Raw genomic sequence first — 56,973 nt, 5'->3', positions numbered from 1 at the left:
AGATCGCCGACGGCGCGACGGACGGCGGCACCGTCCGCATGCCGCCGGTCCTCTTCCAGCCGGTCGCGGGCGACGAGGTCGCCGGGACGGTCGCCGACGTCGCGGTGGGCGCGCCGCTGAACGGCCCGGTCGAGATCGCCGGCCCGGAGCGCGTCCGGATGGACGAGTTCTTCCGCGACGCCCTGGCGGCCTGGCACGACCCGCGCGAGGTCGTCACCGACCCGCACGCGCAGTACTTCGGGGCCGAGCTGGACGAGCACACGCTCGTCCCGGTCGACGACGGCGCGCGGCTGGGCGCGCTCAAGTACGCCGACTGGCTGGCCGGAACGGACGCCGTCTAGCCGCGTCCCGGACGGCGGCCGACCGCGCCGCCGTCCGGCGCCCCGGCGCGTGAGACGCTGGCCGCCGGACCAGGATCGACGGGGGGCGCGCCGTGGCGGACGATCTCGACGCCGCCGCGTCCGTCTTCGCCGCCGTCCGGCCGCGCCTGTTCGGCATCGCCTACCGGATGCTGGGCAGCGCGGCCGAAGCCGAGGACGTGGTCCAGGACGCGTGGCTGCGCTGGCAGGCCTACGACCGCGCCACCGTCGCCGACCCGGCCGCGTTCCTGGCGACGGCGACGACCCGGCTCGCGATCAACGTGCTCCAGTCCGCGCGGGTGCGCCGCGAGACCTACGTCGGCCCGTGGCTGCCCGAACCGGTGGCCACCGGCGACGACCCGCATCTCGGCGCCGAACGCGGCGAGGCCCTGAGTTTCGCCGTCCTGATCCTGCTGGAGCGCCTGTCCCCGACCGAACTCGCGGCCTACGTCCTGCGGGAGGCGTTCGACTACCCCTATCCGCGCATCGCCGAGATCGTTCAGACGAGCGAGGCGGCGGCACGGCAGCTCGTCAGCCGGGCCCGCAAACACGTGCGCTCCGGGCGCCGCGCCCCAGCGACCGAGGCCGAACAGCAACGGCTGCTGACCGCGTTCGTGACCGCCGCCCGCGCCGGAGACCTCGCGGCCCTGGAGAAGATCCTCGCCACGGACGCCGTCAGCTACTCCGACGGCGGCGGCGCTGTCCGGGCGTCCCGGTTCCCCGTGGTGGGAGCGCCCCGCGTGGCCAGATACGTCCGGGCGTTCGCGGACAGGTTCTGGACGGGCGTCACCATCGAACGGACCACCGTCAACGGCCAGGCCGCCGCGCTGCTCCACCGCGACGGCGAACTGTTCACCGTGCTGACCGTCACCACGTCCGGCGACCGCATCGACCAGGTCCTGTGGATGATGAACCCGGCCAAACTCACCGCAGCCCGGCCGTGACTCCAGGCAATCAAGTCGTCACTCGTCCGCGACGCCAAGGTCGCCGCACAGCCCGTGCCCCTCTTCCGAAATAAGGGGACAAGGGAAAATATGGCGACCTCCTTTCAGCGAGACAAAGTCCGGCTGGTCTTCGACGCGATGGACGGCGACGGGGACGGCGCCCTCCACGAAACGGACTTCGAAGCCCTGGCCCGCCGCTGGGCGGCGACCCGGGTCGCAGGCGACGAGGACCGGCTCCTGGAGGTCATGCGCGGCTGGTGGAACACCCTGGCCGAACACGCCAGAAACGCCGACGCGGTCTCCGTCGACGACGTCCTGACGGTCGTCGACCTCCTCACGACCATGCCCGACGCGGTCACCGCCACGGCCGACGCGATGTTCGAGGCCGTGGACGAGAACGGCGACGGCCTCATCTCCCCGGCCGAATACCGGCGGATGATCGAGGCGTGGAGCGGCGAAAGCACCGACACCGGAACCACCTTCGACCTGCTGGACTCCAACGGCGACGGCGCGATCTCCCGCGCGGAGTTCGCCGCCCACTGGTACGAGTTCTGGGCCGGCAACGACCCGAAAGCCCCCGGCAGCCGCATCTTCGGCAACGTCCCAAGCTGACCAGGTTGCCTTTCATTACCAAGGGTGTACAGGGAGGTCAGAATTCCGGAACGCTTCTTGATGATTCAAAGGCATCGGCGATCGGGCTGAACCGCATATCAAGATCCGTCAAAGTTGTTGCGGCGGATTCGCGCGAGGAGTTCAGCGGCCTCCCGGGTGCGTTCGTCGTCGGGGCCGTTGATAACGAGGTGGTCGTGGTGGAGTGCCTCGAAGACGACTTCTGCTGCCGCCGTGTCGCCCTCAGACAGATACAACATGCCGATGCTGTGACGTACGTCGAGGGCGAGTTCTCCGGCGTCGCCATCGGCCGCCACGACGTCGTCGAGAAGTCGGCTGAACTGCCGCAGGGCGTCGGTGTTCTGTCCCAGGTTCGCCCGGCAGAGAGCAGCGTAGCGGCGGCATTCGAGCACTTTCCCGCCGGCGGGCCCCTCGGTGCGTGCGAAGACGTCGGCCAGGGCGTCAAATTCCTGAAGGGCCGTGCGGGCGTCGCTGCCAAGGAAAAGGATCAGAGCGCGACGGAAGCGCAGTTCGCGCAGTTCGGTGCTCTCGGTGCCCAGCGCCGGGCCAGCGGCGGCGATGACGGCTTCCACGGCGTCGGCCGCCTGGGTGTACCGCTCGGCTTCGAGGAGTTCGTCCGAGCGAGCGAGCGCGTCGTCGATCGCTCGCCGCAACGCCGGGGGTGCGACGGTCATTACGTCGACTGTCGTGGCAGGCGGCACAAGTTCGCGCCGCTGCCGTTCGCGGCCACGCGGTGCGTTCGGGCGCCGGTACATCAAAGTCGGGTCGGGAACGCTGAGGCTTCGACGGTTCCCGGTGGGCTGAGGCGATCCCGGGCCGGGGAGGTAAGGCAGCAGCCGCTCGTAGACGGCATAGGCGTCGGTTGGACGTTGCTCGGGACTTTTCTCCAGCAAGTCGAGGATCAGGGATTCCAGGGGCTCGGGAACGTCCGCGCGCAGGGCGCGCAGCGGACGAGGCTGCTGGTTGATGTGCTGGTGCTGCAGTTGGTAGTCGCTCGTGCCCTCGAATAGCGGGGAGCCCGCCAGCAATTCGTGCAGCAGGCACCCGAGCGCGTAGAGGTCACTGCGCGGCGTGACCCGGCCTCCGTTGGCCTGCTCGGGAGCCATGTACCGAACAGTGCCCACCGGCCGACCCGTCGCAGTGATCTTCGCGACGTCTGGGCGGAGGATCGCGGCGATGCCGAAGTCCAGCACCTTGACAGTGCCACCGGGCGTCACCAGGACATTGTCCGGCTTAAGGTCCCGGTGGACCACAGGGATCACGTGCGCGTAGGAGAGGACGGTGGCGATCTGCGCGCCCACGGCGGCGGCCCATGAGATTGGGAGAGGGTCGGCTGGGTCGACGTAGGATCGCAGGCCGATGCCATGGACGTACTCCATGACCAGGTAAAGCTCGTCGGCCGCGCCCACATCGAGGACCGCGTCGAAGACCTGCGGCACGCCGTGGTGCTGGATCCGGGCGGTGATCCGGGCCTCACGGCGGAACCGTTCCGCCATGTCGGCGGCGTCCTCGGGAGTGACCAGCATGTCCGGCCGGATCACCTTGACCGCCACTTCACGGTCTAGGACGGTGTCGTAGCCGCGCCACACCACGCCCATGCCCCCTGAGCTGATTCTGTCGATCAGCTCGTAGCGGCCACCGATGGACTTGACCGGCATCTTTTCTCCGCTGGTGTTCGCATTTCGGACGCCTCGCCGTCAGTCTTCCGGCATCGAAGATCACCTGTCCAGCCGTTCGCCGGATCAGGCGGCGAACGGCCGGCACCGGCGGTCGGTCAGGCGACCCCGGTCTGCCGCCGGAGCAGATCCCACGCGGCGCGCCGGGCACGGCTGTTCAATGCGGCCTTGACCTCGGGATCGGAACCGAAGTACTGCCGACCGAGATTTGCGATGGAATCGACGTGGTCCATCATCTTGTCCTCGAAGACCCGGTCGAAGACGACGCCGAAATTCCCCTCATCATCGTTGGCAACGGCGGCCTGCTTGACCTTGGGGTCGGCCAGCGCCTCCTCGAACGGCTTAATGATGTCCTGTTCGGTGAAGTCGGTACCGAACCTGGCGTTGAACCTTTCGATCAGTTCCGACAGCGGTGACTTCTCCTGCTCACGAGCGGTGACCGGGCCGTCCGCGAAGCCCTTCATCGGCGTCGGGTCTTCGGGTGACAGGCTGACGTCGTGCTCGCCGGTCTGCTCGACACGCAGATGGCTCAGGTCGATCTCGCCGATGTCGACACCGCCGTCCGCACGGCGCGGCAGCCGGTTGAGCAGGTGCCGTCCGTAGATGTACAGTTTTTCCAGATCGGCGTCCTGGTAGGGGACGATTTGCGCGAGGAAACCGTACTTGCGGACGTAGTCGCGGAGGTCGGCGCGGAAGTCCTCCGCCACCTGCTGGTCCTCGTCGCCGTCGGCGAGTTCGGTGAACCGTTCGACGGCTGGTGCGAGCAGCCGATACAACTCCGCGTGCAGCCGCTCGGCGTGGGTGGAGGACCCTGTCGCCGTTTCCTCAGCGGCGTGGAAGGCCGCCATGAACTCTTCGATCTCGGAGTCGGACAGGATCCGCGCTGCCCGCACCCGGCTCTGCGCGGTATAGAGCAGGTTCGGGTCGGACGGGAGGGTCGTCGCCTCTTCGTAGTAGGGACGGAATGCCTGCTGGACGTCCGCGGCGTCATTGGAGAAGTCCAGGACCGCAAGGTCGCTTTGACTCTTGCGGTCGGCGGTCCGATTCAGGCGTGAGAGTGTCTGGACAGCCGAGATGCCTGTCAGCTTCTTGTTGACGTACATGGTCGTCAGCAGCGGCTGGTCGAACCCCGTCTGATATTTCTCGGCGACCACGAGGATGCGGTATTCCGGCTGACCTTGCCCGCCCGACCGCGTCGCGAGGTCGTCGGCGCGCGTGTAGGCGAACGCCTTCGGGAGGGCGCTCTCGGGCAGGCCGGCGTTCTCCTTCGACTCGGTGGTCTCCTCGCCCTCGTGGGTGAGGCTGCCAGAGAACGCCACAAGCACGCCGATGCGGTATTGCATGTCGTCGATGTGCTGCTTGATCGCCCGTGACATCTGCACGGCGCTCAACCGCGATCCGGTGACCACCATCGCCTTGGCCCGTCCGCCGAGCCGACCCTTGGTGTGCGACCGAAAGTGCTCCACGATGATTTTCGCGTGCTGCGCGACGGTCGAGGGGTGCAGCAGTGCGAACCGTGCGAGCAGCGGGTTGGCCTTGGCCGGGTCGACGTCCCGGTCGTCCGGGCCTTTGTTGACCAGTTTCCAGAACGTGCCGTACGTGATGTAGTTGCGCAGCGGGTCGAGAATGAATCCCTCCTCGATGGCCTGCCGCATCGAGTACGTGTGGAACGGCCGGTAGGTCGGTTCCGCACCGGTGGTGTCCAGCGTTCCGAACAGTTCGAGCGTCTTGGACTTCGGCGTCGCGGTGAATGCGAAGTACGACAGGTTCGCTGCCCGCGACCGTTGCGCGGCCTTGCGCTCGGACTTGGCCTGGACGGTCGTGGCTCCCTTGTCGTCCGAGTCGGCGTCCAGGCCCAAGTCGCGCAGCGCCGCCTTGACGGCCGTGGCCGCGTCGCCGGACTGGGAGGAGTGAGCCTCGTCCACGACGATCGCGAACCGGCAGCCAGCGATCTCGGTGGGGGCTTCCCTGAGGTAGTTGATCAGTGCGGGAAAGGTCTGGAGCGTGACCGTCACGATCTTTCCGGTGCGCTGGGCGAGGGCGCGGGCGAGCTGCTCGGACTTCGCCCCGTACCGCTCGTCGATCTTCACGACGAGACCGGCGGTCTGCTCCAGCGCGGCGACCGTCTCACTGAGCTGCGCGTCGAGACTGCGCCGGTCGGTGATGACGATGACCTTGTCGAAGACGGGGGTGCCCGGCTCCACGCCGTTCGCCCGCGCCTCCGGGGCCAGGTCGCCGGCGTTCACGGGCGTGTGCAGGGACGTGAGGCGGTGCGCGAGCCAGCCGATGGTGTTCGACTTGCCGGACCCGGCGGACGCCATCACCAGGTAGTTGTGACCGGCGCCGTGCCGGGCGGCATGCGCGACCAGCTTCGTCACGACGTCCCACTGGTGGAACCGGGGGAAGATCGTGGTCGTGGTGAAGCGGCCCCCGGACGTCTTCGTCCGCTGCTCATGGACGAACCGTTGCAGCAGATCGAGCCAGGTGTCCGGCTCCCAGATCCGCTCCCATAGGTACGAGGTCGCGTATCTGCCGGGCGTCGATGGGACGGGATTGCCCGCGCCACCGGGCCTTCCGGGACCATCGGAACCCGTGTTGAACGGCAGAAAGCGGGTCTTGGCGCCGCGCAACCTTGTCGCGACGAACACCAGGTCCGGATCGACGGCGAAGTTCGCCACGACCCGGTGCCGGAAGATCAGCTCGCTCGGATCGCGGTCGCTGCGGTACTGCTCCTTCGCCTGCTCGACACCTTGCCCTGTCAACGGGTTCTTCAGCTCGGCCGTCGCGACAGGGATGCCGTTGAGGAACAATGCCAGATCCAGCCGGTTTCCGCGGTCGGACTGCTTGGCCGCGTACTCCAGCTCTCGGACGACCGTGAGCCGGTTCGCCCGGTAACCGTCGAGGGCAGCGTCGTCCAGCACAAGGTTCGGCTTGAAGTACGCGACGCGGATGAGCACGCCCCGGTCCTTGACACCCTTGCGCAGCACGGCGACCAGGCCGTCCTCGGCGATGGCGCGATCGAGCCGCCGCGCGAACCCGAGCTGGGCCGCGTCCGGGTCGTTGCCGTAAAGAGTGAGAAGACGTTCCCACTCCTCGGCCTGCGTCTTGCCGATGAAGGTGAAGAGATGCCCGGTGTCCAGCCCGAGTTCGGGACGGTAGTCACGAGGATCGCCCTCCCGCCACCCACGCTCCACCATCGCCGCGACGATCGCGGACCCGAACGCCCGCTCGTCATGCGCAGGGCTCATGACCTACTCCGTAACCCCACGACCGGAAGCCGTGGAAACATCGAACTGCCCCGTGACCGCGGCCGTGATCAGCGCCCGCCTCCGCTCGGCCAGCAGATCAAGCTGCCCTTTCACTTTGTCAGTGAGTCGATCGGCCTTCTCATTGTTACGTCGAATGCGCTGAACAATTTCGCGCTGGTCGTCCACTGATGGCGGAAGTGGAATTTTCAGCATCTGGAGATCGGGTACATAAATGGTCTTGTGCGTGGACCCCATCGCGAGGCGCCCAAGGAGATCCTGTCGCATAGCGCGCAAACACCACAGGAGATAGTATGGATCGAGTCGAGGACCGCACGTCCACGTAACGAAATCCTGGCTAGTCGCCATGTCGGTACCCATGACTGCGGAATAGCCCGCGGAAGCAGTGCGGCAGAGGACAACGGTTCCCCGGGGGTGCAGTTCTGCCGAAGAGTTCCGCATCCCGAGCACGCTAATTTTTTCACGTGTGTGCGTGATGACTTCTGTCCGATCGTCCCGGACTTGCTGCACCTCGCCCGTGGTGATCCACGGAATTGTGCAGTCTTTCCACCACTCTGGCTTAGATCGGCTCGGTGTGTGCCCGCTGCCCATACGCGCCAGCAGACCGACGCGCACCTCGTCCCAGGCGTCCGGTAGGAACTCCGCCCACGGCAGCTTAGACCTTCGGCCAGTCGTGGCACCGCCTAGAATTTGGTTGACTACCGCGGCTGTGCGTCGTTCATCAAGTACTTCAAGTAGCCTTTTGCTTGTGGCCACAGTTCGGTCTATGTGGGCGGTTTCGGCGTCGAGGAAGTCAGCGATGTGCCGCTGCTCAAGTGGAGAGCACGTATAGAGGGGAAAGGACGCCAATTCGTTCGTCGATAGCTCCATGAAAGTGGAGCCAAGTCCGAGCGATTGTAGTTCCTCACGGCGTGCCTCGAGCTGGTAGCCGTAGAACTTGCTGTTCGCCGTGCCCGTTGGAACGAGTCCTCGACAGCCCTGGTTGAACGCTGTTTCTTCTGTCGCAATAGATATATAGCCAATGGGGGCGCGCGTGGAAACAATGAGCGAATTTCGTGGCACGGTCGCCGATCCATTTTCAGCACCGTTTCGGGTGATTGCGCGCCTCGTCTGGTGAATGGCTGCGAAGTGTTCTCCGAAGTCGGCGGGTGTCGCCCAAGGAATCGTGCCGTTCCAGTACGCGACATCCTGTGCAGGCGTTCCGCCATTTACTACCTTAAAAATCCGTCGGAGTGGAATGGTCGGGAACGTCATTCGGTCACCGCGCTCAAGAGGGCCTGAATCTCGGCTTCAAGGTCCTTCAACTCGGCATCGATTTCGGAAAGGGGTCGTGGGGGTTGGTAGGTGTAGAAGTGGCGCGTCACCGGAATCTCGTAACCGACCTTGGTTTTCGTGTGGTCGATCCAGGCGTCGGGGACGTGTGGGAGGACTTCGCGCTTGAGGTACTCGTCCACGTCCTCCTCGAGCGGCACGTTCTCGAAGTCGCGTAGGTCGGCGTCCGGCTCTACAACACCCTTGCGATCCTTCTGGACTTCACCCTCGAGGTCGCGGACGCCGACGGCATCGCGGACGGCCTTCGCGAACGGTGCGCTGGACGGCCACTGGAGACCGGCGTCCACGACCGCGCCCATTAGGGCGTTCAGGCTTTCGAACTTCGTAGGCCAAGTCGTGCCGAGGAGGGGGCGCAGCGCATCGATAAACTCGTCAGCGTAAGGGAGCTTTTGCACGTGCTTGAGTGCAGCGAGTGCGGCGAGTGTCTCGTCCGTCAACTCGAAGCGCAGCTTGAGCGGGCGTTCTACCGTGATGCGATGGTAGCCAAAATCGGTGTTGCGGAAGACCTTGACCTTGTCGTGCAGTGGGTGGTCGGGGTCCTTGGCGACCTGCAGTGCATCGCCGTAGAGCCGGGTGATCTCGCCGATGTGGTCGGGACGGCCGTCTTTGCCGTCGCCGATCTCCTTGCGTTTATCACCGAGGGACTTGCGCATCTTCTGCCAGTAGTCCCGGGCGTCCAGCAGGACTACCTTGCCCTGGTGGTCGACGTTCTTGCGGTTGGTGACGATCCAGAAGTACGTCGAGATGCCGGTGTTGTAGAAGAGCTGGTCGGGCAGCGCGACGATGGCTTCCAGCCAGTCGTTCTCCAAAATCCACTGGCGGATCCGCGACTCGCCGGACTCGGCCGCGCCGGTGAACAGCGGTGAGCCGTTGAAGACGATCGCGATCCGGCTGCCACCCGCCTCCACCGGCTTCATCTTGGAGATCATGTGCTGCAGGAAGAGGAACGAACCATCGTTGATCCGAGGCAGGCCGGCACCGAAGCGTCCGGATTCGCCTAGCGTGTCGTGCTCGTGCTCGACCTCGTCCTTGACCTTCTTCCACTCCACGCCGAACGGCGGGTTGGCGAGCAGGTAGTCGAATTTCTCGTTGCGGTGGCCGTCGTCGCTGAAGGAGTTTCCGAACATGATGTTGTCCGGCTCCTGCCCCTTGATCATCAGGTCCGACCGGCAGATAGCCCACGACTCGCCGTTGAGTTCCTGCCCATAGACCTCGACCGTGGCATCTGGATTGAGCCCGGTGATGTACTCATGCGCCGTGCTGAGCATTCCGCCGGTGCCGCACGCCGGGTCTAGGATCTTGCGGACGATGCCTGGCACGCTAAGTGCGTCGGCGTCGGGCGCGATGAGGAGGTTGACCATGAGCTGGATGACCTCGCGGGGCGTGAAGTGCTCTCCGGCCGTCTCGTTCGACAACTCGGAGAATCGCCGGATGAGGTCCTCGAAGAAGTAGCCCATCTGGTGGTTGGACACAACTTCGGGCCGTACGTCGAGGTCGGCGAACCGTCCGACGACCTTGTACAGCAGGTTCGCGGCGTCCAACCGCTTGATCTGCTGCGCGAACTCGTACTTCTCCAGCACTTCGCGCGCGTTCGGCGAGAAGCCAGCGACGTACCGGGCGAGGTTCGGCGCCGCGTGCTCCGGATCGGCTGCGACCTTTTCCAACGTGTAGGCAGTCGTGTTGTAGAACGACTGGCCTGACGCACGGCGCAGAAACCGGTCGAGATCGAGGTCCTGGTCCTTGAACCGCTCGAGCATCTCTTGCACCGCGCGCCGGGTCGGTGCGAGGACAGTCTCCAACCGCCGCAACACCGTGAACGGCAGGATGACCTTGCCGTATTCGGACTGCTTGAAGTCGCCGCGCAGCAGATCGGCGACCGACCAGGCGTGGTTCACCAATTCGGTGTGCTTACCGGTGTCCAAGATGCCCTTCCTGCGTTCCGTGGTCTGGGGTGAGTCTCAGTGTCGTCCATCCGAAGGCGTCCGCGTGCCGGACTCAGGGAGATTCTCCGCCGGGTGGAAGCAGTGCGCCGCCGGTGAGTCCTGTGGTCAGGAGATCCGCCGCCTGGTCGGCACGCCCGGCCGCGTCCCTGGCGGCCCGGCGAAGCCGGTGGATCATCTCGAACGCCCGGCCGTAGGTGCGTTGCTCGTCCAGCGGCAGCAGCGGGATGCGCAGGCGCGACGCCACCAGATGATGCGTCGAGGTTCCCGTGGTCGCCTGGCTGATGTTGTCGCTCGCGCCTGCGAACCCCGCGAGGAACCACGGGTCGAGCCGGTCCGGGTCGGGGCGCAGCAGATGGACGCCGTTGCCCAGAAGACATCCGGCGTCGCACTCGTCGGCGACCCTGACCGCCGCGCCCGTCGGACTGGCCGTCTGGGCTAGCAGGACGTCTCCGGCCGCAATCACGACCGAGCCGGTGAGGCGCTCCTCTTCGGGATCTCCCTCGGCCTCCGCACCGTCGATGAGGTCCCGGGCGCGCAGGACGCGGCGTCCGGCAAGTTCGGCGGGGACGTCGCCCGCAGGGCCGCTGCGGTTTCCTCGGTGGACGGTGACGGCCCGTCCGTTCACCAGGTCGGCAAGGCTCGCGCTGCGCCACGTTCGGCCGGAGCCATCGGCCGGGGACCAGCCGTCCAGCTCGCTCGCCTTCGCTAGCGCCGCCACGTCTTTCGCCAGCCGTTGCACCATGTCGGTCAGGTGCCGGGCCGCGATGGTGGGGGTCACCACGAGTGCCGTGCGGACGTGCCGGGCGGGCGCGAGATCGACGAGGTCGTCCAGCAGGTCGATCGCGGGAACGCCGCGGGCGGTCGCCGGGATCGCGGCGAACGTGGCCGGGGAGGCGGAGAACGCCCGCCACACCTCGTTGACGCGCTGCCGGATCGGACTCTCGTCCGGAGCCTCGTCGCGAGCGCGGCTCGCCGCGGACGTCTGCTGGCTGACGTCGGCGAACAGCACGACGTCCTCCCCGACCCGGGGCTCGGGCGGACGGTGCAGTATCCACAGGTGAAGCCCGATGTGGTAGGGGACGGCGAGTCCGGAGGGCAGCGCGATCACGGCCCGCACGGCGCCCTGCCGGAGCAGCTCGGTCCGGATCCGCCGCCCGGACGGGCGCGAAGCGGTGGCCGGTGGCAGCAGCATTGCGGCCTGGCCACCATCGTCCAGATGCGCCAGGACATGCTGGACCCACGCCAGTTCGGGTTCCGCGCGCGGCGGCACTCCGAAGGCCCACCGCGGGTCGAGCGCCAGCTCCTCGTGTCCCCACTCGCGGTCGCCGTAGGGCGGGTTGCACACCACCACGTCCACCCGGAGTCCGGGGAAGGCGTCGTCGCGCAAGCTGTCCGCGCCGCGGACGTCTACGTGAGCGCCGGGTAGCGCCTCCCGCACGCGGGCGTGGGTCAGCGCCGCAGCGATGACCCGGCTGTCCTGTCCGTAGACGTGCGCTTCCGGTCCAAGGCGGGTGGCGGTCGCGGTGAGCAGGGTTCCGCCACCGCACGCCGGATCGAGGACGCTGTCCATCCGTGCAGGCCCGGTCGTCGCCAGATCCGCCATCAGCTCGGCGACGACGGCGGGCGTGGGGTGGGAGCCGCGGACGCCGGGCGGGTCGTCCGCGCGGTCGTCGAGCGCGGCGAGGATCGCGGCGGTTCCCTCCTCCGCCAGGACGTTGACGGCCGAACGCCAAAGGGCGACCGTGTCGCCCCCGGGGGGCGGGGGCGTCATTCCGGGAACGTCCTTGTGCAAGGCGAGTAGCGCGTCATCACCGACGTTCGCGATGCGGATCCGCTCGGCCGTAGCAAACCCGGCAAGGTGCGCCACCAGCAGAGCCAGCGCTTCGATCTCCGCGGCGCTACGCCCGCGCAGCCGGGTGCGCAGGTCGTCGGTGGCCGAACGATCCGGTAGTTGCCCCCGCGCCTGAAGCCATGCTTCCACCTGTCGGCGGTCGTAGGTCGGGCTTGCCTCCGTTCCTCCGCTGGGCTGCGGGAAGTCGGGGTGACGGCGGCGCCAATTGCTGACGGTCGCCCGCGTTACCCCCGCGAGCCGGGAGATCTCGACGGCGGTCAGCTCGTCGCTCGACGGGGGCATCAGTCTCCTTGGGAAGCTTTCGGGAACGCCGTTACCTTACATGCTTCCAGCCTGAAGATTGTTTGACAAGGCTTTCAGGCTATGCTCTCATGGTATCGCTTTCAATCAGTGGAACCTGCCTCAGGTCACCGCTCGAACAGGCTGGCCCATGGCATCCCGCCGCCCCGGCAGAGTTGACCACCACAGATGCGTCCCCGGGCGTATCGCAACCGCAACTCAGACGCCTCCCCCCGACTTCCAGGAGCCACCATGCGCAAGTACGTCGTCTCTGCCGGTGCGGCCGTCGCCGGCCTCACCACCGGCTGCGATATCGAGCAGGAGGCCACACCCATCCAGCCCGCCACGAGCGCGGGCGGAGGCGGCACGGCCAAGCGCGTCCCGATCAAGCGCGTCCGCGCGCCGCGGAGCGTTTTGGGCGACGGCGGCGCGCTGTCGTGCGCGAAGGTGAGCGTCACTAACCAGACGACCAGGAACCTGCAGGTCAACCCGCTCTACTTCAGCTTGACCGACAGTGGCGGCGCCAAGCACACCGCCGACTCGGCCCTCGGGGAGCGCCAGGACCAAATCGCGACGCCGACCCGCGCGCCGAAGGAGAAGGTGATCGGCTTCGTGCGCGCTAGGGGCCGCTTTCTGTCGGAGATCATCGCGACGACCCACCCGCTGTTCTCCGAGGCCGCTCGGGCCCAGGCCGCGGCCTGACCCGCTGCCCGGATCTCTGGAGCACTCATGTTGAAAACCATCGCCGTTCTGGCCGTCGTCGCGGCCGCCGTCACGGGTTGCGGCGGCTCAACAGCCGAGACGCCGCCTGCCGCCGCGCCGGTGTCCGCCCCCGCACGGGTCGATGCGGGATCGACCGGGGCCACGCCGACGACGGCACCCGAACCGGAGATGCAGAGTTACCGGGGCACCGGAGACAAAATCGTCCGGATCCGGCACGGCGACCCTTCCCAGGATCGCGACCGTCGCCCACTCGGGCGGCTCCAACTTCATCGTCACCTCGCTCGACAGGGACGGGACCGAAGGCGACACGCTCGTCAACGCGATCGGAGCCTACCGGGGCAGCGTTCTATTCAACATCGACGAGGGAACCTTCACCGAAGCCCTGACGGTGAAGGCCGACGGCCCGTGGACGATCCGCTTGAAGCCGATCGGCGCGGCCGAGCGCTGGACCGGAGCGGTCGCTCACGGTCGAGGCGATCAGGTCCTCCGTCTTCTCATGCCCACGACAGGGCTCACCACGGCGACCATCACCCACCAAGGCTCGGACAACTTCATCGTCAACGCCTACTCGGGCACCGAGCAGCAGAATCTCATCAACGAGATCGGCCGTTACGACGGCCAGGCGCTTCTGCCCGACGGAACCGCGCTCATCACCATCTCGGCAGACGGCCGCTGGAACCTGCGTAGGGAATAACCGTCGCCCGACAACTCCGCGAGGAAACACCATGTCCGTCCGCACCGTCTACCGGCTGCTCGGAGTCGATCCCACACCCACGGGCATGCTCGACGTGCTCGACCTCGACAGGTACGACGACCTGACTTACACCATCACCTTCCCCGAAGACCATCTCGGTTGCCCGTCGCTGCTGGTCAGCGGGCAGTTCGACATCCACCGCGCCTCCTGGTGCGATGAGGTCACCGGTCTCACCGGCGTCGACGTCGATCTGCCGCGGCTGGACACCGCCGCCCTGCTGATCGCGGCCGTCGCCGGCGAGGTCTACGCGATCGGGTTCGATCAGGGCTGGCGGCTCGTCCCGGACGCGCACAAGGACCCGTCCTTCGGGCTCCGCGTCGCAGTGCGCGGCATCGACCCGGCCCAGGTGAACGACATCGTCCGGCGCCGGCTGTCAGGGCGGGGGCGCCAGGACGCGACCCGCGCCCCGTCCGGACTCCGCATCGCCGCGATCGGGCTCAGCCAGCACGAAGAACTGGTGCGTGAACTGGGCGGGCGTCTCAGCGCCCGGCTCCTCAACCTGCCGCGTGACGGACAGGTCCGCGTGGTCGGCTCCGCCGGGCTGCACTTGCCCCTGCCGGACGAGCCCGAGGTCCTCCGTGCCACCCTGGCAGCTCTGTCGCAGATCCACGCCGCCGATCCCCATCCCGATCTGGCCTTCGTCGAGGAGATCGTTCCCGTCGGCGACCCGGACACGCTTCGGACGCTCAACGCCGCGCTGGACGACGCGCTCCGCGACCCCGCGACGGAGTGCGTGAGCCTGGCCGTCCCGTCCGCGCTCGCCGACCGGTTCGCGACCGCGAGCGGTTACGTCGTGCGTATCGACGGCACTTCAGCCCGCGGCGACGACCTCGACATCAACGTGATCCGTGCCCGGGCGGTCTCCGGTCCGACGAAGAGCCCGAGCCAAGCCCTTCGTGCAGGGCAGATCGTCCTGACTGGCGAGGACGGACGCCGGGTGGGCAGCGCGGCGGCGATCAAGTGGATCGACGCGTGGCTTACCGAAGAACACCGTCACTACTTCCTGACCGAGAGCAATTGGTACGAGGGCGGGGCCGACTACCTGGCTTCGATCGACCGTGAGGTCACCAAGCTGATCAGCTCCGAACCCAGTGTGGTGCTCCCGCCTTGGCATCCCGGCGAGCACGAACGGGCATACAACGAGCGTGCTCAGAACGAGCGGCTCACCTGCCTCGACCGAAAGTTCATCAAGACGGCCCTGCACCGGCACAACGGCCTTGAGGTCTGCGACCTGTACGGGGCAGACGGAGAGCTGATCTGCGTCAAGCCTGCAGACGGTGCCGGTCCGCTGAGCCATCTCGCTGTCCAGGCACTCGCGGGAGTGCAGACGCTGCTGCACGATGCGGAGGCCCGGAAGATGTTCAACGAGCTCGTTGGCGCGGCTTCAAAGGGAAAGCGGTCTGTGCCGTCCGACACCCGGCCGCACAAGGTCATCTTGGCGATCCACCTCAAGACCGGGAGAACGCTGACAACCGCCACTCTGTTTCCGTTGGCCCGGATCGCGCTCGTCGGAATGGCTCGGGCGCTTCGGCAGGACGTGGCAGTCGAAGTGATCGGCATTCCGGGCGAGCCGTGCTGACCGTCCGGCCTCGCTGAAGCTTGACTCGTTCTCGGGCGTGAGTGGACGGCAGGGATGCAGTCGATGGGGACCTAGTGGGCCTGGACGCCCCTCATTGGTCTTTGACCTGCTGTGGTGGGTCGCGTGGGACTCGAACCCACAACCTACGGATTAAAAGTCCGGAGCTCTGCCAATTGAGCTAGCGACCCCTGCCCGCCGGCCTGCGGGGACCTGGTGTCCGGGCGGCCCGGTCCCGGACGGTCCGGGGCGGGGAGCGACGGATTTCGGTCTCCGGCAGACACTCCGAGTGTAGAGGGCGGGCGTCGGCGCGCGCACCTCAGTAAGGCGCGGGGAGCCAGGAGGGCAGGGGCTCGGTGGACGCGGCCCAGTCCGGCGGCGGCGTCCCGAGGATGCCGCCGACGATCGCGCAGGTCGTGTCCACGTCGCCGCCCGCCCCGGCGGCGGCCCAGAACGCCGTCCGGTAGTCGGCGCCGTGCCGGGCCGCGACCCACAGCGTGAACGGGACGGTGTCGTGCGCGGCGACGAGGCGTCCGTTCCCGAGCACCTCGGCGACCGCGGACGCGTCGGACAGCGGCAGCAGCCGCCGCGCCGCGACGATTCCGGTCCGGACGCGGCCGGGCGGGACGTGCCGCAGGATCTCGTCCAGGAACGGCCCCGGCGCGGACGGCCCGCGGGCCCGCAGCGCGGCGGCGACGGCGACGGCCACCGCGCCCGCGACCGCCTCGGGATGCGGGTGCGTGACCTCCGCCGAGAGCGCGGCGTCGCGGGCCGCCGCGTCCGGGTCGCCCGCGTGCCGGGCCCCGAGCGGCGCGACCCGCATCGCCGCGCCGTTCCCCCACGAGCCCTGCCCGCCGAACGCCTCCCGCGCGAGGACGCGCCAGTCGCCGCCCGCGCGGACGAGCCGCAGCAGCCGCCCGGTGCCGGGCCCGTAGCCCCGGTCGAAGTCGTGGTGCGCGGCGAAGCTCGCGGCCAGCGCGTCCTGGTCGATGTGTCCGTGCAGGTCGAGGACGTGCGCGACGGACGCGGCCATCTCGGTGTCGTCCGTCCACTGCCAGGGAGCGGGCGGAAGCGTGCGGGAGACGAAGAAGGAACGGTTGGACGGAACGAAGAACTGGGATCCCAGCGCGTCCCCGACCGCCAGGCCGAGCAGGGACGCGCGCATCAGGTCGGACGTCATCGCACCCTTGGACGCCGCGATCAGGGCACGAGTTCGAGCCCCGCCAGCTCGCGCCGCGACGACACCCCGAGCTTGGGATACGCCTTGTAGAGGTGGTACTCGACCGTCCGGGGGCTGAGAAAGAGCTGCGCGGCGATCTCCCGGCTGCTCGTCCCCGCCGCCGCGAGCCGCACGACCTGCCGTTCCTGCGGCGTGAGCCGGTCGAGGGCGTCGGCGTCCGGCGCGGACGTGACGGCCTCGCCGGTCGCGCGCAGCTCGCCGCGCGCCCGCTCGGCCCACGGCGCGGCGCGCAGCCGCTCGAACGTCTCCAGCGCGGAGCGCAGCGGACGGCGGGCGTCCGCGCGGCGCCGGTGCCGCCGCAACCACTCGCCGTACAGCAGTTCGGTGCGGGCCGTATCGAACGGACGGTCCGCGCGGGCGTGCTCGTCCAAGGCGCGGAGGTAGGGGTCCTCGGCGTCGTCCAGCAGGGCCGCGCAGCGCAGCGCGAGCGCGAGCGCCCACGGCTGCCCGGTCGCGTCGGCCCAGGCGCGGAGCCGGACGGCGGCGGGACGCGCCTCGTCCGGCCGCCCGAGCCGCACCGCCGCCTCGGCCAGGTCGGCGATCGGCGGCATCATCCCGGCGGAGTGCCGGCGCGGCCCGGCGACCAGCGGCGCGAGCCGCCGCACGGTCTCGTCCGGCCGGCCGGACCCGAGGTCGAGCAGCGCCAGCGCCGCCTGCGCGAACACTCCGCCGGGCACCGCGTCCCCGGCCGCGCGGACGCGCGTCTCGTCGCCCTCGATCGCCGCGAGCCGGGCGTGCGCCGTCGCGAGCCGTCCGGCGCGGCGCGTCAGGCCCGTGTCGCGGGCGAGCGCGGCGGCCTCCTCGACCGACGCGGCGGCGTCGCCGTGCAGGCCGCGTTCGAGCTGGACGCGGGCCTGCGCGTGCAGCAGCGCGGGCAGCGCGCCGAGGAGCCCGCGCCGCCGGTGGTGGGCGATCTCCTCGGCGGTGAGGACGGCCACCGCGTCGTCCGCGCCGATCGCGAGGGCCGCCTGGACGGCGTCGGCCCGGTCCGGTGCGGCGGGCGGCGCGGCGAGGGCGTCCGCGACGTGGGCGGCGAGCGGCGGGACGCCGTCGGCGTACGCGCCCTCGATCATCCGCGCGAGCCCGCGCACGAAGCGGTCGTCGAGCCCGGCGGCGCGCAGCCGGGCGTCGGCTGCGCGCACGGCGGACGTCTCGCCGGACGTCCAGCCGTACAGCGCGGCGGTCCGCAGCAGCGGGACGATCTCGCCGGACGGCGTGTGCGCGGCCCGGTCGACGAGCATCCGCGCCGCCGTCCGGGTGTCGCCGCGCTCGAACTCCACGGCCGCGCGGACCCGGACGAGCCGGGTGACCTCCACCGGGTCGTCGGTGAGGCCCTCGGCGCCGAGCGCGAGTTCCTCGGCCTCCCCGGGATGCCCGGACAGCAGTTGCAGTTCGGCGGCCGTCGCGGTCCGGCGGACGCGGTCCGTCGCGTCCGGGCTCAGCTCGGCCGCCCGGCGGTACAGCGCGGCGGCGGTTCCGTGCCCGCCGCGCGACCGCGCCCGCTCGGCTCCGGCGGACAGCTCGGCGGCCACCTCCTCGTCGGGCGCGATCGCGGCCGACGCGCGGTGCCGCACGCGGCAGTCGGGGTTCTCGGCGGTCGCGGCGAGGACGCGGTGGGCGGCGACGCGCTGGTCGGCGGGCGCGCTCTGGTAGGCGGCGGCGCGGATCAGCGGGTGCCGGAAGATCAGCGTCGTGCCCGTGACGGAGACGAGCCAGTCGCGTTCGGCGGGCGCCAGGTCGGCGAGGGACGCGCCGGACTCGGCCGCGGCGGTGAGCAGGGACGACAGATGCCCGCGCCCCTCGGCCGCCGCGAGCAGCAGCATCCAGCGGGTCTGTTCGGGCAGGTGCGCGATCCGCTCCTGGTACCCGGCGAGCACCCGGTCGGCGACGGGCAGCGGCGCGGGACCGCTGGGGAACGCCGAGCCCGGGGCGCCGAACTCGACCAGGGCGAGCGGGTTGCCCGCCGACTGCCGGATGACGTCCGTGCGGCGCGCGGCGGGCAGCCCGCGCGCGGCGAGCAGCCGGTCGGCGTCCGCGGGCGCCAGCCGGTCGACGACCAGCTCCGGCAGCCCGGTGAAGGGGTAGCAGGGCACGCGGCACGCGCCGGGGGCGCGGTCGTCCCGGACGGCGAGCAGCAGCGCGACCCGTTCGGCCGTGAGGCGCCGCGCCGCGAACTGGAGGGATTCGGCCGTCGCGGCGTCCAGCCAGTGCGCGTCGTCCACGAGGCACAGGACGGGCTCGGTCTCGGCGAGGTCGGCGAGCAGCGTCAGCAGCGCGAGCCCGGTGGCGAACCGGTCGGGCCGCTCGGCCGGGACGCTGCCGAGCGCGCCGTGCAGCGCGGCGGCGTGCGGCTCCGGCAGCGCGTCCAGCCGGTCCCGGACGGGCCACAGGAACTGGCTCAGTCCGGCGAACGCGAGTTCGGCCTCGGCCTCGACGCCCGTCGCGCGCAAAACCCGCAGTCCCGGCTCGACGGCGGCGTTCAGCAGCGCCGTCTTCCCGATGCCCGCCTCGCCGCGCAGCGCGAGCACGCCGCTGCGGCCGTCGCGGGCCGCGGCGACCAGCGAGGCGATCTCCTGTAGTTCTTCGTCCCGCCCATAGAGCACACCACCAAACTACGGGCTCGAATCCAGAAACCTTACTGATTCGCCCCGTAGGTCCGGCTTCCTAGCGTGGTGTGCATGACGGACACACTTTTCTCCCCTGTGACGGTTGGCAAGCTCACCCTCCCGAACCGCATCGTGATGGCCCCGATGACGCGCGCCCGCGCCGACGACGAAGGCCGCGTCCAGCCGCTGACGGCCGAGTACTACGTGCAGCGGGCGAGCGCCGGGCTGATCATCAGTGAGGCCGTCCAGCCGAGCCGCCGGGGCCAGGGCTACGTCTGGACGCCCGGCCTGCACGAGGGCGCGCACGTGACGGCCTGGCGCACGGTGACCGACGCCGTCCACGCGGCGGGCGGACGGATTTTCGCGCAGCTCATGCATGCGGGCCGCGTGGGGCACCCGGTGCTGCAGCCGGACGGTGCGCTGCCGCTCGGCCCGTCGCCGCTGGCGTCCGGCGAGCAGCTGTTCACCCCGGACGGGCCGCTGGACCACCCCGTGCCGGCGGAGATGACGACGGAGGACATCGCGCGGGCCGTCCGGGAGTTCGCGGACGCGGCGCGCAACGCGATCGCGGCCGGTTTCGACGGCGTCGAGCTGCACGGCGCGAACGGCTACCTGATCCAGCAGTTCCTGGCGGACGGCAGCAACACCCGCGCCGACGCCTACGGCGGCTCGATCCCGAACCGCGTCCGGTTCGCGGTGGAGGTCGTGGCGGCGACGGTGGAGGCGATCGGCGCCGAGCGCGTCGGCCTGCGCGTCTCGCCGGGCGGACGGGCCAACGGCGTCTCCGAGAGCGACACCGACGAGCTGTACGCCGAACTCGTCGCGGCCGTGGCGCCGTACGGGCTGGCGTACCTGCACATCATGGAGACCGGGGACCGGGCGACGACGCGGCGCATCCGCGCGGCGTGGCCCGGGACGCTGCTGCTGAACCCGCACCCGACGCCGGAGTCGTTCCCGTCCAAGCCGGAGTACGGCGTGGACGCGCTGGCGGACGGCGACGCCGACGCGGTCGTGTTCGGCGAGTTGTGGATCGGCAACCCCGACCTGCCCGCGCGGATCAAGGCGGGCGGCCCGTACAACGCGGTGGACCCGTCCCAGTTCTATGGCGGCGACCACCGCGGCTACACCGACTACCCGGCGCTGGACGCGTGAGCGCGAACGGCCCCGGACCCGTCCGACGGGTCCCGGGGCCGTTCGGCGCGCCGCGTCAGTAGCCGGGCCGGACCCCGCCGTTGAAGTTGCGCTTGTAGTAGCTGTTCAGCTTGATCCGCTTGACGCGCTGGCCGGAGCTGGGCGCGTGGATCATGTAGCCGTGGCCGACGTAGATGCCGACGTGGGTGCGACCGCCGTAGAAGAACAGCAGGTCGCCCTTGACGGCTCCCTTCCAGGACACCTTGAACTTGACCGCGCGGTAGAGCTGCTGTGACGTGCGGGGCAGCTTGACGCCGGCCTTGCGCCAGGAGCCGCCCGCGAGACCCGAGCAGTCCCACGAGCCGGGACCGGCCGCGCCGTAGCGGTACGGGTCGCCGATCTGCTTGTACGCGTAGCGGACGGCGTAGTCGGCGCGCTGGCGCTGCTTGGCCCGCCGCGCGGACGTGATCGTGCTGGTGGCGGCCACCGTCCTGATCTGCGGGGAGGTGGCGGCCGGTGCCGCGTCCACCGCCTGCGGTGCGATGAGGACGCCGGCGCCGACCGCGGCGGCGGAGGCCACCGTCGCGAAGCGGACGAAACGCATGCGGGCAGGGGTGTTCCGGGTGGTTCGGGGGGTATGCAGGACGACTCCAGACCTCGCGGGCGGTGCCTACCGGCGCAGCCGTCACCCCCGGGCAGGGCTGTGCCCGGCGTGGGTTCGGTTCTGCGACGCGGCCTCGGGTGCGCGCACCGTCCAAAGAAGGGATCGGCGGGACCCGGCCGCGGTTCCGGCTCCGTGCTCCTGACCGCACGGACACGGCGTCCGACGCGGCGGCGATGGGTTGGGGGCGCCGTTTCTCGCGCGTCGGTGGTGCTGTTCTGTTGTGATCCGGCTGCGGGCCGGGGTTCCGCTGGACGTCTCGCTTCCGAGCGTCCGGCCGACGGCGTTGTCGGGCGGTCCAGCCGCAGGGATCGCCAGGAACGTAGCCATAGCCCGGGATATCTGGCAAATCACGGGGCCGGATTCCCGGGTCTGCGAGGGGTCGGAAGGCTGCGCTGCCTGCGTCGATCCCCGACCCGTGATCTGGGTCACAGATAGGCGTAATTGACCCTCGGGTGCGCTTCAGGTGGCCGTGAGGGCAGCTCTAAAGCCGCCGTTGTTGATCACCTTAAGTAGCGGCCGGGCGGGTGCTCGCGGCGCCGGTCTCACCTGGTCGCCAGAGGAGCATGGCCACGACGTGGTGCATGTCTCATCCAGGCGCGTGGTCGTTCCGTGATCTGCGGGCGACTGATTACGCAACGTTACAAGATTTCGGACAGAAAGAACGTCGGTTTACCGGGTCGTGATCTCCCTCGTCCGCCGCCCCCCGGCGCCGGGTGCGCTCGACCGGACGTGGCCACGAGCCTGAAGAATTTCGGGAATGCTCATGGATGATCAAAGATGGCGCGGCCCTTCCTCGTCCGGACGCAGGATCGCGCGCCGGTCATTTCCGCCATTCCCAACCCGACGTCCCCATGTGAGCGCGGATCGTCCGAGATGTCCGGTGCACCGCCACGCCCCCGGTCAGGTCACCTGTCAAAGCTCGACGTCCACACCCGGCCACCCGCACAACCACCCCGCACAACCACCCCGCACAGGATTCTTGGCACGGCTTGGCGGGGGTGGGCGTTGTGTCGGGTATGGCGGCGGTGCTCATCTTCCTGACGATCCCCGGGCTCGCGATCGGGCTGATCGTCCTGGCCGTGTTCGATCGTGTCGGCTTCTCGCTGCACCGGCGCGGGCGGGCGCGGTGGCGGCACGACGGCTCCGGGCGGCCGGTGTCGGCCGTCGGGCTGGAGGGGCTGGAGGTCTTCTACACCTCGGCTAAGCGCCATGAACTGGACGAACGTCGCACCGCGCTCGTCCTGCGCGACGAGGAGGGGGTGGGGGACGAGGCGCGTCGCGTCGATCTGGACGCGGGCCGCGTGACGATTCGTCGGCCCTGAGGCTTACGTCCGAGCGAGGTCTTCGTCACTGTCCGGCGACGCCGCGCGCTCGTTTCTTGCTAGGGATCCGCGACGCCCCGGACTGGTATTACTCAGCCCGCGTCGGGTCGGCGCGTCCGGACGGCTCCGGACGGGCTCCGCGCACGGCCGGGACGGTCCGCAACCAGCGGCCCGGGGGTGAAGCGGCCGGAACATTCCCCGTATTGTGACTTGTGGGTAACATCACCCGAACCACATTCGGTCCCTGACGTAAGGTGCTGCTTATGGACCTGAACGGAGTTTCCGCCGTCGTCTCCGGTGGTGCGAGCGGTCTCGGTGAGGCCACCGTCCGCGCCCTCGCCGCCGCCGGCGCCAAGGTAGTCGTCGCCGACCTGAACGAGGACAAGGGCAAGGCCCTCGCGGACGAGATCGGCGGCGTGTTCGTCAAGACCGACGTCACCGACGAGACGCAGGTGCAGGCCGCCGTCCAGGCCGCCGTCGACAGCGGCGCGCCGCTGCGCGTCCTCGTCAGCAGCGCCGGCATCGGCTGGGCGACCCGCACCGTCGACCGCAACGGCACCCCGCACGACCTCGCGACGTTCGAGAAGGTCGTCCAGATCAACCTGATCGGCACCTTCAACCTCCTGCGCCTCGGCGCGGCGGCCATCGCGAAGACCGAGCCCGCCGACGCCGACGGCCTGCGCGGCGTCGTCATCAACACCGCGTCCGTCGCCGCCCTGGAGGGCCAGACCGGGCAGATCGCCTACTCCGCGTCCAAGGGCGGCATCGTCGGCATGACGCTGCCCGCCGCCCGCGACCTCGCCGCGATCGGCGTCCGCGTCAACACGATCTGCCCCGGCATCATCGACACGCCGATCTACGGCGAGGGCGAGGCCGCCGAGGAGTTCAAGGCCAAGCTGGCCGCGCCGGTGCCGTTCCCCAAGCGGATGGGCAAGGCGTCGGAGTTCGCGCACCTCGTCGTCTCCCTCATCCAGAACGACTACATGAACGGCGAGACCGTCCGGTTCGACGGCGGCATCCGCTTCCAGCCGAAGTGAGGCACTGAATGTCCGAAGCTGTTCTCACCGAGGAGGACGGCGCCGTCCTCGTCATCACGATCAACCGTCCCGAGGCGCGCAACGCGGTCAACAGCGCGGTCGCGCAGGGGATCGCCAAGGCGCTGGACGAGCTGGACTCGCGCAAGGACCTGTCGATCGGGATCCTCACCGGCGCGGGCGGCACGTTCTGCGCCGGCATGGACCTCAAGGGCTTCCTGACGGGCGACAACCCGACCGTCGAGGGCCGCGGGTTCGCGGGGATCGTGGAGCGTCCGGCCGCCAAGCCGCTGATCGCGGCCGTCGAGGGCTTCGCGCTCGCGGGCGGCTGCGAGGTCGCGCTGTCCTGCGACATGGTCGTGGCGGCGCGGGACGCGCAGTTCGGGCTGCCCGAGCCCAAGCGCGGGCTGGTCGCCGCGGGCGGCGGTCTGCTGCGGCTGCCGCAGCGGATCCCGTTCCACATCGCGATGGAGATCGCGCTGACCGGGGACAAGTACCCGGCGGACCGCATGGCGGAGCTGGGCTTCGTCAACCGGCTCACCGAGACCGGCGGCGCGCTCGCCGCGGCCAAGGAGCTGGCGCTCAAGGTCGCCGAGAACGCCCCGCTGGCGCTCGCGGCCACCAAGAAGGTCATCGTGGAGTCGGCCGACTGGACCGCCGACGAGGCGTTCGCCAAGCAGAACGACATCGTCATCCCGGTCTTCGGCTCGCAGGACGCGATGGAAGGCCCGGCGGCCTTCGCGGAGAAGCGCAAGCCCGTCTGGAAGGGCGAGTAGTCCCACCCGTCAGGGTCGTGCAGGGCCGTGCGCCGGGAAGGTCCCCGGACGCACGGCCTTTCCGTTGCATGCCCCTTACCCGCCGGTAAGTCTTCCCGTACCCTGTGGGGCGGTCGGACGCCGGAGCGAGGGGACAGGTCATGCGACGGAACGCGGTGCTCGCCGGGGCCACGGTGCTCGCCCTCGGGTCGGGGACGGTGTTCGCGCCGTCCGCGCTCGCGGCCGGCTGGCGGAACATCTCCAGCTCCGCGCTGAAGTACGACGGCAGCCTGGATCGCGTCGACTTCGCGAGCAAGAGCGTCGGCTGGGCCGTCGGCGCGAGCGGCTCCCTCTTCTCCCCGACCGCGCGGATCGTCCGCTGGACCGGCACGTCCTGGACGGGCCAGACGAGCCCGGTCGGTTTCGCGCCCACTGACGTCGCCGCCGCGAGCGCGAGCCGGGCGTGGATCGTCGGTTACAACCTGACCGGTCCCGTCAGCGTGTACTGGAACGGCACGAAGTGGACGCAGGTGAGCTTCCCGCTGGTCGGGCTGCCCACCCAGGTCTCCGCCGGGACGGACGGCGCCGCCTACGCGATCACCGGCGTGGACGTCAGCTCGGGCGGCCCCGCCGCGATCCTGCGCTGGACGGGCTCGGGCTGGCTCGACCCGCAGGTCCCGCTGCCCGCGTCGACGTCGATCGTCGGGGTGGACGTCCGGTCCAGGTCGGACGTGTGGCTGGCGGGCACGACCAGCAACGGCACGACCGTGACCGGGCTCGTCGTCCACTACGACGGCAAGACCTGGAAGCAGATCAAGGTCCCCGGCTCGCTCGGCACGCCCACCAACCGCGCGGTGCTGACGCGGATCGTCGCGAACTCGTCCACCAACGTCTACGTGCTGCGCGCGAAGCAGAACGCCCAGTCCACGAACGCGCTGCTCCACTACGACGGCAAGACCTGGAAGACGGCGAACGTGCCCGGCACGCAGACGCCCGTCGGCCTGTCCTCGGACGGCGCGGGCGGCGCGATCGTGATCCCCGCGACGTCCACCGGCAAGACGACCTACTACCGCTACGACGGCACGACCTGGACGACCGCGCACGGCCCGTCCCGCGCCGGAACCCTCACGGTCGGCGACGCCGACGCCCGCCCCGGCACGACGGGCATCGCGAGCGCGGGCACCTCGAACAACGGCTCGTCCCGCGCCCCCTTCATCGAATACCTCGGCTAGTCCCCCGACACCCGGCAAACCGACGACGAAACCCCGGCCCCGCGCCGTGTGGTGGGGTTGAGCTGGGGGGATCGGGTGGCGGTCAGCGTTCTTTCAGGTTCGCGTGGCACCCTTGCCGGGAGGGAGAAGGGGGACGCCGTGGCCGAGACGACCGGGGGCTCGGCGGGGGGCCGGACGCCGGAGGCGCGGCTGCTCGTCGTGGAGGACGAGCCGAACATCCTGGAGCTGCTCGCCGGGAGTCTGCGGTTCACCGGCTTCGAGGTCGTCACGGCCACCAGCGGCGCCGACGCCGTCCAGGCCGCGCGGCGGCACCGGCCGGACCTGATCGTGCTGGACGTCATGCTGCCCGACATCGACGGGTTCGACGTCGCGCGGCGGCTGCGGTCCGGCGGCGACCACACGCCGGTCGTGTTCCTGACCGCGCGCGACACGGTTCAGGACCGGGTGAAGGGGCTCACGATCGGCGGTGACGACTATGTCACCAAGCCGTTCAGCCTGGAGGAGGTCATCGCCCGGATCCGGGCGGTGCTGCGGCGGTTCCGGGGCGGGGCGGGCGAGCCGCCGCCCCGCATGGTGTTCGCCGACATCGAGCTGGACGAGGACTCGCACGAGGTGTGGCGCGGCGGTTCGGTCGTCCAGCTCTCGCCGACGGAGTTCAAGCTGCTGCGCTACTTCATGGCGAACGCCGGGCGCGTCCTGTCCAAGGCGCAGATCCTCGACCACGTCTGGAACTACGACTTCCGGGGCGACGCCGGGATCGTCGAGTCGTACGTGTCGGCGCTGCGGCGCAAGGTCGACAACAGTGAGCCCCGGCTGATCCACACGTTGCGCGGCGTCGGCTACGTCCTGCGGGAACCGCCGGCGCGATGAGCGTGCGCCGGTTCGCCGTCCGGACGTCGCTGCGGACGCGCCTCATCGCGGGCGCGCTGCTGCTGGTCGCGCTCGGGCTGACGGTGATGAGCGCGGCGAGCGTCGGCGTGCTGCGCACCTACCTGGTCGGACGCGCCGACGCGCAGCTCCACGAGAACATCCCGCGCGCCGTCGACCAGGTCGCGCCGCAGCTCGTCACCGACCGGGCGCACATCGTCGTGCGGATGCCGAGCGAGATGTTCATCGAGGTGCGCGACGCGGACGGACGGCTGCGGGAGAGCGACACGCCGCCGTTCGGGACGTCCGGCCGTCCGCGCCTCACCGCCGGCGACTACAAACGCGTCGACGAGCCGTTCACCGCCCACGGCACCGACCGCGCCCGCACGCCGTGGCGGGTGATCACCGAGCCGCTGCCGGGCGGGGACGTCGTCGTGCTCGCGCTCAGCCTGGAGGAGGTCGAGCGGACGGTCGGCCGGCTCGTCGCCATCGACATGATCGTCGGGGGGCTCGTCGTCGCGGGGATCACCGTGCTCGGCGTGTGGGCGGTCGGCGCGAGCCTGCGTCCGCTGCGCGAGATCGAGCGGACCGCCGGGGCGATCGCGGCCGGGGACCTGTCGCGGCGCGTCCCGGCCGCCGATCGGCGCACCGAGGTCGGACGGCTCGGCCTCGCGCTGAACGGGATGCTCAGCCAGATCGAGGCGGCGTTCGGGGCGCGCGCGGTGTCGGAGGCGTCGGCGCGCCGGTCGGAGGAGCGGATGCGCCGCTTCGTCGCGGACGCCAGCCACGAGCTGCGCACGCCGCTCACCGCCATCCGCGGGTTCGCCGAGCTGTACCGGCAGGGCGCGGCCCGGTCGCCGGACGAGTTGGACCGGCTCATCGGCCGGATCGAGGACGCCGCGTCCCGGATGGGCCTGCTGGTCGAGGACCTGCTGCTGCTCGCCCGGCTGGACCGGCAGCGTCCCATCGAGCGCACGCCGGTGGACCTGCTCGCGGTCGCCGCCGACTCCGTCCGGGAGGCCAGAGTCGTGGCGCCCGAGCGCGACATCGAACTCACTGTGGACGGGACGGTCGCCTACCAGGTGCTCGGCGACGAACCGCGCCTGCGGCAGGTGTTCGGGAACCTGCTCGCCAACGCCGTCGCGCACACGCCGCCGGACACGCCGATCGAGGTCCGGCTCCGTCCGGGGACGCTCGGCGGGGCGCCCGCCGCCGTCTGCGAGGTCGCCGACCAGGGCCCGGGGTTGAGCGGCGAGCAGCGCGAACGCGTCTTCGAGCGGTTCTACCGCGTCGACGAGGCGCGCAGCCGGGGCGGGACGGGGCTCGGCCTCGCGATCGTCGCGGCGCTGGTCGCGGCGCACGACGGACGCGTCGAGGTGGAGTCCGAGCCGGGTCGGGGCGCGACGTTCCGGGTCCTTCTGCCCCTCGACTGAGAATTTCCAGCTCGCTCTCAGGTTCGTGCGGTCGGATGACGTCCGCAGGGCGCGCTTCCGCTCCGGAGGACCGGAAGACCGCGCCCCGCCCAGACTTTCAGCGGACGTTCAGGAACCGCTCAGGGGCGTCTCAGGCCCGGCGCCGATAGTCGGGATGAGGCAACCGACAGGGGGACCGACATGACCGAGTCGAACGAACCGTGGCGGCAGTGGACGCCGCCGAACCCGAACGCGCCGCACCTCCAGCCCCCGGCACCGCCCGCGCCGCCCGCGGCGCGGCGGGGACGCTGGACGCTCGGCCGCCGGATCGCCGCCGTGGGGGCGGCGGCGCTCGTGGCCGTCGGGTCGGGCGCGGCCGGCGCCGCCGTCGCGCTGTCGGCCACCGGAGACGGGACGGTCTACTCCAGCCCGACGGCGGTCTCCGGCGCGTCCACCACCGGCGGTTCGACGGCGCAGGTCGCGGCGGCGGTGTCGCCGAGCGTCGTGTCGGTGGCGACGCAGAGCGGCTCGGGCTCCGGCGTGATCATCCGCTCGGACGGCGTGATCATGACGAACGCGCACGTCGTCGCGGGGGCGAGCGCCGTGACCGTCAAGTTCAGCAACGGGAAGACGGCGCGGGCGACGGTGGTCGGGTCCGACGCGTCCAACGACATCGCGGTGCTGAAGGCGGCGGGCGTGTCCGGGCTGAAGCCGGTGACGTTCGGGAACAGCGACGGCCTCGCGGTCGGCGACGCGGTACTGGCGATCGGCAGCCCGCTCGGCCTGGACGGGTCGGTGACGTCCGGGATCGTCAGCGCGCTCGGCCGCGAGATCAAGGAGAGCGACGAACAGGACCAGCAGCTCCCGTCCTTCCTGCGCGGCCAGACGCCGCAGGAGCAGACGGTGATCCGCAACGCGATCCAGACCGACGCGGCGATCAACCCGGGCAACTCGGGCGGCGCGCTGGTGAACGCGGCCGGGCAGCTCGTCGGGATCAACACGGCGATCGCCACCTCGGGCGGCTCGTCGTCGGGGAACATCGGCGTCGGCTTCGCGATCCCGTCCAACACGGCCCGGTCGGCCGCCGCCGAGATCATCGCCGCGGGCTCCGTCTGAGGCGCCACGAACTCACCGGTGACACCGCGTGGTCACGGCTCCGGGGGGAGCGGGCGGACGACCGGTCACCGGTGACGAAGGCCGTACGGAGCCGGGCTCCGTACGGCCGACATGGGAGGGCACGGCCGCGCGATCACCATCCAGATCACGCGGCCGTGTCGCCGTCGAGCACGAATTCCCCGGGGATCTGAGTATCGGGACGGTGTCCAGACCGTCCGTCGGCGACCGACGATCGGAACCCCGACCGAGAACAGCCGGTCCCGTGTCCCCCGCTTTTTCGCCTCTCCCTTGACGAGCGCCGTCGCCCCTTCGGTGTCCGATGCCGAGGCCGTCCCGTCCGACCGTCCGCCGTCCCGGGCCGCGATGATCGCCGCGTCGGTCGGAGCACTGGTCTTCGCTCTGCGCGGGGTTCGCCCTGCTGTGCGCGGCGCTGGCGGCGAGCGAACTCGACGGCGCCCCCGACGCGCACGGCTACGCGGTGGCCCTCCGGTTCGTCGCGGCAATCAGCGCGTTCGCGCTCATCATGGCCGTCGGCTCCCTCCGACCGCCGCCGCGTCCTTGAGGTGACGCGATTGTTACTTACCGAAATGCCCGGGTTGCACGCCCGGCCCTCAGCGCCTTTCGCCGAGCAGCCTGGCCCAACGCGCTGAAACTGGGCCGTACGGGACTCTGACGGTCGACTTGACCACTGTCATGATCATGCTTGATCATGCAATGACCCCGCGCACCTCTCCGCATCCGCATGCCCGAAAGGTGGACCGGTGGCAGGACCGGGCAAATCCAGGTACGACCACGCCAAGATCAAGGACGTCGCCAGGACGATGCACGCGGAACTCCAGCGCGTCGCGGGCCCCGGCACGCTCTCCGACGTCTCCTCCCGCGGCAACGTCCCCGCCGCGGCCTTCGGCTCCTGGGACGCGGCCAGATCCCTCGCCGCGACCGTCACGGCCGGAAACCAGCAGATCACCTGCCTTTACCAGACTTTCCTGGACGACTTCGCGCAGGTCGCCGAAGCGATCTCGAAGATCGCCGACAACTACCGCGAGTCCGACGAGAAGATGCTCGCGGACATTCGCTCGATCAACCCGTCCGGCGATGTCCCCCCGACCACGTCGACCGTGAAGCCCGTGGAGTGACGATGACCCGCTACACCCTCCGGACGGGTGGCGCACCAACGGGAGACCCGTCCTCTTACGGCGACATCGGCAAGATACGCGCTCTCCTCGATGCGACCGATCACAATGCGATCAGCAACGCGGGCGCCGCGTATGTGGGCGCGTCACAGCATCTGATCGCGCTGCGCGAGGTGATCAACCGGGCTTCGAAGGCTCTCGCCGACGACTGGGAGGACGAGGCCGCCACCGCGACTCAGAAGGCGCTCCGCAAGCTGCACACGACAGCCGATCAGCTCGCCGCCGCAACGGAGCAGATGGGCAAGACCCTCGACTGGTACGGCGACGAGATCCTCCGGTGGTACGTCAAGCACAAGCCCGACACCGGCTTGATCAAGGACGGCGGCGACGACAAGTACGCCCGCGAGTACATGCAGCGCCTCAACGCACGTATCGCCCAGGCATGGTCGCGCCTTCCCGAAGCGGTGACCGTCGAGCGCCTGAAGCAGGGAATCGAGCAGATCGACGATCCTTCGACGCGGCCGATGACGAGTGGAGCACCGGCGAGCAGTCCGACCGCCGCGGGCGGCTCACCGGGCGGGAGCCCAGGCGCCGGGCATCACCCGCTCGCCAACGCCACCGGGCTGAGCGGGGCCGATGGACCGTTGAACGGCGGCGCCAACGGTCACCCGGCGACGGGTGTGCGGCCCGGCGCGCTGGACGGTGCGGTGACGGGCACGGATCTCGCCGGCGCGGGAGGCAACGGCATCACGGGCTCGCCGTTCGGCGGGCCGCCGACCGGTCCAGGCGGCGCGCCGAGCCCGTTCGGCGGCGTCGGCCCCGGCGGGCCGCCGGGCGCGCTGCCCGGGGCCGGGGCCGATCCGGGTGGACTCGGCCCGCTGGGCGGACGACCGGGCGGTCTCGGGAACGACGGGTTCGGCCCGAACGGTCGCGGCGGGACGGCCTCGTCGGCGAAGGGCTCCGGGCCGCTCGGCCCCGGCGCTGCCGGAGCCGGTAAGCGCGAGGACCGGCAGGACGAGCGGCGGCGGGAGTTCTGGCTCGCCGAAGAACGTGAGAACTGGAACGCGGATCCCGCCGTATCTCCCGTCATCGGCGGAGCTTCTCCGGCCTCCGTCGAATATGACGACGAAGCGTGGCGCGCCGACTCTTCGACCGCGAACTGGGGTGTGGAACCCGTCCCCGAAGTCGTTCTCGGTTCTCCTGTCCGGCCGGAACCTGCGCAGGCAGAGCCCGCTGACGAGTCCGATGATGCGGGACAGGCGAAGGACGCGCGCCCGGAAAGGCTCGAAGCGCCACCCGAACTCCGAGGAAGCGAATGACCGTGTGGAAGCGGGCCGTGGGCTCGATGGCCGTACTGTGCGCTCTCCTGCCCACGGCCGTCGGTCAGGTCGACGCGTCGGCATCGGCTCCCGCGCCGCGCCCCGAGGAGTGGTGGTTCACAACCTGGAGCCTCCAGTCCCGGGTGTGGCCGGTGTCGAAGGGCATCGGCATCACGGTCGGTGTCGTCGACTCGGGCGCCAACGGACGCCTCACCGAGCTCGCTGGTCGGCTCGTCGGCGGCTGGGATGCCACCGGCGGCGGCACCGACGGACGCACCGATGCCGACATCGAGACGGACGCGCTCGACAAGGGGGGCTTCGGCCACGGCACGGGAATGGCGGCCCTCATCGCCGCCAACGGATCCGGCACCGGCATGCTGGGCCTCGCCCCGGACGCGAGAGTCTTGCCGGTGGTCGCGAGCACGAACGCCGAGTACGCCAAGGGCATCGTATGGGCGGCCGATCACGGGGCGAAGGTCATCAACGTGTCGGCCGCGTGGTACAGCGGCTATGGCGATGGACATTGTTCCCGTGAGGTCCAGAAGGCGATCGACCATGCGCTGGAACGCGACGTCGTTGTCGTGGCGGGTTCGGGAAACCGCCCGACGCGGCATGTTCTGGAGCCTGGTGGCTGTCCGGGCGTCCTGACCGTGGGCGCGGTGGACAGCGACCTGAAACCCTGGGCGGACACCACCCCGCAGCCTTCGGTCGACGTCGCGGCGCCTGGCGTGCACATCGGGACGCTGGATCGACAAGGAAAAATGATCCGGGCCTCCGGTACGAGCGCGTCGACGGCTCTCACCTCGGCGGTCGTGGCGCTGGTACGGGCGAAATACCCGACCATGTCGGCGCGCGAGGTGGTGCAGCGGATCATCGCCACGGCGAAGGACGTCGGCCCGTCCGGAAAGGACGAGCAGACGGGTTACGGACTGGTGATGCCGTACCGCGCGCTGACGGCGAACGTCCCCAAGAACGCGACCAATCCGGTCTATGCCGAATGGGACCGCCACCACGGTCAGGCGCCGCCGGTGAAGCAGGCCGCGAGCCCTGCCGGGGATGAGGGCACGAGCGCGGTGTTGAGCGCGAAAACCCTGGCCCTGGCCGGCCTTGGCGTCGCCGTCGTCCTCGCGATCGCGGGGGCGGCGGTCGTCGTCGCGGCCCGTTCGCGACGTCAAGCCCGCGCCCGATGAAAGGCGAGGCCGATGACTGAGAATCCCCTCAACAAGCTCTTGAACCCCGAGCCCGGCCCGCCGCCACCGACGCCTGATCCGCACTCTCCACTGCCGCCAGCGTTGCAGGTCCCGGGCACGCGCGCCCCGCAACCGGCACCGGCCCAGCGGCCCGCGCAACCGCAGAACCAGCCGACGGGCGCCGGTGGAACATCGGCCATGGATCCGTCCGCGTTGCGCGCGGCGGGCCGGTCGGCGGACGGGGCCGTCGCGCATCTTCGCCAGGGCGGCAAAGCTTTCGTGTCCGAATCCGATCGCGTGGGCGACGCGCTGGGCGCGGGCTGGCAGACGGCCGCGGCGATGAAAGAGGTCTCCGCCGCCTGGTCGCAGGCGCTTCGGCGCATGGCGGACGAAGTCGAGTACCTCGGCGGCGCGGTCGAGAAGTGCGCGACGAACCGGCAGTGGGCGGACGAACAGATCAAGGACCAGATCAGCCGGATTCGGACGGGGAAGTAGACACCGTGGTTGACTTCGCCCAGCTTCGTGACGCGAAGCCCGATGAGCTCGACGGTGCGTGGCGGTCGTGGCGGAAACTGGTCGAGCAGCTCGAACAGGCCGAGGACGTCTACCGCGACAAGTTCCTCCAAGGCGTCCGCAAAGCACGCTGGAATGGCCAGGACGCGGAGGCGGCGCTGCGCACGCTCGTGCCGGAACAGGAACGGATCCGCGTGGCCTCCGGCGACGCGTCATCGGTCGCCAGCGTGCTGAACAGCGCTCAGGCCAAGTTCAAAGCCGCCCAGACCAAGTTGCTCAACTACATCGGCGAAGCCCAGATGCGCTACCTCAAGGTGGGCCACGATGGGTCGATCGACTTCCCGGACGCTCTCCCCTCGGCCTACTCCGACTGGGACCAGCTCAAGAAGATCGCCGCCGGGATCCAGCAGCAGTTCGTCCAAGCGCTGAAGGAGGCCAACGCGGCCGACCAGCAGATCGCCGCCGCGCTTCGCGGCCTCGGCCCCAGCATTCTCGGTGCGAAGAACCCTTTGGCCGAGCTGCGCAACGACGCCAAGACCGCGACACAGTTGGCCGGCTTCGATCCCAACAATCTTCCCCCGAAGGGCACCAAGACTCCCCAGCAGGTCGCGGCCTGGTGGAAGTCCCTCCCGGAGGAGCAGCGCCACCTGCTGATGAACGCCTACCCGGAGAAGATTGGCTGGCTGGACGGCATCCCCTCGGAAGACCGCAACGAGGCCAACCGGACCCGCCTCGCCGCCAGAATCAACCAGCTCGAAGAGAAGGGCAACAACCTCACCCGCTATCAGCATCGCGACCTCGAACGTCTCCTCAAACTGAGAGACGCGATCTCGACTTATGAGAGCAAGGGCCAGGACGTCTACCTGCTCGGCCTCGACTCCACGATCACCACTCAGTCGGAGTACGACAAGGGGGATGGGTCGGACGGTCGCGCGATCGTCGCCTTCGGCAATCCGGACACGGCCAAGCACACGGGCGTGTATGTTCCCGGGACGACGGAAAATCTCGACAAGTTCACGGGAAGCATGAATCGCGCGTTCAACTTGAACCAAGCGACCTCTCAGCTGACCGGCGGCCCGGTGTCGACGATCGCCTGGCTCGGCTACGACGCGCCGAACAACGTGTTCGACCACCTGCTGCCCGGAGACGCCGCAGTCCCCGGCTACGCGATACGCGGCGGAGCGCAACTGAACTCCTTCGTGGACGGCCTACGTGTCGCGCAGAACGACGCCGGCGATGCAGGTTCCCACCTGACATTGGTCGGCCACAGCTATGGATCGACCGTCATCGGTGAGGCCGCGAAGCAGCATGACGGACGGCTTCCGGTCGACGACATCGTCGTGGCGGGCAGTCCCGGAATGCACGTCGCCCACGCCGGCGACCTCGGTATCGGCGCAGGGCACGTTTGGGCGGAGAAAGCGCCGGGCGACCCCGTTCCGCTCGCCGGCAAGGTCTTCCACGGCGGCTGGACGCTCCACGGTCCGCAAGTACCGAGCGACGAAGGGTTCGGCGCGAACCGGTTGGACACGGATGGCCACGGCCACGGCGAGTACTGGCGGGACAACGACATCACCGGACGGGAGGACCGTGATCCGTACACATTCCGCGATCCCGGCCTCAGCCTGCGGCAGCAGGCGAAGGTGATCGCGGGCACGTACGGAGATCAGGACCCCATAAACAACCCGACGCTGGTGAACAATTGACGAATATCGGATTGCGGTGGCGCTCGTTTTGGGCCGCGCGAATCGCGGTTTCGGCGGCGCTGGCCGGTGTGACGGCCGCGCTGGCGGCGTGCGATCCCACCAGCGCCAAAATGCCGGAACGCAACCCCGCCGAAGCGGGACGGACGATGACCGCCGTCATCGATGAGGTCGTCCGCAACCTGCCGCGCAAGCCGAAAGGCCACCCGGAGGTGGGCTTTCAGTTCTGCGACACGGGCCTGAACTCCGAGAAGCAGGTGCGGCCCATGGCGAACGACCCGTGGCACGTTCGCTACAACGTCTACTCTGTCGGATCGGGCCTGGTCTACTCCGTGTCCTCGTATGCGGAATCGGAGCAGGTTTTCCGGACGCTGACCGATCGGCTTCGCTCCGCGGGCGGATGGGAATTGAAGGATGTTCGTCTCACGAGCGGCGCCTACGGCGGATTCCGTGGCAAGAAGAACGGCGTGAGCGTAGTGACGATGACAGGTCCGACAGGTCCCGGCGGAGTGGACGGGCTTGAGGCCACCATCAGGTTCGATGCCGGTTGTTTCAAGCATCCGCATGCGTGACGGGCCGGAGGGGGCAGGATGAGCGGCGACGGTCTCATGCGCACTGAGCATCCCGAGGTCGCGGCGGAGAAGGTGGCCGCGTGCGCGCGGGACATCGCGGACGCGTTGAACGGATACGGCGTGCTGGGAAAGGCGCCGGAGGACGTCAGCCCGCAGCCGTGCGACGAGGTCGAGGTCGCCAATCCGGTCAGCGGTGAGCCCGCCGAAGCGGCGTCCCGTCCGTGGTTCGTGGACTACAGCCCTTACGTGATGATGTACATCGACTACGCCGATCTGAAGACGCCGGACGACGTTCGTCCGGCCTTGGCTCAGGTCGGCGCGCGGCTGGCGGACATGGGCTGGACGCCCCGGACGGCCTCCGTCGACGCGAACGAGCTGGTGATCGAGGCTCCGGGCGGAGGTTATGGAGCGGTGATCGGCGGAATCGTCCTCGGCGATGGACAGCCGAGAGTCACGGTCATCGTCTCGTCGCCGTGTCTGCGGCACCCCGGCGAAACGGCGCAAGAGACCTGACGATCGGCCCGGCGCGCAGCCTCGACCCCCGAGAGGGATATTGGGGAGACATGGGTGGGCTCGGGTGGGGATACTGGGGGGTATGGCGGGTGATGTTCGGGTGCGCGGCTCGGTCTCGATTCCGGAGACCGAGCTGAGCTGGCGTTTCTCGCGGTCGTCGGGGCCGGGCGGGCAGCATGTGAACACCAGTGCCACGGCCGCCGAGTTGTCGTTCGACGTGGCGAACTCGCCGTCGTTGCCCGAGCCGTTGCGGCGGCGGGCGCTGGAACGGCTGGCCGGACGGCTCGTGCGGGGCGTGCTCACCATTCGCGCCGAGGAATACCGGTCGCAGCTCCGCAACCGGGACGCGGCGAAGGCGCGGCTCGCCGCCGTTCTCGGGGACGCCATCGCGCCGCCGCCGAAGAAGCGCATTCCGAAGAAGATCCCGCGCGGCATCAACGAGCGCCGGCTGGAGAACAAGAAGCGCCGGTCCGACGTCAAGAAGCAGCGGTCCGTCCGCTGGAAGTGACGCGTCAGCCGACGCGGCGGGCCTCGCCCGTCAGCGTGTCGATGTAGACCTCGCCCGCCAAGTGGCCGCACTCGTGGTGCAGGCAGCGCGCGCCGCGAACATGTCGTCCACGAGTCGCTGCAACGCGGTGTCGAACGTCCGGACGGGATCGCAGGCGGTGCGCAGCACCTGGTCGCCGAGCGTGCGGATCGGACGCATCGTCCCTCCCCGGGAGGGCGGACGGCCCGGACCGCGAGATCCGGACCGTCCGAACCGGTCAGGCCCCGTCGGCCGGGCGCTGCTGCGGTCCGTCGGCGTCCGCCTCCGGACGGGACGGAGCCGACGGCGGCGTCTTCGCCGCGGCCGGGGACGGCGTGTCGGTCACGGTCGCGTCCGGATCCGGCCGGGACGCGGCGGGCTGCGCCGGGGGCACCGACCCCGCCGGGACGGGCGCGGCGGCCGGACGCGCGGCCGGGACCGCCGCGTGCTTGGGCGCCGGAGCCGGGGCGGGCGCCGGCTTGGCGGCGGCCGGAGCGGCGGCGGCGGGCTGCGCCGGGGCCTTGCGCGGGATCGGCTGCTTGACGGCGTCCTCGACCATCTTCTCCAGCGGCCCCGCCTCGTTCTCGGCCGTCAGCAGCCGGTGCAGCGTCTCGCTGATCTCGGTGAGCCGCTGCAGCGCCTGCGTGTGGTTGCGGGTGAGCTGGGTGAGCCGCTGCGTGGCGCCGTCGTTGATCACGCTGGCGCGCCGTTCGGCGGAGGTCAGCGTGCGCTCGGCCTCCAGCCGCGCCGTGGTGACGGTCTGCTCGGCCTCGGTCTTGGCCGAGGTCAGGACGCTGTCGGCCTCCTTCTTGGCCGCCGCGAGGACCTGCTCGGCCTTCTCCCGGGCCTGGCCGAGGTCGCGCTCGGCGTGCGAGCGGGCGTCGTCGATGATGCGCTGGGACTCGCGCTCGGCGTCGTCGCGGATCTGCTCGCCCTTGGCCTTGGCCTCGGCGACCTTGTCCTTGGCCTCGTCCTCGGCCAGGTTGATGATCTGCTTGAGGCGGTCGCTCAGGTCGTCGCCGGTGGGCTTGCGGGCCTCGCGGACCTCCGCCATCTCGCGGCGGACGTTCTCCACCTCGCTGAGCGCGCGGGCGAGCCGGACCTCCTGCTCGCGGAGCTTGCTCTGGCAACGGGCGATGTACTCGTCGACATGGCGGCGGTTGTAGCCGCGCATGACGATCTCGAAGTTCTCCTCGCGCTGGAGGTTCGGCAGGATTTCCGCTTCGTTGCTCATGATGCCTTGGGGGTCGTCGGCGGGGTGGCCCCGCCGGGGTTCGGTTGCGGTCCTCGCCGCCCCGCCTGCGATCCGGGCCGTCCCGGGCGGGACGGACGCCACGTGAGAGAACGGCACCTTCGACCTTGTCCGGTCCGCCCCTGTTCGCGCAACCGGAACATCCTTCTTGCTGCCGCTTCTTCATCCGGGACGAGCCCACAAACTATCGAATTTCCGTAGATCTCGCCGGGTTCGCCGGACGGGAGGCGCCCTCCGGCGGTATGGGCGCCCTACGATCGCGCCCATGAGCAGCTATGTGGGATCACTGGACGAGCACACGCCCGACATCCATCCGGAGGCGTGGATCGCGCCGGGCGCCGTCGTGGTCGGCCGGGTGCGGCTCGGACGGCGCGCGAACGTCTGGTACGGCTCGGTGCTGCGCGGCGACGACGAGGAGATCGTCGTCGGCGACGAGGTCAACATCCAGGACCTGAGCTGCCTGCACGCCGATCCGGGGATGCCCGCCGTGCTGGAGGACCGCGTCAGCCTCGGCCACAAGGCGATGGTCCACGGCGCGCACGTGGAGACCGGCGCGCTGATCGGCATCGGCGCGATCGTGCTGAACGGCGCGCGGATCGGGGCGCACACGCTGGTCGCGGCGGGCGCGCTGGTGACGCCGGGCAAGCAGATCCCGTCCGGGGTCCTGGTGGCCGGGACGCCGGGGAAGGTCGTCCGCGAACTGACCGACGACGACCGACTCGTCCTCGACTACACCCCGAAGGTCTACATGGAGAAGGCGGAACGGCACGCGCGGGCCGACTGGCGTTGACGTAACTGGGCAAGTCCGGCGTCTGGCACCATTGGCCGCGTGGTGTGGGGACCGGGCTATGGCAGTGCTCCGCCGCCCAGCCCCCGTGCGGGGGACGATCCGTTCGCGGCGGCCGAGCGCGACACGCGCGCGATGGTCGCCGCTCAGTGGTGGCCGGGGGCGGCGCCGCAGCAGCGCCAGCACGCGATCGCGGGGCGCGTCCTCGTGCTGCCCGACGGGACGTGCTGGCTGTTCGGCGCGTGGGCGCGCTGGTACCGGCTGCACCCGTCCGACGGCCAGTGGTACCTGTGCCCGCCGCCTCGGTCGCCCGTCGCACGGGCCGGGGCGCGGCCGGTGCAGCAGGGCCAGATCGCGCCGCTGCCCGCGCACGTCGTGCCCGCCGGGCCGGACTTCTCCTACGAGCCGCCGGTGTCGCGGCCGTTCCTCGGCACCGGGTTCCCGTCCGACCTGACGTCCCAGGTGCGCGCGACGGTCGAGTCCGCCGCGACGCTGCCCGCCGCCGACTACCCGCACTGGTGGCCGGAGTTCTCGTCGCAGGTGCCGTCCACGGTGGTCGTGGCGTGGGGCGTGCTGATGTGGTGCGCGACGGCGCCGGTGTACGACGCGCGCCTGGACGGGCAGATGCTCGACCTGTGGGCGCCCTACCGCGCCAAGCCGCTGCGGAAGGTGGACGGCCCGCGCTGGCTGACCCCGCCGACGCTGGAGTCGCTGGTCGCGCTGTACGCCGAGCGGCTGCGCGCCAGCCGGGTGGACGCGGCCGTCGTCGTGCTGCGGACGATGTGGGCGGTCGCGAGCGCGCTGCGCGAGGACGCGCGGTTCCAGGTCCGGGCGGACGCGCTGCTGGAGATCCTCGGCTCCACGCTCAGCAACCCGACGGTGGACTACGGGGCGCTGCCCTACGGAGACCAGGCGATCGTCCAGCAGTGGCTGACGCGCTGCCCCCCGCACCTCGTGCCGTCGCTGCGCGGCGAGGGCTCGCCGGGGGACGGGTTCCGGCACGCGTTCTACTCGCTCGCCGAGACGCTGACCGACCACGCGGGCGACCCGTCCGACCCCGCGTTCATCGAACCGCGCCTGATCGCGGCGGCGCTGCTCGCGGCGGACCTGTCGGTCGTGCGCGGCGACATGGCGGCGACGATCGTCCCGTGGCTGGACCCGGAGGTCCGCTACACGGTGCAGGCCGTGCTGAACCAGACGGGCCACCCCCTGCGCCGCCTCTGGCCGGACGACCTGCGCCTCGCCGAACCGCTCGCCTCGGCGGTGCGGCGCGGCGGCCGGGACCGTGAGGAGGCGCTGCTCGCCGCCGCCTACGAACTGGACCTCGCGTGGTGCCGGCTCGCGGGGATGCCCGCCCGGCCGCGCGGCTTCCCCGTCCCGACGGCGATCATCGCGGGGCTCGTCGGCCGCGACCGCGCCCGCGCGACGGCCCGCACCGGCACGGTGAGCCCGCCCGCCGCGCCGCAGCCGCCCCAGCCGCCGCAGAGCGCGCAGTCGCAGCCGGGCTTCGCGCCGGGCGCGCCCGCCGCGGCGCCCGCGCAGCCGGACCGTCCGTTCGTGCAGCCGCCCGTCGCCGCGCAGGACCAGGCGGCGCACCAGCAGCCCGGCTTCCCGCCCGGCGCGGACCTTCCGCCGCCGGACGACCGTCCCGGCGCCCACGCGCAGCCCGCCGCGTCCGACGCCGCGCCGCACGACGCCGACCAGGGCGGCTTCGTCCCGCCCTACACGGCCCTCGGCTTCGGCCGCCCCGGCGTCCCCGGCGTCCCCGGCGTCCCCGGCGTTCCTGGCGTCCCCGGCGTTCCTGGCGCGCCCGGCGTTCCTGGCGCCCCCGGCACCGCTGGCGCGCCCGGCTCGGGCGGACCGCAGCCCGGCGCGTCCGGTCCCGGCGCACATCAACCGGGCGGGCCGCAGCCCGGCTCGGGCGCGCCCGGCGTCGGTTCGCCCCAGCCGGGGATCCCGGGCGCGGGCGGCGGTGCGCCCGGTCACGGCGGGGCGCAGCCCGGGGTTCCGGGCTCGGGCGTGCCCGGCGGCGGGCCTCCGTACGGTGCGCCCGGCGCCGACGCACCGGGCTCCGGTGGCCAGCAGGCGGCGTCGTATCAGCCCGGCGCGCCGCAGCCGGACGGGCAGCAGGGCGCGGACGGCGACGGAGACGTCGTGCCGCCCTACACCGCGCTCGGCTACGCCCCGGCGGGGTCGCCGCAGCAGGTGCCCGAGCCGTTGACGCGGCGTCCGTCCGAGCCGCAGCGGGTGCCGCGCCCGCCGATGCCGCCCGTCGCGAACCAGCAGCCGCCGGGCACGGCCGTGGACGAGCCGTTCGACGTCGAGGGCACGCGGGTGGACGGCCCGCCCGGCCGCCGCAACGCGCCGAGCGCGCCGCAGGGGCCGCCGCGCACGCGCGTCCTGTCCGGCGGCCTGGACGACACCGCGCCCGACACGGCCGACGACGAGCCCGCCCCGCCCACGACCCGCCAGCCCCCGCCGGGCACGCGGATCATGTCCGAGACGATGGTCGGGAACTTCGACTTCCTCGACGACACGCCCGCGCCCGAGACGCCCGTCGAGAAGATCCCGCCGCCGAGCGACCGCAGCGAGCGCCGCGTCGTCGAGCGGTTCGGCATCGGGTTCATGTCCGGCCCGGAGGACGCGGCCGTCCTGCTCGGCGAGGTCCGCGAGCGGATCGAGGCGTGGAACGGCCTGCCCGGCGAGGTCGCCGAGGAGACGCGCGTGGACGGGAGCCCGCAGCAGGGCGTGCCGAGCGTCCTGCTCGTCGGGTCGCCGCACACCGGGCAGCGGCGGCTGGCGCGGCTGATCGCGCTGACGATGGCCGACGCGGGCCACGGCGACGGCGCGCTGCGCGCCCACGAGGCCGAGGACGTCCGGGGCGCGCCGCCGGACCGGCTCGCGGCGCTGCTGACCGGCACCGGCCCGGCCGTGCTGTTCGAGCGGTTCGACGCGGCGATCGGCGGCTCGTCCGATCCGCAGGGCGCGGCGGCGGCGGTGCGGCGCGCCCGGCGCGACCCGGCGAACGCGACGCCGCTGGTGGCGACCTGCGATCCGCGCGCCTACCAGCGGCTCCGGCAGGACCATCCGGGCCTGACCGAGGCGTTCCGCGTCTACCGGCTGCCCGACTTCACGGGCGTCGAGAACCGGATGATGCTGCTGCACGTCCTCGCCGACGAGCGGCGCGTCACGGTCGGCGCGGACGCGCTGGAGGCGGCCCGCGCCGACCTCGGCCGGCTGCGCGGCCCCGGCGACCTCGTCAACGCGCGGCTGGTCGAGGCGTACCTGGACCAGGCGTGCCGCCGCCATCTGGAGCGTGCCGGGGCGTCCCGGGACCGGCTGGTGCTGAGCGCGCAGGACCTCGCGGGCGTCGCCGAGAGCATCGAGCCCGCGCTGCGCCCGCCCGGCGACATCGACGGCTACCTGTCCCGGCTGGACGCGCTGACGGGCCTCACAGAGGTCAAGGAGGCCGTCCGGGAGCTGGTGGAGCACGCCGAGCTGACGGCCGAGCGGCTGCGGCACGGGGTCGGCGCCAAGGATCCGCTGCACCTGCTGTTCACCGGCCCGCCGGGGACGGGCAAGACGACCGTGGCGGGCCTGCTCGGCGGGATCTACGCGGCGTTCGGGCTGCTGGCGTCGGGGCACGTGGTGGCGTGCCGTCCGGTCCATCTGGCGGGCCGCGACCGCGCCGACACCGAGTCCCGCGTGGCGGCGATGGTCGACCAGGCGCTCGGCGGCGTGCTCGTCGTGCAGGAGGCGGACCGGCTCGACCGCGCGCCCGCCGTCGTGGACGAGCTGCGCGCCGCCCTCCACACCCACGGCGACCGGTTCATGCTGGTCTGCACCGGCCCGTCGGCGGAGATGGACGGCTTCCTCGCCGGCAACCCGGTGTTCCGCGGCGAGTTCGGACGGCTCCTGACGTTCGAGGGCATGGCCGACCGCGACCTCGTCCGCCTCTTCCAGGACTACGCCGAGCGCGACCTCTACGTCCTGGACGAGGAACTGCGCGCCGAACTGCTCACGCGCTTCGAGACGCTGCGCGGCGACCCGGCGTTCGCCTACGCGCGGACGGTCCGGACGCTGTTCGAGCAGACCGTCGCGCGGCAGGCGGCGCGGCTGGCGGGCGCGGACGTGACGGCGGCGACCGTGGCGCGCCTGACGGCGTCCGACCTGCCGTACTGAACGGGTGGCGAAATGCCCGTCCCGGCCTGATCCGTCCGGGCCGGTGCGGACCACCTCGCCGGATCATGGCCGCGGTGACCCGGGAATGGCCCTCATGGGCCATGTGCCCGATGTGAACCGGCGCGTAGCCTAACCATCGGACATTGGGCGAGGTGAGGTCCGCAGGGACCCCTTGGAGGTGGACGCGATGCGCCGGGAGAATCTCGATCTGCGCGTCCACGACCGCGTCGCGCTGGACGAGATCGACCTGTACGCCGAGATCCTGAGCGCGGTGGCGGCGGCCGACGAGCCGCTGACCCTCGCGCAGATCGACTCGGCGCTCGGCGTCGCGTCCCGCGGGCACGGTCGTCGCGAACTGACGTGCCAGGACTAGCGAACACCCGAAGAGAGCCGCAGGCCGACCGGTAGGTCGCCGCACCGAATCTCTGGAGCCGGACCGCCGCCGGGGCGGTCCGGCTCTCTTTTCGCCCGGGCGCGGCCTGAATCGGCCGTGACCCTCTCGTGACCGCGCATCGGTTGACGCATTCGCGCGCCTGTGATCAGGCGGCTTCCGAATGCCTTGTTATCAATCTCACTGCTGAACGTTCCGGCAGGACGGCGGCGCTGTCGCCGTCCACGCCCGCCCAGGCAGGGGCTCCGGCCCGGCGCGGCGGACGCGCGGAAGGGCCGATTCCGCCGCGAACGGCCGTCCGGGACGAGTACCGCGCGTCGGAAAGACAATCCAACGCCGTGTGCAGTACGTGATCTAGGGCACTCTAAGGGGGAGAGGTCGGTGGACACCGGTCGAAGCTAGGGCAAAGGTTCTTTTTACGGCTGGTAGCGCCTACGATCCTCTGCGGACTGTTCCGGCACTTCAGGAGAACGACGTGCGCTTGCGTCTCACGCCGCGTGAGGACAGCTTCTACGACATGTTCGCCGACTCGGCGAACAACCTGGTCACCGGCGCCAGGCTGCTCGTGGAGCTCATCAGCGACGGCGCCGACCGTGCGGCGATCGCGGAGAAGCTGCGCGCCTGCGAACACGCGGGCGACGAGGCGACCCACGCGATCATGCGGCGGCTCAACGAAACGTTCATCACGCCGTTCGACCGCGAGGACATCTACCAGCTCGCCTCGTCGATCGACGACGTCATGGACGAGATGGAGGAGGCGGCCGACCTCGTCGTCCTCTACAAGATCGAGGAGTTCCCCAAGGGCGTCATCCACATGGTGGAGGTCCTGGAGCGCGCCGCCGAGCTGACCGCCGAGGCGATGCCCCGGCTGCGCTCGATGAAGGAGCTGAACGAGTACTGGATCGAGATCAACCGCCTGGAGAACCAGGGCGACCAGGTGTACCGGAAGCTGCTGGCGCACCTGTTCGGCGGCGAGTACGACACGCTGACCGTCCTGAAGCTCAAGGAGGTCATCGACCGCCTGGAGGACGCGGCCGACGCGTTCGAGAAGGTCGCCAACATCGTCGAGACCATCGCGGTCAAGGAGTCATGAGCGCGCCGAAGGCGCGCGCCGCGCGCTGGACTGAGGAGCGGCGGGAGCCTGCGACCAGAGCGACGAGGGAAGCGCGCGGCTTCAAGCGCGCCGCAGGCGAGCGGGAGTCGCAGCGCGCGCCGGAGGCGCGCGCCGCGCGCTGGACTGGGGAGCGGCGGGAGCCTGCGACCAGAGCGACGAGGGAAGCGCGCGGCTCAGAGCGCGCCGCAGGCTCGCGGGAGAACACAGCATGAGCGCGCCGGATGATCCTCGGGGCGGGGTGGGCGTGACGGATCCGCCGTCCGGGCCGCCCGCGCCGCCGCTCGCCGAGCAGGCGCGGCGCGGGCCGGGGCGGTTCTGGCTGCTGCTGCCCGTCGGCGTGCTGCTGGTCATGCTGGCCGGCGCGATCGGGCTGCGGTCGGAGGCGCAGGTCGCCGTCCTGGTCCTGGTCGTGGCCGTCGCGCTGGTCTTCGACTACACCAACGGCTTCCACGACGCGGCGAACGCCATCGCGACGTCGGTGTCGACGCGGGCGCTGCGGCCGAAGGTCGCGCTCGGCATGGCCGCCGTGATGAACATGGTCGGCGCGCTGCTCGGCGTCGAGGTCGCGAAGACGGTCAGCGACGTCATCACGCCGCCGCACGGCATCCACGGGCTGACGGTCGTCGTCGCGGGCGTGCTCGGCGCGATCACCTGGAACCTCATCACCTGGTACTTCGGGCTGCCGTCGTCGTCCTCGCACGCGCTGATCGGCGGGGTCGTGGGGGCGGGGCTGGCGTCGGCGTCGTCCGTCCACTGGAGCACGGTGGTGGACAAGGTCGTCGTGCCGATGGTCGTGTCGCCGGTCGTCGGGTTCTTCGCCGCGTACCTGGTGATGGTCGCGATCCTGTGGATCTTCCGGCGGGCGAACCCGAGCCGGGTCGTGCGCCGGTTCCGCATCGCGCAGACGGTCTCGGCGTCGTCGATGGCGCTCGGCCACGGGCTCCAGGACGCGCAGAAGACGATGGGCATCATCGTCCTCGCGCTCGTCATCACCGGGCACTCCGACGGGAACTCGGTGCCGCTGTGGGTGATCATCTCGTGCGCGAGCGCGCTGTCGCTCGGCACCTACGCGGGCGGCTGGCGGATCATGCGGACGCTCGGCCGCAAGGTCATCGAGCTGGACCCGCCGAAGGCGTTCGCCGCCGAGGCGACCTCCTCGTTGATCCTCTACTCGGCCGCATACATCTGGCACGCTCCAATCTCGACCACGCACACGGTGACGGCGTCGATCATGGGCGTCGGGTCAACCAAGCGGCTGTCGGCCGTCCGGTGGGGCGTCGCGGGCAACATCGTGACGGCGTGGGTGCTGACGATGCCCGCCGCCGCGCTGGTCGCGGCGGCCGTGTACTGGGCCGTCCACCTGTCCGGAGCCTGAGCCGCGGGGGGCCGCAGAACGGCCCCCCGCGGCAAGGGTCAGGGGCCGGAGATGCGGTTCAGGGCCGGCGGCGCGACCGGCGATGCGGACTTCAGGTAGGCGACGAACGCGTCCAGGTCGATCGGCCCGAGCACCTGTCCGGTGCCCTGGGTGAACGTCGTGAAGCCGTCGCCGCCGCCGAGCAGGAAGTTGTTCGCGGCGACCTTGTACGTCGCGGACGGATCCACCGGCGTCCCGTCGATCGTGATGCCGGAGACCCGGTCCCCGACGGGCCTGCCCCGGTCGATCGTGAAGCGCAAATTCGCCGACGGCTGCAGGATCTTCTCGCCCGCGCCCGTCCACTGCTGTTCGAGCAGCGCGTCGAGCTGCGCGCCGGTCAGCGACGTCACGCCGAGCACGTTGCTGAACGGCTGCACCGCGAACGCCTCGCCGTACGTCACGACGCCGTCGCCCTCGCTCCCGCTCGCCTTGTAGACGAGGTCGGCGCGGTCGCCGCCCGGGTTCATCAGCGCGATCTGCGCGCCCTGCGCCTTCATCGCGGCGAGCTGCGCGTCCGCCACGACGTCGCCGAGCGCGGTCTCGCCGTAGGGCGACGGCGCCCGCGTCAGGTCGGCGGTGATCTTCCCGACGGGCGCGTCGGCCTTGTCCGCGACGCGCGCCTTCCACGTCTGGACGAACGCCTCCGTCGCCGGGTCCGGCGGGACGTCCCGCGTGACGACGTGGTTGTCCCCGCGCAGCGACGTCCGGACGATGTCGCGCGTCAGCCGGTTCACCTTGAAGTCCACCTGCGTGATGACCCGCCCGAACGACGAGCCGGACGAGTACAGACGCGGCTGCCCGTTCGGATCCGGCACCGTGCAGACGTACTGCTGGTGGGTGTGCCCGGCGAGCACCACGTCGATCTCCGGGTCCGCCTCGCGCGCGATGCGGGTCCCCGCGCCCGGCACGACGCCGCACGCGTCGGGCCGCTGCCCGGCGGGCGTCTGGTCGCCCTCGTGGACGAGCAGCACGATCGCCCGCACGCCGCGCGCCTTGAGCTGCCGCGCGGAGCGGTTCGCGGCGGTCACTTCGTCCTCGAAGGTGAGGCCCTTGATGCCCTCGGCGGTGACGATCGAGGGCGTCGTCTTGGTGACGACGCCGATGAACCCGACCGGCACGCCGTTGATCCACCGGATCGTCCACGGCTTCAACGCGGGCTTGTCCTTCTTGAGCACGTTCGCGCCGAGGTAGTCGAACTTCGCGCCCTTCCAGCGCCCCTCGGGCGAGCAGCCGTCCACCGGGTGGCAGCCGCCGTTCTGGATGCGCAGCAGCTCCTGGTAGCCCTCGTCGAACTCGTGGTTGCCCACGGCCGACGCGGTGACGCCGAGGTCGCCGAGGAACTGCACCGACGGCTCGTCGTGGTACAGCGCGGAGATCAGCGGCGACGCGCCGATGAGGTCGCCCTGCGCGACCTCCAGCGTGTTCCGGTCGCGCAGCGCCTTCATGTGCGCGGCCACGTACGCGGCGCCGCCGGCGGGGACGGACGCGCCGTCCTCGGTCACGGCCGTCCCGGAGCCGCCGGTCGGGGGTTCGAGGTTGCCGTGGAAGTCGTTCAGCGCGAGCAGGCGCACGGTCGCCGTCGGGACCGGCCGGGCGGCGGCGGGCTGCGCCGCGACGCCGGCCACCGCGACGGCCGCGAGGAGCGCACCCGCCTTGAAGCGTCGTCTCGTCATGTCCCGGACGGTAGAAGCAGCGGCTGCACGCGTCACCGGCGGCGCCATGACGTTTGCGTGACGGTTTCGTCAGCTTCGCGGGCTTAGGGTGGAGATCATGAGAGAGGTGCGGGCGCTGCGCGCGGACGAGATCCCGGTCGCGACGGCGCTGCTGGACGCCGCCGCCGAAACCGACGGGACCGTTCCACTGTCGGAGCAGGCCAGGCTCGCCCTCCACCACCGGGCGGCGGGCCGCGTCCTCACGGTCGGCGACGAGATCGTCGCCTACGCCCACCTCGAAACGGGCGCGGACGGCGCGTCCGCCGAGTTCGCCGTCCACCCCTGGCACCGGCGGCGCGGCCACGGACGCGCGCTGCTCGACGTGCTGGTCGCCGACGCGGAGGGCGCGCTGCGCGTCTGGGCGCACGGCGACCTGCCCGCGGCGGCGGGCCTGGCCCGGTCGGCGGGCCTGGAGCGCGTCCGCGCGCTGTTCCAGCTGCGCCGTCCCGCCGCCGACCCGCTGCCGGACGTCCGGCTGGCCGAGGGCGTCAACGTCCGGACGTTCGTCCCCGGACAGGACGAGGACGCCTGGCTCGCCGTCAACGCCCGCGCCTTCGCCCACCACCCCGAGCAGGGCGCCTGGACGCGCGACGACCTGCTGCAACGCGAGGCCGAAGACTGGTTCGACCCGGCGGGCTTCTTCCTCGCCGAACGCGACGGCGCCCTCGTCGGCTTCCACTGGACGAAGATCCACCCCGACGGCCTCGGCGAGGTCTACGTGGTCGGCGTGGACCCGTCCGCGCAGGGCCTCGGCCTCGGCCGCGCCCTCACCCTGACGGGCCTGCACCACCTGCGCGACGCCGGCGTCCCCGCGATCCTCCTCTACGTGGACGAGTCCAACACCGCCGCCGTCCGCCTCTACGAATCCCTCGCGTTCACCCCCCACACGACCGACGTCATGTACGCCTCCGCGAGCACCGAACCGGGGACGTGATTCGCCCGTCCCCGGAGGGTAGGGGCCGACGGTCCGTTCACCTGGCTGACGTGTCGGAATGCCCACAAACAAGGGCGTTCACGACACTCCTGACCTGCATGTTCATCTCGTAGTCATGGCTTGTCAGGGCACTCTTCGGGGGCGTGGCGGTTTGAGTTCACTCCCCGTTCATCTGGATCGGGGGGTCTGGTCACTTCGTCTGCTTAGCGTCCTTTGTGATGGCGCCCCCGGTTTGGACAACCGGTCCGGAACCCGCCCCGGGGAGCCGCCGTGGCACTACGCAACTCAGAGGAGACCCTCCGGTGAAGAACGGTTCCCGGCTCGCCGCTTTCGGCGGCGTCGTCATGGCGGGGGCACTGGCCCTGGCTGCCTGCGGCAGCGACGACAACGGCGGCAGCACGACCGCGCCTTCGGGCAACATCGACTGTGTCAAGGGCACCGTCAACGCCGCCGGGTCGAGCGCGCAGAAGAACGCCGTCGAGGAGTGGACGAACGTCTACGCCCAGAAGTGCCCCGGGGCGGGTCTCAACTACAACGCGAACGGGTCCGGCGCGGGCATCCAGCTCTTCAACCAGGGCCAGGTCGCGTTCGCGGGCTCGGACTCGTCGCTGAAGCCGGAGGAGGCCGCCGCCGCCAAGAAGCGCTGCGCGGGCAACGACGCGTGGGACCTGCCGATGGTCGTCGGCCCCATCGCCGTCGTCTACAACCTCCAGGGCGTCGACGGCCTGAAGCTGTCGCCCGAGACGCTGGCCAGCGTCTTCGCGGGGAAGATCAAGGCCTGGAACGATCCGGCCATCGCCAAGGAGAACCCGGGAGCCAAGCTCCCCGGCGACCCGATCAAGACGGTCTACCGCGCTGACGAGTCCGGCACGACCGACAACTTCACCAAGTACCTCAACACCACCGCGCCCAAGATCTGGACGTGGGAGCACGCCAAGAAGTGGCCGAACGGCGTCGGCCAGGGCGCGAACAAGTCCGACGGCGTCAGCGCCCAGGTGAAGAGCACGGCGGGCACCATCTCCTACGTCGAGATGTCGTACGCCGAGAACAACAAGCTCCAGACCGCGCAGATCAAGAACGGCGCGGGCGAGTACGCCACCCTGTCGGCCGACAGCGCGTCCAAGGCGGTCGCGGGCGCCACGGTCGCCGGCGCCGGCAACGACCTCGCCCTCAAGATCGACTACCTGACGAAGCAGTCGGGCGCCTACCCGATCGTCCTCGTCACCTACGAGATCGCCTGCTCCAAGGGCCTGCCCGCCGACCAGGCGAAGTTCGTGAAGTCCTTCCTCACCTACACCTCCAGCGCGGACGGCCAGAAGGCGCTGACCGGGCTCGGCTACGCGCCGGTTCCGGACAGCATCCTCACCAAGGTCCAGACGTCCGTGAAGGCCCTGTCCTGACCGACCCGGACAGCGCCCACAGCCCCGTCGCCGCCAACAGCGGCGACGGGGCCGTACCCCGTTCAGCCGCGGACCCAGAAGGAGACTCCGTGACCAGCGAGACCGGCGTCGAAACGCACGCCGAGGCACGTACGGCGGCCAGGCGCCGCGCGATGCGGCCGACGAGCACCGGGCGCGTCGGCGACAGGATCTTCGCGTCCGCCGCCCGCGGATCCGGCATCCTCGTGCTGGCGATCATCGTCGCGATCGGCGTCTTCCTCATCGTGAAGGCGATCCCCGCGCTGCAGAAGAACCAGGCGAACTTCCTCACCTCCGAGGTGTGGGACCCGAACGCGGTGCCCCCGAAGTTCGGGATCGCGCAGCTCGCCTTCGGGACGGTCATGTCGTCCCTCCTCGCCATGCTGATCGCGACCCCCGTCGCCGTCGGCATCGCGCTGTTCATCGGGTTCTACGCCCCGAAGCGCCTGTCGGGCGTGCTCGGCTACGTCGTGGACCTGCTCGCCGCCGTGCCGAGCATCGTCTACGGCCTGTGGGGCGTCGCCGTCCTCGTCCCCCACATGGACGGCATCAGCAGGTTCCTGAACACGGTCCTCGGCTGGATCCCGCTGTTCGGCGGCGACAGCCCCGGCAAGAGCTCGATCTTCACCGCGTCCGTCGTGCTGGCGATCATGATTCTGCCGATCATCTCGTCGCTGTCGCGCGAGGTGTTCCTCCAGGTCCCGCGCTCGCACCTGGAGGCGTCGCTCGCGCTCGGCGCGACGCGCTGGGAGATGGTCCGCATGTCGGTGCTGCCCTACGGCCGCTCCGGCGTCGTCGGCGCGTCGATGCTCGGCCTCGGCCGCGCGATGGGCGAGACGATCGCCGTCGCGATGGTCCTCACCCTGGTGCCGGGCATCAACATCCACATCCTGGAGAACGGCGGCGCGACCTTCGCGTCCAACATCGTCAACGGCTTCAACGAGGCCAGCGAGACCGGACGCGGCGCGCTCATCGCGTCCGGGCTCGTCCTGTTCGTGATCACGCTCGTCGTCAACATGGCCGCCCGCGCGATCGTGGCCCGCCGGAAGGAGTTCGCGTGACCTCCGCGTTCGGATCGGTCTCCCCGGCCCGCCGGATCAAGGACCGCGCCGCCGCCGTCTTCATGTGGGGCGCGTTCGCGCTCGCGGTGATCCCGCTGGTCTCGGTCCTGTGGACGGTCGTCGCCCACGGCGTCGGCCGCCTCGACGGCGACTTCTTCGGCCACTCCATGAACGGCGTCGCCGGCCGCGACCCCGGCGGCGGCGCCTACCACGCGATCATCGGCACGCTGGAGCAGGTGCTCATCACCAGCGCGATCGCCGTCCCGATCGCGGTGCTCACCGCCGTCTACCTCGTCGAGTACGGCGGCCGGGGCCGGCTCGCCCGGACGATCAGCTTCTTCGTGGACGTCATGACCGGCATCCCCTCGATCGTCGCCGGCCTGTTCATCCTCGCCCTGTGGCTGCTCACGTTCGGCTTCGAGTACTCGGGCTTCGCGGGCTCGCTCGCGCTGACGATCCTCATGATCCCGACGGTCGTCCGGGCCACCGAGGAGATGCTGAAGCTCGTCCCGCACGAACTGCGCGAGGCGTCGTTCGCGCTCGGCGTCCCGCGCTGGCGGACGATCTGCTTCGTCGTCCTGCCCACCGCGTTCACCGGCATCCTCACCGGCGTGATGCTGGCCGTCGCCCGCGTCATGGGCGAGACCGCCCCGCTGCTGCTCACGATCTTCTTCACCAAGGCGATCAACAACGACCCGTTCTCCGGGCCGCAGGGTTCGCTGCCCACCTTCATCTGGGACCAGGCGAGCGACCCCAACCAGAACGCGATCAACCGCGCCTGGACCGGGGCGCTCGTCCTCATCGGCATCATCATGCTGCTCAACCTCGCCGCCCGGTTCGTCGCCCGCCGCTTCCGCCCCGCCGGGCGCTGACGTCACCGATAGGAGTTCCACCCCCATGGCCAAGCGGATCGAAGTGTCCGGGCTGCACGCCTACTACGGCGGCACCCTCGCCATCGAGGACATCTCGATGACGATCGAGCCGCGCTCGGTGACGGCGTTCATCGGCCCGTCGGGCTGCGGCAAGTCGACCTTCCTGCGCACGCTGAACCGCATGCACGAGGTCATCCCCGGCGCCCGCGTCGAGGGCAAGGTCCTGCTGGACGACGACGACCTCTACGGCCCGTCGGTCGACCCCGTCGCGGTGCGGCGGACGGTCGGCATGGTCTTCCAGCGGCCGAACCCGTTCCCGACCATGTCGATCTACGACAACGTCGCGGCGGGCCTCAAGCTGAACGGCGTGCGCGGCAAGTCCCGGCTGGACGACATCGTGGAAGAGGCGCTGCGCGACGCGAACCTCTGGAACGAGGTCAACGACCGGCTCGACAAGCCCGGCGCGGGCCTGTCCGGCGGCCAGCAGCAGCGGCTGTGCATCGCGCGGGCCATCGCCGTCCAGCCCCAGGTCCTGCTGATGGACGAGCCGTGCTCCGCGCTCGACCCCATCTCCACCCTTGCGATCGAGGACCTCATCGCGAAGCTGAAGAACCAGTTCACGATCGTCATCGTGACCCACAACATGCAGCAGGCGGCCCGCGTCAGCGACCGCACGGCGTTCTTCAACATCGCGGGCACCGGCAAGCCCGGCAAGCTCATCGAGATCGACGACACCAGCAAGATCTTCACCAAGCCGGAGGTCCAGGCCACCGAGGACTACATCACCGGCCGCTTCGGCTGACGCGCCGGGGCCGGCGCGCCAGCCGTGCCGGCCCCGAGGCGCGGCCCTTGTCCGGACGGGCTGCCCGGAGCGCGGCCATCTCCCGGCACGCCGCGGCCCCGGGCACGGCGAAGCCCGTTCACGCCGACGGTCGGGATCGGGGGCGCGGCCGTCTCCCGGGACGGCCGTGGACCGTTCCGGGAGAGGGCCGCGACCCGGGACCCGACGTTCGGCCTGATCCCCGGGGCGCGCCCATCTCAGGTCGCGACCGGAGTCGCCTCCTCCGCCTCGCCCGGACGGTGGTCCGGGACGAACCGGTAGCCGACGTTGCGGACGGTGCCGATCAGCGACTCGTACTCGGCGCCGAGCTTGGCCCGCAGGCGCCGGACGTGAACGTCCACCGTCCGGGTGCCGCCGAAGTAGTCGTAGCCCCACACCTCCTGGAGGAGCTGCGCCCGCGTGAAGACCCGGCCGGGGTGCTGCGCCAGGTACTTCAGCAGTTCGAACTCCTTGAAGGTGAGGTCGAGGACCCGCCCGCGCAGCCGCGCGGTGTAGGTGGCCTCGTCGATCGTCAGCTCGCCGCTGCGGATCTCGCCCGGCACCTCTTCGGCCTCGCCGACCGCGGCGGCGCGGCCGACCGCGAGCCGCAGCCGCGCCTCGACCTCGGCGGGCCCGGCCGTCTGCAGCAGGACGTCGTCCAGTCCCCACTCGGGGGAGAGCGCGGCCAGGCCGCCCTCGGTGACGATGGCCAGCAGCGGACAGTCGAGCCCGGTCGTGCGCAGCAGCCGGCACAGGCTCTTGGCCTGGACCAGGTCGCGGCGGGCGTCCACCAGCAGGACGTCGGCGGGTGGAGCGTCGATCAGCGCCGAGCCCTCGGCCGGAGCGACCCGCACGGAGTGCAGGAGCAGGCCGAGGGCGGGCAGGACTTCGTCGGAAGGTTCCAATGCGTTGGTCAGCAAGAGCAAACTGCTCAAGTGCCGCCTCCTCGCCGTGAAGGACGTGGGACTCGGGCGGCTCATCCTCGGCCTGGCGGGTGGGCCGACGGCGCGAGGCGGGGTGGCCGTGCCGAAGCCGTGGATGAACTCATGGCCTCGTCGCCCGGATCCCTCGCCCACGAGCATATCTGAGCCGGACATTCGGGCAATGGGGAACATTCCCCGGACGGCGCTTCGCGGCCGAGATGAGACCCTGGGACGATGGCGAAGGGAACGATCCGCTACTGGGCGGCGGCGAAGGCGGCGGCGGGCACGGCCGAGGAGCCCTACGACGCCGGAACGCTCGCCGACGCGCTGGCCGACGCCGCCCGCCGCGCCGGGCGGGACGGCGCTTTCGCCCGCGTCCTCGCCCGCAGCTCCTTCCTCGTGGACGGCGCCCCGGTCGGGACGCGTCCGCACGCGTCCGTGCCGCTTCCCGAAGGCGGCGTGGTCGAGGTGCTGCCGCCGTTCGCGGGTGGCTGATCTCACACTCCGACTGGTCCCGTACGGCCGTTCCGGGACGTCCGGAAGTCATTCCGGAGGGCGACGGCACCGTCCCGGCGCCGCGCATAGGGTGTGGCGACCACGTCATGCCCCGAGGACGGAAAGCCCCGAGGAGAGTCATGCGGAAGTTCCTGCTCGTCCTGCTGGTCCTGGTGGTCTGCGGCGCGGTCGCCGGGGACCGGATCGGCGTGCGGATCGCGCAGAACCAGATCGCCGAGCGCGTCCAGTCCCAGTACGGGCTGGCGCAGCGCCCGGACGTGACCATCCACGGCATTCCGTTCCTCACCCAGGCGCTCGGCGGCAAGTACGACCGCATCGACGTCCGCATCGGCGACTGGACCGAGCGCGGCGTCACCGTCTCCGACGTCACCGTCGACATGCGGGACGTCACCGCGCCGCTCGACCAGATCGCGGCGGGCAACTCCAGCGGCGTCGTCGCGGGGACGGCCACCGCGTCCGCGATCGTCCCCTACGCGGCGATCAAGCAGAACGCGCCGAAGGAGATCACGAGCATCCGGCCCGACGGGGACCGGCTCAAGGTCGGCCTCGCCGGCTCGATCCTCGGCTTCCAGCTCACCGGCGAGGCGACCGTCAAGCTCAAGCCCACCGCGCAGGGCATCCGCGTCACGCCGGTGTCGGTCGGCAGCAGCTCGCTGCAGATCCCGGTGACCGCGCTGAGCTGGACGGTCCCGATCGCGGACCTGCCCGTCGGGTCCCGCATCAGCGAACTCACGCCGACGCCCGGCGGCCTGCGCGTCGCCGCGACCGCCCACAACGTCAACCTGGCGCGCGTCCAGGCCCGCTGAGGCCCGGGAACATCCGGATCGGCGGACGGGTTGATCGAAGAATGACCGGTTTGTACGTCGCGCTGGGCGTGCTGGCCGCCGCGACGGTCTTCGGGCTCGTCCGGCGCCGCCGCGACGGGGCGCTGCGCGCGGGAGGGAAGATGGACGCGACCGTGGTCGGCCCGGCCGACCTCGACGGCGCCGCGCTCGGCGAGCGCGCCACCCTGCTTCAGTTCTCCACCGCCTTCTGCGCGCCCTGCCGGGCCACCCGCCGCGTCCTCGGCGAGGTCGCCGCGATGGTGGACGGCGTCGCGCACGTCGAGCTGGACGCCGAGCACCATCTCGACCTCGTCCGGCGGCTCGGCGTCCTGCGCACGCCGACCGTGTTCGTCCTGGACGGCACCGGACGTGTCGTCCGCCGCGCCGCCGGCCAGCCCCGCAAGGCCGACGTCATCGCCGCGCTCGGCACGGCCATAGCGTGAGACGGACGTGAGCCGGGCCATGCTGACCTGCGGGAAGACCAAGATCTTTCGCTCGCATGCTGAGATGGAAGTGACAGAGTCCCGTTTGTCGGCTTACCATCGTGCCGTGCGTTACTGGACAGAGCAGATGCTCACGAAGCGTCGCGCGGTCGACTTCTGCCGCGTGGCCGCCTCGCTCTGTCGCATGGCCTGAGGCATCGAGCCCGCCACCCCCGAGCACCTACGCCCTTCGCCGAGTCCCGCCCGATCGGACGGCGAAGAACGAGAGTACGCACCTTCCTACCGCGCCGGGAGTTCGTGATGCAGGTCGATCCGCGCGCGCTGCGCTTCGCCGCCGCCGTGACGTCCATCGTTCTCATCGCCGTCCTGGTCAACGGGAACACGGTGCTGCTCGCCGCTCAGGCCCTGGTCTTCGCACTCGCGACAGTCTTCGGTATGCGGTTCGCCCCGTACGGACTGGTCTTCAAAGCGTTGATCCGGCCCCGCGTCGGTCCGCCCGCGGAGACCGAGGACGCCCGGCCGCCCCGGTTCGCCCAGGGCGTCGGCCTCGTCTTCACGCTGGCCGGAACCGCCGGGTACGCCCTCGGGATCACCTGGCTCGGCATCGCTGCCACCGCCATCGCACTGGGTGCGGCCTTCCTGAACGCTGCGTTCGGGTTCTGCCTCGGCTGCGAGATGTATCTGCTGATCCGCCGTATCACCACGAAGAAACACTCCAACAGGGAGGTTCCCGCATGAGCCGCTCCGACGTCCTGGTGGACGCCGACTGGGTGGACGCCCACCTTGACGACCCCGGCCTGGTGCTGGTCGAGGTCGACGAGGACGTCTCCGCCTACGACAAGGGCCACATCCGTGGCGCCGTGAAGATCGACTGGAAGACGGAGCTGCAGGACCCCGTCCGCCGCGACTTCGTCGACAAGACGGGCTTCGAGCAGCTCCTGTCGTCCAAGGGCATCGCCAACGACGACCTCGTCATCCTCTACGGCGGCAACAACAACTGGTTCGCGGCCTACGCGTACTGGTACTTCAAGCTGTACGGGCACGAGAAGGTGCAGCTCCTCGACGGTGGCCGCAAGAAGTGGGAGCTGGACTCCCGCGAGCTCGTCGAGGACGTCCCGTCCCGTCCGGCCACGCAGTACAAGGCCACGGAGCAGGACCTGTCGATCCGCGCCTTCCGCGACGAGGTCGTGGACGCGATCGGCACCAAGAACCTGATCGACGTCCGGTCGCCCGACGAGTTCAGCGGCAAGCTGCTCGCCCCGGCGCACCTGCCGCAGGAGCAGTCGCAGCGGGCCGGCCACGTCCCGACCGCGCGCAGCATCCCGTGGTCGAAGGCCGCGAACGACGACGGGACGTTCAAGTCCAACGACGAGCTTCGCGAGCTGTACACCGAGGCCGGCGTGGACCTGAACAAGGACACCATCGCGTACTGCCGGATCGGTGAGCGCTCGTCGCACACCTGGTTCGCGCTCCGTGAGCTGCTCGGCCTGGAGAACGTCAAGAACTACGACGGCTCCTGGACCGAGTACGGCTCGCTGGTCGGTGTGCCGATCGAGCTCGGCGAGCCCAAGTAACACCCCTTTTCCCCGCTACCCGCGGAGTCCCACCCCGCCGTGCCAGGCGGAGAAGGAGAAACGACATGACTCAGGGCTGCGCAGCGCCCGCGCAGACGGCGCACCTTCCCGCGACCGTCGACCTGGCCAACGAAGCCGTCATCCAGGGCACCGTCACCCGTGACGGCGCCCCCGTTTCCAGCGCTTACGCTCGTCTCCTCGACGCGACCGGCGAGTTCACCGCCGAAGTCGTGACGGGCGACGAGGGCGTGTTCCGGTTCTTCGCCGCCGACGGCGACTGGACCGTGCGCGTGCTCGCCGCCGGGGGCGTGAGCGTCGACAACACCGTCACCGCCCGGACGGGGGAGGTGGCGGCCCTTCAGGTCGCCATCTGATCCGCGCCGCGAGGCACGTCCACGGCCCCGTCCCGCTCCGGGACGGGGCCGTCGCCTTTCCTCAGCGCGAGATCTTCAGCGTCACCTCGCTGGGCGTGATCTTCTGGGCGGTGACCTGGAACGGGCCGACCTGCTGGGCGTTGTTCACGCTCACGGTGCCCTGGACGCCGGCGACCGAGATCT

At 70.8% G+C, this 56,973-nt stretch carries 52 protein-coding genes and 1 tRNA gene (2 of these 53 running past the window's edge); 39 read left to right on the top strand and 14 right to left on the bottom strand.

Going from position 1 to position 56,973, the window contains the following annotated elements; translation table 11 throughout:
• The 3 genes from GQ466_RS12455 to GQ466_RS12445 form a co-directional block, all read left to right on the top strand.
• Positions 1-341 carry the 3' portion of an SDR family oxidoreductase gene (locus GQ466_RS12455; RefSeq protein ID WP_161103018.1) on the top strand. 415 nt of this gene lie to the left of the window's left edge, so only the last 341 of its 756 coding nucleotides appear in the window; its start codon lies beyond the left edge, outside the window; the stop codon is at positions 339-341.
• Between the two features lie 92 nt (positions 342-433).
• Positions 434-1,303 (top strand): RNA polymerase sigma-70 factor, encoded by an 870-nt coding sequence (locus tag GQ466_RS12450; RefSeq protein WP_161103017.1) that lies wholly within the window; start codon positions 434-436, stop codon positions 1,301-1,303.
• A gap of 90 nt (positions 1,304-1,393) precedes the next feature.
• Positions 1,394-1,915 (top strand): EF-hand domain-containing protein, encoded by a 522-nt coding sequence (locus tag GQ466_RS12445; protein WP_161103016.1) that lies wholly within the window; start codon positions 1,394-1,396, stop codon positions 1,913-1,915.
• Between the two features lie 98 nt (positions 1,916-2,013).
• Here GQ466_RS12445 and GQ466_RS12440 read toward each other — a convergent pair whose 3' ends face one another.
• From GQ466_RS12440 to GQ466_RS12420, 5 genes are all read right to left on the bottom strand, one after another.
• Positions 2,014-3,591 carry a serine/threonine-protein kinase gene (locus tag GQ466_RS12440; protein ID WP_161103015.1) on the bottom strand — a complete coding sequence of 526 codons (1,578 nt, stop codon included), beginning with the start codon at positions 3,589-3,591 and terminating at the stop codon, positions 2,014-2,016.
• 116 nt (positions 3,592-3,707) lie between these two features.
• Positions 3,708-6,857, bottom strand: a complete 3,150-nt coding sequence (locus GQ466_RS12435) for a type I restriction endonuclease subunit R (RefSeq protein ID WP_161103014.1) — start codon at positions 6,855-6,857, stop codon at positions 3,708-3,710.
• 3 nt (positions 6,858-6,860) lie between these two features.
• Entirely contained in the window at positions 6,861-8,129 is a 1,269-nt protein-coding gene (locus GQ466_RS12430) for a restriction endonuclease subunit S (protein WP_161103013.1), read from the bottom strand.
• Positions 8,126-10,102, bottom strand: a complete 1,977-nt coding sequence (locus GQ466_RS12425; protein ID WP_337193437.1) for a type I restriction-modification system subunit M — start codon at positions 10,100-10,102, stop codon at positions 8,126-8,128. Before GQ466_RS12425 ends, GQ466_RS12430 begins: the two co-directional genes overlap by 4 nt.
• Positions 10,103-10,202: 100 nt before the next feature.
• Positions 10,203-12,284 carry an N-6 DNA methylase gene (locus tag GQ466_RS12420; RefSeq protein ID WP_202420400.1) on the bottom strand — a complete coding sequence of 694 codons (2,082 nt, stop codon included), beginning with the start codon at positions 12,282-12,284 and terminating at the stop codon, positions 10,203-10,205.
• 249 nt (positions 12,285-12,533) lie between these two features.
• Between GQ466_RS12420 and GQ466_RS12415 the strand changes: the two genes are divergently transcribed.
• From GQ466_RS12415 to GQ466_RS12405, 3 genes are all read left to right on the top strand, one after another.
• Positions 12,534-12,983, top strand: coding sequence for a hypothetical protein (locus GQ466_RS12415; protein WP_161103011.1), 450 nt, complete (start codon positions 12,534-12,536; stop codon positions 12,981-12,983).
• A gap of 142 nt (positions 12,984-13,125) precedes the next feature.
• Positions 13,126-13,698, top strand: a complete 573-nt coding sequence (locus tag GQ466_RS12410; RefSeq protein ID WP_161103010.1) for a hypothetical protein — start codon at positions 13,126-13,128, stop codon at positions 13,696-13,698.
• 31 nt (positions 13,699-13,729) lie between these two features.
• A complete protein-coding gene (locus GQ466_RS12405) occupies positions 13,730-15,337 on the top strand; it encodes a TIGR04141 family sporadically distributed protein (RefSeq protein WP_161103009.1) in 1,608 nt (535 codons plus the stop codon).
• A gap of 112 nt (positions 15,338-15,449) precedes the next feature.
• Here GQ466_RS12405 and GQ466_RS12400 read toward each other — a convergent pair.
• The 3 genes from GQ466_RS12400 to GQ466_RS32745 all read right to left on the bottom strand — a co-directional run bounded on the left by GQ466_RS12400 (position 15,450) and on the right by GQ466_RS32745 (position 19,177).
• Positions 15,450-15,525: transfer RNA gene (locus GQ466_RS12400), tRNA-Lys, on the bottom strand.
• Between the two features lie 128 nt (positions 15,526-15,653).
• A complete protein-coding gene (locus tag GQ466_RS12395; protein ID WP_161103008.1) occupies positions 15,654-16,514 on the bottom strand; it encodes an ADP-ribosylglycohydrolase family protein in 861 nt (286 codons plus the stop codon).
• Between the two features lie 20 nt (positions 16,515-16,534).
• Positions 16,535-19,177 (bottom strand): AAA family ATPase, encoded by a 2,643-nt coding sequence (locus tag GQ466_RS32745; protein WP_161103007.1) that lies wholly within the window; start codon positions 19,175-19,177, stop codon positions 16,535-16,537.
• Positions 19,178-19,252: 75 nt separating this feature from the next.
• Between GQ466_RS32745 and GQ466_RS12385 the strand changes: the two genes are divergently transcribed.
• Positions 19,253-20,332, top strand: coding sequence for an alkene reductase (locus GQ466_RS12385; protein WP_161103006.1), 1,080 nt, complete (start codon positions 19,253-19,255; stop codon positions 20,330-20,332).
• A 55-nt stretch (positions 20,333-20,387) separates the two neighbouring features.
• Here GQ466_RS12385 and GQ466_RS12380 read toward each other — a convergent pair whose 3' ends face one another.
• Entirely contained in the window at positions 20,388-20,915 is a 528-nt protein-coding gene (locus GQ466_RS12380) for a C40 family peptidase (RefSeq protein ID WP_161103005.1), read from the bottom strand.
• 1,076 nt (positions 20,916-21,991) lie between these two features.
• Between GQ466_RS12380 and GQ466_RS12375 the strand changes: the two genes are divergently transcribed.
• The 15 genes from GQ466_RS12375 to arfB all read left to right on the top strand — a co-directional run bounded on the left by GQ466_RS12375 (position 21,992) and on the right by arfB (position 36,161).
• On the top strand, positions 21,992-22,297 hold the full coding sequence (locus GQ466_RS12375; RefSeq protein ID WP_161103004.1) for a DUF6191 domain-containing protein: 306 nt from the start codon (positions 21,992-21,994) through the stop codon (positions 22,295-22,297).
• Between the two features lie 263 nt (positions 22,298-22,560).
• Positions 22,561-23,334, top strand: a complete 774-nt coding sequence (locus GQ466_RS12370; RefSeq protein ID WP_161103003.1) for an SDR family oxidoreductase — start codon at positions 22,561-22,563, stop codon at positions 23,332-23,334.
• 8 nt (positions 23,335-23,342) lie between these two features.
• Entirely contained in the window at positions 23,343-24,107 is a 765-nt protein-coding gene (locus GQ466_RS12365) for a crotonase/enoyl-CoA hydratase family protein (protein WP_161103002.1), read from the top strand.
• Between the two features lie 140 nt (positions 24,108-24,247).
• A complete protein-coding gene (locus GQ466_RS12360) occupies positions 24,248-25,318 on the top strand; it encodes a hypothetical protein (RefSeq protein ID WP_161103001.1) in 1,071 nt (356 codons plus the stop codon).
• Between the two features lie 138 nt (positions 25,319-25,456).
• Positions 25,457-26,188 (top strand): response regulator, encoded by a 732-nt coding sequence (locus tag GQ466_RS12355; protein ID WP_161103000.1) that lies wholly within the window; start codon positions 25,457-25,459, stop codon positions 26,186-26,188.
• Positions 26,185-27,618 carry a sensor histidine kinase gene (locus tag GQ466_RS12350; protein WP_161102999.1) on the top strand — a complete coding sequence of 478 codons (1,434 nt, stop codon included), beginning with the start codon at positions 26,185-26,187 and terminating at the stop codon, positions 27,616-27,618. Before GQ466_RS12355 ends, GQ466_RS12350 begins: the two co-directional genes overlap by 4 nt.
• A gap of 180 nt (positions 27,619-27,798) precedes the next feature.
• Positions 27,799-28,713: a S1C family serine protease gene (locus GQ466_RS12345; protein ID WP_161102998.1), complete on the top strand. Its 915-nt coding sequence runs from the start codon at positions 27,799-27,801 to the stop codon at positions 28,711-28,713.
• Positions 28,714-29,474: 761 nt separating this feature from the next.
• On the top strand, positions 29,475-29,849 hold the full coding sequence (locus tag GQ466_RS12340; protein WP_161102997.1) for a hypothetical protein: 375 nt from the start codon (positions 29,475-29,477) through the stop codon (positions 29,847-29,849).
• A 2-nt stretch (positions 29,850-29,851) separates the two neighbouring features.
• Positions 29,852-31,165 carry a WXG100 family type VII secretion target gene (locus GQ466_RS12335; protein WP_161102996.1) on the top strand — a complete coding sequence of 438 codons (1,314 nt, stop codon included), beginning with the start codon at positions 29,852-29,854 and terminating at the stop codon, positions 31,163-31,165.
• Positions 31,162-32,355 carry a S8 family peptidase gene (locus GQ466_RS12330; protein WP_161102995.1) on the top strand — a complete coding sequence of 398 codons (1,194 nt, stop codon included), beginning with the start codon at positions 31,162-31,164 and terminating at the stop codon, positions 32,353-32,355. Before GQ466_RS12335 ends, GQ466_RS12330 begins: the two co-directional genes overlap by 4 nt.
• Before the next feature lie 12 nt (positions 32,356-32,367).
• Entirely contained in the window at positions 32,368-32,850 is a 483-nt protein-coding gene (locus GQ466_RS12325; RefSeq protein WP_161102994.1) for a WXG100 family type VII secretion target, read from the top strand.
• A gap of 5 nt (positions 32,851-32,855) precedes the next feature.
• Positions 32,856-34,571, top strand: a complete 1,716-nt coding sequence (locus GQ466_RS32740) for an alpha/beta hydrolase (RefSeq protein WP_161102993.1) — start codon at positions 32,856-32,858, stop codon at positions 34,569-34,571.
• A complete protein-coding gene (locus GQ466_RS12315) occupies positions 34,568-35,140 on the top strand; it encodes a hypothetical protein (protein ID WP_161102992.1) in 573 nt (190 codons plus the stop codon). Before GQ466_RS32740 ends, GQ466_RS12315 begins: the two co-directional genes overlap by 4 nt.
• An 18-nt stretch (positions 35,141-35,158) precedes the next feature.
• Positions 35,159-35,653: a hypothetical protein gene (locus GQ466_RS12310; protein ID WP_161102991.1), complete on the top strand. Its 495-nt coding sequence runs from the start codon at positions 35,159-35,161 to the stop codon at positions 35,651-35,653.
• Between the two features lie 82 nt (positions 35,654-35,735).
• Positions 35,736-36,161: an alternative ribosome rescue aminoacyl-tRNA hydrolase ArfB gene (arfB, locus tag GQ466_RS12305; RefSeq protein WP_202420399.1), complete on the top strand. Its 426-nt coding sequence runs from the start codon at positions 35,736-35,738 to the stop codon at positions 36,159-36,161.
• A gap of 30 nt (positions 36,162-36,191) precedes the next feature.
• Here the strand turns inward: arfB and GQ466_RS12300 are convergent, their stop codons facing one another.
• Entirely contained in the window at positions 36,192-36,359 is a 168-nt protein-coding gene (locus tag GQ466_RS12300) for a peptide deformylase (RefSeq protein WP_237417862.1), read from the bottom strand.
• 58 nt (positions 36,360-36,417) lie between these two features.
• Positions 36,418-37,413 carry a DivIVA domain-containing protein gene (locus GQ466_RS12295; RefSeq protein WP_161102990.1) on the bottom strand — a complete coding sequence of 332 codons (996 nt, stop codon included), beginning with the start codon at positions 37,411-37,413 and terminating at the stop codon, positions 36,418-36,420.
• A 283-nt stretch (positions 37,414-37,696) separates the two neighbouring features.
• Here GQ466_RS12295 and GQ466_RS12290 point away from each other — a divergent pair, with 283 nt between their 5' ends.
• From GQ466_RS12290 to GQ466_RS12270, 5 genes are all read left to right on the top strand, one after another.
• Complete coding sequence (locus tag GQ466_RS12290; RefSeq protein ID WP_161102989.1) at positions 37,697-38,221, top strand: gamma carbonic anhydrase family protein; 525 nt, start codon at positions 37,697-37,699, stop codon at positions 38,219-38,221.
• Between the two features lie 39 nt (positions 38,222-38,260).
• A complete protein-coding gene (locus tag GQ466_RS32735; RefSeq protein WP_161102988.1) occupies positions 38,261-42,400 on the top strand; it encodes an AAA family ATPase in 4,140 nt (1,379 codons plus the stop codon).
• A 187-nt stretch (positions 42,401-42,587) separates the two neighbouring features.
• On the top strand, positions 42,588-42,773 hold the full coding sequence (locus GQ466_RS12280; RefSeq protein ID WP_103562777.1) for a hypothetical protein: 186 nt from the start codon (positions 42,588-42,590) through the stop codon (positions 42,771-42,773).
• A gap of 493 nt (positions 42,774-43,266) precedes the next feature.
• Positions 43,267-43,884, top strand: coding sequence for a DUF47 domain-containing protein (locus GQ466_RS12275; RefSeq protein WP_103561710.1), 618 nt, complete (start codon positions 43,267-43,269; stop codon positions 43,882-43,884).
• A gap of 229 nt (positions 43,885-44,113) precedes the next feature.
• A complete protein-coding gene (locus GQ466_RS12270; RefSeq protein ID WP_446678596.1) occupies positions 44,114-45,280 on the top strand; it encodes an inorganic phosphate transporter in 1,167 nt (388 codons plus the stop codon).
• Between the two features lie 38 nt (positions 45,281-45,318).
• On the opposite strand, the gene GQ466_RS12265 is transcribed toward GQ466_RS12270, so the two are convergent.
• A complete protein-coding gene (locus GQ466_RS12265; protein ID WP_161102987.1) occupies positions 45,319-46,992 on the bottom strand; it encodes a bifunctional metallophosphatase/5'-nucleotidase in 1,674 nt (557 codons plus the stop codon).
• Positions 46,993-47,089: 97 nt separating this feature from the next.
• Between GQ466_RS12265 and mshD the strand changes: the two genes are divergently transcribed.
• The 5 genes from mshD (at position 47,090) to pstB (ending at position 52,118) form a co-directional block, all read left to right on the top strand.
• Complete coding sequence (gene mshD, locus GQ466_RS12260) at positions 47,090-47,965, top strand: mycothiol synthase (RefSeq protein WP_161102986.1); 876 nt, start codon at positions 47,090-47,092, stop codon at positions 47,963-47,965.
• A 302-nt stretch (positions 47,966-48,267) separates the two neighbouring features.
• A complete protein-coding gene (pstS, locus tag GQ466_RS12255; RefSeq protein ID WP_161102985.1) occupies positions 48,268-49,365 on the top strand; it encodes a phosphate ABC transporter substrate-binding protein PstS in 1,098 nt (365 codons plus the stop codon).
• Between the two features lie 89 nt (positions 49,366-49,454).
• Complete coding sequence (gene pstC, locus GQ466_RS12250; protein ID WP_337193436.1) at positions 49,455-50,444, top strand: phosphate ABC transporter permease subunit PstC; 990 nt, start codon at positions 49,455-49,457, stop codon at positions 50,442-50,444.
• Positions 50,441-51,316: a phosphate ABC transporter permease PstA gene (pstA, locus tag GQ466_RS12245; RefSeq protein WP_161102984.1), complete on the top strand. Its 876-nt coding sequence runs from the start codon at positions 50,441-50,443 to the stop codon at positions 51,314-51,316. The genes pstC and pstA overlap by 4 nt, the downstream gene beginning before the upstream one ends.
• Positions 51,317-51,341: 25 nt before the next feature.
• The gene (gene pstB, locus GQ466_RS12240) at positions 51,342-52,118 is read left to right on the top strand and encodes a phosphate ABC transporter ATP-binding protein PstB (RefSeq protein ID WP_161102983.1); all 777 of its coding nucleotides are present in this window, start codon (positions 51,342-51,344) and stop codon (positions 52,116-52,118) included.
• A gap of 236 nt (positions 52,119-52,354) precedes the next feature.
• On the opposite strand, the gene GQ466_RS12235 is transcribed toward pstB, so the two are convergent.
• Positions 52,355-53,071, bottom strand: a complete 717-nt coding sequence (locus GQ466_RS12235; RefSeq protein WP_103561716.1) for a winged helix-turn-helix transcriptional regulator — start codon at positions 53,069-53,071, stop codon at positions 52,355-52,357.
• A 222-nt stretch (positions 53,072-53,293) separates the two neighbouring features.
• Here GQ466_RS12235 and GQ466_RS12230 point away from each other — a divergent pair, with 222 nt between their 5' ends.
• The 7 genes from GQ466_RS12230 (at position 53,294) to GQ466_RS12205 (ending at position 56,790) form a co-directional block, all read left to right on the top strand.
• Positions 53,294-53,554, top strand: a complete 261-nt coding sequence (locus GQ466_RS12230) for a MoaD/ThiS family protein (RefSeq protein WP_161102982.1) — start codon at positions 53,294-53,296, stop codon at positions 53,552-53,554.
• 140 nt (positions 53,555-53,694) lie between these two features.
• Entirely contained in the window at positions 53,695-54,381 is a 687-nt protein-coding gene (locus GQ466_RS12225) for an LmeA family phospholipid-binding protein (RefSeq protein ID WP_161102981.1), read from the top strand.
• Between the two features lie 41 nt (positions 54,382-54,422).
• The gene (locus GQ466_RS12220; protein WP_161102980.1) at positions 54,423-54,842 is read left to right on the top strand and encodes a TlpA family protein disulfide reductase; all 420 of its coding nucleotides are present in this window, start codon (positions 54,423-54,425) and stop codon (positions 54,840-54,842) included.
• 19 nt (positions 54,843-54,861) lie between these two features.
• Positions 54,862-55,035: an Ms5788A family Cys-rich leader peptide gene (locus GQ466_RS33120; protein WP_378186379.1), complete on the top strand. Its 174-nt coding sequence runs from the start codon at positions 54,862-54,864 to the stop codon at positions 55,033-55,035.
• Positions 55,036-55,142: 107 nt separating this feature from the next.
• A complete protein-coding gene (locus GQ466_RS12215) occupies positions 55,143-55,580 on the top strand; it encodes a DUF4395 domain-containing protein (protein WP_161102979.1) in 438 nt (145 codons plus the stop codon).
• Positions 55,577-56,416, top strand: coding sequence for a sulfurtransferase (locus tag GQ466_RS12210; protein ID WP_161102978.1), 840 nt, complete (start codon positions 55,577-55,579; stop codon positions 56,414-56,416). Before GQ466_RS12215 ends, GQ466_RS12210 begins: the two co-directional genes overlap by 4 nt.
• Before the next feature lie 65 nt (positions 56,417-56,481).
• Entirely contained in the window at positions 56,482-56,790 is a 309-nt protein-coding gene (locus tag GQ466_RS12205) for a DUF1416 domain-containing protein (protein WP_161102977.1), read from the top strand.
• 61 nt (positions 56,791-56,851) lie between these two features.
• Here the strand turns inward: GQ466_RS12205 and GQ466_RS12200 are convergent, their stop codons facing one another.
• Positions 56,852-56,973: the 3' end of a hypothetical protein gene (locus GQ466_RS12200; RefSeq protein ID WP_161102976.1), read on the bottom strand. The gene runs 205 nt beyond the window's last position; only the last 122 of its 327 coding nucleotides appear in the window; its start codon lies off the right edge, out of view; it ends in the stop codon at positions 56,852-56,854.

The organism is Actinomadura rayongensis, assembly GCF_009831215.1.
GTDB classification, from domain to species: domain Bacteria; phylum Actinomycetota; class Actinomycetes; order Streptosporangiales; family Streptosporangiaceae; genus Spirillospora; species Spirillospora rayongensis.
The sequence above is the reverse complement of the archived record's forward strand: the minus strand, read 5'-3'. Positions and strand labels throughout refer to the sequence as shown.

Coding starts and splice junctions, on each gene's coding strand:
- GQ466_RS12445 (WP_161103016.1), top strand. CDS start 1,394: ATGGCGACCTCCTTTCAGCGAGACAAAGTCCGGCTGGTCTTCGACGCG.
- GQ466_RS12440 (WP_161103015.1), bottom strand. CDS start 3,591: ATGCCGGTCAAGTCCATCGGTGGCCGCTACGAGCTGATCGACAGAATC.
- GQ466_RS12435 (WP_161103014.1), bottom strand. CDS start 6,857: ATGAGCCCTGCGCATGACGAGCGGGCGTTCGGGTCCGCGATCGTCGCG.
- GQ466_RS12430 (WP_161103013.1), bottom strand. CDS start 8,129: ATGACGTTCCCGACCATTCCACTCCGACGGATTTTTAAGGTAGTAAAT.
- GQ466_RS12420 (WP_202420400.1), bottom strand. CDS start 12,284: ATGCCCCCGTCGAGCGACGAGCTGACCGCCGTCGAGATCTCCCGGCTC.
- GQ466_RS12415 (WP_161103011.1), top strand. CDS start 12,534: ATGCGCAAGTACGTCGTCTCTGCCGGTGCGGCCGTCGCCGGCCTCACC.
- GQ466_RS12410 (WP_161103010.1), top strand. CDS start 13,126: ATGCGGGATCGACCGGGGCCACGCCGACGACGGCACCCGAACCGGAGA.
- GQ466_RS12405 (WP_161103009.1), top strand. CDS start 13,730: ATGTCCGTCCGCACCGTCTACCGGCTGCTCGGAGTCGATCCCACACCC.
- GQ466_RS12395 (WP_161103008.1), bottom strand. CDS start 16,514: ATGACGTCCGACCTGATGCGCGCGTCCCTGCTCGGCCTGGCGGTCGGG.
- GQ466_RS12385 (WP_161103006.1), top strand. CDS start 19,253: ATGACGGACACACTTTTCTCCCCTGTGACGGTTGGCAAGCTCACCCTC.
- GQ466_RS12380 (WP_161103005.1), bottom strand. CDS start 20,915: ATGCGTTTCGTCCGCTTCGCGACGGTGGCCTCCGCCGCCGCGGTCGGC.
- GQ466_RS12375 (WP_161103004.1), top strand. CDS start 21,992: ATGGCGGCGGTGCTCATCTTCCTGACGATCCCCGGGCTCGCGATCGGG.
- GQ466_RS12370 (WP_161103003.1), top strand. CDS start 22,561: ATGGACCTGAACGGAGTTTCCGCCGTCGTCTCCGGTGGTGCGAGCGGT.
- GQ466_RS12365 (WP_161103002.1), top strand. CDS start 23,343: ATGTCCGAAGCTGTTCTCACCGAGGAGGACGGCGCCGTCCTCGTCATC.
- GQ466_RS12360 (WP_161103001.1), top strand. CDS start 24,248: ATGCGACGGAACGCGGTGCTCGCCGGGGCCACGGTGCTCGCCCTCGGG.
- GQ466_RS12350 (WP_161102999.1), top strand. CDS start 26,185: ATGAGCGTGCGCCGGTTCGCCGTCCGGACGTCGCTGCGGACGCGCCTC.
- GQ466_RS12345 (WP_161102998.1), top strand. CDS start 27,799: ATGACCGAGTCGAACGAACCGTGGCGGCAGTGGACGCCGCCGAACCCG.
- GQ466_RS12335 (WP_161102996.1), top strand. CDS start 29,852: ATGACCCGCTACACCCTCCGGACGGGTGGCGCACCAACGGGAGACCCG.
- GQ466_RS12330 (WP_161102995.1), top strand. CDS start 31,162: ATGACCGTGTGGAAGCGGGCCGTGGGCTCGATGGCCGTACTGTGCGCT.
- GQ466_RS12325 (WP_161102994.1), top strand. CDS start 32,368: ATGACTGAGAATCCCCTCAACAAGCTCTTGAACCCCGAGCCCGGCCCG.
- GQ466_RS12310 (WP_161102991.1), top strand. CDS start 35,159: ATGAGCGGCGACGGTCTCATGCGCACTGAGCATCCCGAGGTCGCGGCG.
- arfB (WP_202420399.1), top strand. CDS start 35,736: ATGGCGGGTGATGTTCGGGTGCGCGGCTCGGTCTCGATTCCGGAGACC.
- GQ466_RS12300 (WP_237417862.1), bottom strand. CDS start 36,359: ATGCGTCCGATCCGCACGCTCGGCGACCAGGTGCTGCGCACCGCCTGC.
- GQ466_RS12295 (WP_161102990.1), bottom strand. CDS start 37,413: ATGAGCAACGAAGCGGAAATCCTGCCGAACCTCCAGCGCGAGGAGAAC.
- GQ466_RS12290 (WP_161102989.1), top strand. CDS start 37,697: ATGAGCAGCTATGTGGGATCACTGGACGAGCACACGCCCGACATCCAT.
- GQ466_RS12280 (WP_103562777.1), top strand. CDS start 42,588: ATGCGCCGGGAGAATCTCGATCTGCGCGTCCACGACCGCGTCGCGCTG.
- GQ466_RS12270 (WP_446678596.1), top strand. CDS start 44,114: ATGAGCGCGCCGGATGATCCTCGGGGCGGGGTGGGCGTGACGGATCCG.
- GQ466_RS12265 (WP_161102987.1), bottom strand. CDS start 46,992: ATGACGAGACGACGCTTCAAGGCGGGTGCGCTCCTCGCGGCCGTCGCG.
- mshD (WP_161102986.1), top strand. CDS start 47,090: ATGAGAGAGGTGCGGGCGCTGCGCGCGGACGAGATCCCGGTCGCGACG.
- pstB (WP_161102983.1), top strand. CDS start 51,342: ATGGCCAAGCGGATCGAAGTGTCCGGGCTGCACGCCTACTACGGCGGC.
- GQ466_RS12230 (WP_161102982.1), top strand. CDS start 53,294: ATGGCGAAGGGAACGATCCGCTACTGGGCGGCGGCGAAGGCGGCGGCG.
- GQ466_RS12225 (WP_161102981.1), top strand. CDS start 53,695: ATGCGGAAGTTCCTGCTCGTCCTGCTGGTCCTGGTGGTCTGCGGCGCG.
- GQ466_RS12220 (WP_161102980.1), top strand. CDS start 54,423: ATGACCGGTTTGTACGTCGCGCTGGGCGTGCTGGCCGCCGCGACGGTC.
- GQ466_RS33120 (WP_378186379.1), top strand. CDS start 54,862: ATGCTGACCTGCGGGAAGACCAAGATCTTTCGCTCGCATGCTGAGATG.
- GQ466_RS12215 (WP_161102979.1), top strand. CDS start 55,143: ATGCAGGTCGATCCGCGCGCGCTGCGCTTCGCCGCCGCCGTGACGTCC.
- GQ466_RS12210 (WP_161102978.1), top strand. CDS start 55,577: ATGAGCCGCTCCGACGTCCTGGTGGACGCCGACTGGGTGGACGCCCAC.
- GQ466_RS12205 (WP_161102977.1), top strand. CDS start 56,482: ATGACTCAGGGCTGCGCAGCGCCCGCGCAGACGGCGCACCTTCCCGCG.